44 protein-coding genes and 3 pseudogenes (2 of these 47 running past the window's edge) are annotated in these 57671 nt (G+C 68.0%); 25 read left to right on the top strand and 22 right to left on the bottom strand.

Annotation, left to right across the window (positions count from 1 at the left end; genetic code table 11):
- The 5 genes from ACH34T_RS03495 to ACH34T_RS03475 form a co-directional block, all read left to right on the top strand.
- Positions 1-905, top strand: partial view of a fatty acid CoA ligase family protein gene (locus tag ACH34T_RS03495; RefSeq protein ID WP_395990466.1) — the 3' portion only. 649 nt of this gene lie to the left of the window's left edge; 905 of the gene's 1554 nt are visible here — the last part of the coding sequence; its start codon lies beyond the left edge, outside the window; its stop codon occupies positions 903-905.
- Positions 902-1876, top strand: coding sequence for an NAD-dependent epimerase/dehydratase family protein (locus ACH34T_RS03490; protein ID WP_395990465.1), 975 nt, complete (start codon positions 902-904; stop codon positions 1874-1876). The genes ACH34T_RS03495 and ACH34T_RS03490 overlap by 4 nt, the downstream gene beginning before the upstream one ends.
- Positions 1873-2778 (top strand): alpha/beta fold hydrolase, encoded by a 906-nt coding sequence (locus ACH34T_RS03485; RefSeq protein ID WP_395990464.1) that lies wholly within the window; start codon positions 1873-1875, stop codon positions 2776-2778. The genes ACH34T_RS03490 and ACH34T_RS03485 overlap by 4 nt, the downstream gene beginning before the upstream one ends.
- A gap of 293 nt (positions 2779-3071) precedes the next feature.
- A complete protein-coding gene (locus tag ACH34T_RS03480) occupies positions 3072-8378 on the top strand; it encodes an acyltransferase domain-containing protein (RefSeq protein WP_395990463.1) in 5307 nt (1768 codons plus the stop codon).
- Between the two features lie 206 nt (positions 8379-8584).
- Positions 8585-9799: an IS256 family transposase gene (locus ACH34T_RS03475; protein ID WP_395990853.1), complete on the top strand. Its 1215-nt coding sequence runs from the start codon at positions 8585-8587 to the stop codon at positions 9797-9799.
- On the opposite strand, the gene ACH34T_RS03470 is transcribed toward ACH34T_RS03475, so the two are convergent.
- From ACH34T_RS03470 to ACH34T_RS03460, 3 genes are all read right to left on the bottom strand, one after another.
- Positions 9796-11940, bottom strand: coding sequence for an NACHT domain-containing protein (locus ACH34T_RS03470; protein WP_395990462.1), 2145 nt, complete (start codon positions 11938-11940; stop codon positions 9796-9798). The genes ACH34T_RS03475 and ACH34T_RS03470 overlap by 4 nt on opposite strands.
- Positions 11941-12290: 350 nt before the next feature.
- On the bottom strand, positions 12291-12803 hold the full coding sequence (locus tag ACH34T_RS03465; protein WP_395990461.1) for a hypothetical protein: 513 nt from the start codon (positions 12801-12803) through the stop codon (positions 12291-12293).
- A gap of 163 nt (positions 12804-12966) precedes the next feature.
- A complete protein-coding gene (locus tag ACH34T_RS03460; protein ID WP_395990460.1) occupies positions 12967-13338 on the bottom strand; it encodes a hypothetical protein in 372 nt (123 codons plus the stop codon).
- Positions 13339-13441: 103 nt separating this feature from the next.
- Between ACH34T_RS03460 and ACH34T_RS03455 the strand changes: the two genes are divergently transcribed.
- Positions 13442-14905 carry an NF041680 family putative transposase gene (locus tag ACH34T_RS03455; RefSeq protein ID WP_395990459.1) on the top strand — a complete coding sequence of 488 codons (1464 nt, stop codon included), beginning with the start codon at positions 13442-13444 and terminating at the stop codon, positions 14903-14905.
- A 392-nt stretch (positions 14906-15297) separates the two neighbouring features.
- Here the strand turns inward: ACH34T_RS03455 and ACH34T_RS03450 are convergent, their stop codons facing one another.
- Positions 15298-16242 carry a tyrosine-type recombinase/integrase gene (locus tag ACH34T_RS03450; RefSeq protein WP_395990852.1) on the bottom strand — a complete coding sequence of 315 codons (945 nt, stop codon included), beginning with the start codon at positions 16240-16242 and terminating at the stop codon, positions 15298-15300.
- Between the two features lie 155 nt (positions 16243-16397).
- On the opposite strand from ACH34T_RS03450, the gene ACH34T_RS03445 reads away from it, so the two are divergent.
- The 5 genes and pseudogenes from ACH34T_RS03445 to ACH34T_RS03425 all read left to right on the top strand — a co-directional run.
- Positions 16398-16559 (top strand): transposase, encoded by a 162-nt coding sequence (locus ACH34T_RS03445; RefSeq protein ID WP_395990458.1) that lies wholly within the window; start codon positions 16398-16400, stop codon positions 16557-16559.
- Between the two features lie 138 nt (positions 16560-16697).
- Positions 16698-17027 carry an IS3 family transposase gene (locus ACH34T_RS03440; RefSeq protein WP_395990457.1) on the top strand — a complete coding sequence of 110 codons (330 nt, stop codon included), beginning with the start codon at positions 16698-16700 and terminating at the stop codon, positions 17025-17027.
- Between the two features lie 988 nt (positions 17028-18015).
- Positions 18016-18204: a hypothetical protein gene (locus tag ACH34T_RS03435; protein ID WP_395990456.1), complete on the top strand. Its 189-nt coding sequence runs from the start codon at positions 18016-18018 to the stop codon at positions 18202-18204.
- Between the two features lie 187 nt (positions 18205-18391).
- Positions 18392-19453 (top strand): IS110 family transposase, encoded by a 1062-nt coding sequence (locus ACH34T_RS03430; RefSeq protein WP_395990455.1) that lies wholly within the window; start codon positions 18392-18394, stop codon positions 19451-19453.
- A gap of 12 nt (positions 19454-19465) precedes the next feature.
- Positions 19466-19666, top strand: a pseudogene (locus tag ACH34T_RS03425) (IS3 family transposase); the annotation flags it as partial.
- A gap of 46 nt (positions 19667-19712) precedes the next feature.
- Here the strand turns inward: ACH34T_RS03425 and ACH34T_RS03420 are convergent.
- Together ACH34T_RS03420 and ACH34T_RS03415 are read right to left on the bottom strand one after the other, a co-directional pair.
- Positions 19713-19931: a helix-turn-helix domain-containing protein gene (locus ACH34T_RS03420; protein ID WP_395990454.1), complete on the bottom strand. Its 219-nt coding sequence runs from the start codon at positions 19929-19931 to the stop codon at positions 19713-19715.
- Positions 19932-19994: 63 nt separating this feature from the next.
- Positions 19995-20186 (bottom strand): hypothetical protein, encoded by a 192-nt coding sequence (locus ACH34T_RS03415; RefSeq protein ID WP_395990453.1) that lies wholly within the window; start codon positions 20184-20186, stop codon positions 19995-19997.
- A gap of 253 nt (positions 20187-20439) precedes the next feature.
- On the opposite strand from ACH34T_RS03415, the pseudogene ACH34T_RS03410 reads away from it, so the two are divergent.
- The 4 genes and pseudogenes from ACH34T_RS03410 (at position 20440) to ACH34T_RS03395 (ending at position 23754) form a co-directional block, all read left to right on the top strand.
- Positions 20440-21680, top strand: a pseudogene (locus ACH34T_RS03410) (IS256 family transposase).
- Between the two features lie 320 nt (positions 21681-22000).
- Positions 22001-22489, top strand: coding sequence for a GyrI-like domain-containing protein (locus ACH34T_RS03405; protein WP_395990452.1), 489 nt, complete (start codon positions 22001-22003; stop codon positions 22487-22489).
- A 451-nt stretch (positions 22490-22940) separates the two neighbouring features.
- Positions 22941-23225 carry a CU044_2847 family protein gene (locus ACH34T_RS03400; RefSeq protein WP_395990451.1) on the top strand — a complete coding sequence of 95 codons (285 nt, stop codon included), beginning with the start codon at positions 22941-22943 and terminating at the stop codon, positions 23223-23225.
- Positions 23226-23430: 205 nt separating this feature from the next.
- Positions 23431-23754: a hypothetical protein gene (locus ACH34T_RS03395; RefSeq protein WP_395990450.1), complete on the top strand. Its 324-nt coding sequence runs from the start codon at positions 23431-23433 to the stop codon at positions 23752-23754.
- A gap of 248 nt (positions 23755-24002) precedes the next feature.
- Here ACH34T_RS03395 and ACH34T_RS03390 read toward each other — a convergent pair whose 3' ends face one another.
- From ACH34T_RS03390 to ACH34T_RS03365, 6 genes and pseudogenes are all read right to left on the bottom strand, one after another.
- A complete protein-coding gene (locus ACH34T_RS03390; protein ID WP_395990449.1) occupies positions 24003-24167 on the bottom strand; it encodes a hypothetical protein in 165 nt (54 codons plus the stop codon).
- Between the two features lie 274 nt (positions 24168-24441).
- Positions 24442-24876 (bottom strand): Scr1 family TA system antitoxin-like transcriptional regulator, encoded by a 435-nt coding sequence (locus ACH34T_RS03385; protein WP_395990448.1) that lies wholly within the window; start codon positions 24874-24876, stop codon positions 24442-24444.
- Positions 24873-25196, bottom strand: coding sequence for a helix-turn-helix domain-containing protein (locus tag ACH34T_RS03380; RefSeq protein WP_395990447.1), 324 nt, complete (start codon positions 25194-25196; stop codon positions 24873-24875). The genes ACH34T_RS03385 and ACH34T_RS03380 overlap by 4 nt, the downstream gene beginning before the upstream one ends.
- A 107-nt stretch (positions 25197-25303) precedes the next feature.
- Positions 25304-25645 (bottom strand): annotated as a pseudogene (locus tag ACH34T_RS03375) (DUF6879 family protein); the annotation flags it as partial.
- Positions 25552-25758 (bottom strand): DUF6879 family protein, encoded by a 207-nt coding sequence (locus tag ACH34T_RS03370; RefSeq protein WP_395990446.1) that lies wholly within the window; start codon positions 25756-25758, stop codon positions 25552-25554. The gene ACH34T_RS03370 and the pseudogene ACH34T_RS03375, both read right to left, overlap by 94 nt.
- On the bottom strand, positions 25733-26086 hold the full coding sequence (locus tag ACH34T_RS03365; protein ID WP_395990445.1) for a hypothetical protein: 354 nt from the start codon (positions 26084-26086) through the stop codon (positions 25733-25735). Before ACH34T_RS03365 ends, ACH34T_RS03370 begins: the two co-directional genes overlap by 26 nt.
- Before the next feature lie 21 nt (positions 26087-26107).
- On the opposite strand from ACH34T_RS03365, the gene ACH34T_RS03360 reads away from it, so the two are divergent.
- Positions 26108-26890: a hypothetical protein gene (locus ACH34T_RS03360; protein WP_395990444.1), complete on the top strand. Its 783-nt coding sequence runs from the start codon at positions 26108-26110 to the stop codon at positions 26888-26890.
- On the opposite strand, the gene ACH34T_RS03355 is transcribed toward ACH34T_RS03360, so the two are convergent.
- The 4 genes from ACH34T_RS03355 to ACH34T_RS03340 form a co-directional block, all read right to left on the bottom strand.
- Positions 26877-28637: a hypothetical protein gene (locus ACH34T_RS03355; RefSeq protein ID WP_395990443.1), complete on the bottom strand. Its 1761-nt coding sequence runs from the start codon at positions 28635-28637 to the stop codon at positions 26877-26879. The genes ACH34T_RS03360 and ACH34T_RS03355 overlap by 14 nt on opposite strands.
- Positions 28638-28817: 180 nt before the next feature.
- Complete coding sequence (locus ACH34T_RS03350) at positions 28818-35276, bottom strand: RHS repeat-associated core domain-containing protein (protein WP_395990442.1); 6459 nt, start codon at positions 35274-35276, stop codon at positions 28818-28820.
- A 526-nt stretch (positions 35277-35802) separates the two neighbouring features.
- Positions 35803-39795: a LamG domain-containing protein gene (locus ACH34T_RS03345; RefSeq protein WP_395990441.1), complete on the bottom strand. Its 3993-nt coding sequence runs from the start codon at positions 39793-39795 to the stop codon at positions 35803-35805.
- A gap of 520 nt (positions 39796-40315) precedes the next feature.
- The gene (locus tag ACH34T_RS03340) at positions 40316-40456 is read right to left on the bottom strand and encodes a hypothetical protein (protein WP_395990440.1); all 141 of its coding nucleotides are present in this window, start codon (positions 40454-40456) and stop codon (positions 40316-40318) included.
- A 978-nt stretch (positions 40457-41434) separates the two neighbouring features.
- Here ACH34T_RS03340 and ACH34T_RS03335 point away from each other — a divergent pair.
- The 3 genes from ACH34T_RS03335 to ACH34T_RS03325 all read left to right on the top strand — a co-directional run bounded on the left by ACH34T_RS03335 (position 41435) and on the right by ACH34T_RS03325 (position 43302).
- On the top strand, positions 41435-42043 hold the full coding sequence (locus ACH34T_RS03335) for an SMI1/KNR4 family protein (RefSeq protein ID WP_395990439.1): 609 nt from the start codon (positions 41435-41437) through the stop codon (positions 42041-42043).
- Between the two features lie 19 nt (positions 42044-42062).
- The gene (locus ACH34T_RS03330) at positions 42063-42527 is read left to right on the top strand and encodes a hypothetical protein (protein WP_395990438.1); all 465 of its coding nucleotides are present in this window, start codon (positions 42063-42065) and stop codon (positions 42525-42527) included.
- 181 nt (positions 42528-42708) lie between these two features.
- Positions 42709-43302 carry a hypothetical protein gene (locus ACH34T_RS03325; RefSeq protein ID WP_395990437.1) on the top strand — a complete coding sequence of 198 codons (594 nt, stop codon included), beginning with the start codon at positions 42709-42711 and terminating at the stop codon, positions 43300-43302.
- Positions 43303-43871: 569 nt separating this feature from the next.
- Here the strand turns inward: ACH34T_RS03325 and ACH34T_RS03320 are convergent.
- Complete coding sequence (locus tag ACH34T_RS03320; RefSeq protein WP_395990436.1) at positions 43872-45104, bottom strand: tetratricopeptide repeat protein; 1233 nt, start codon at positions 45102-45104, stop codon at positions 43872-43874.
- Between the two features lie 45 nt (positions 45105-45149).
- Between ACH34T_RS03320 and ACH34T_RS03315 the strand changes: the two genes are divergently transcribed.
- Positions 45150-45773, top strand: coding sequence for a hypothetical protein (locus ACH34T_RS03315; protein ID WP_395990435.1), 624 nt, complete (start codon positions 45150-45152; stop codon positions 45771-45773).
- Between the two features lie 72 nt (positions 45774-45845).
- Here ACH34T_RS03315 and ACH34T_RS03310 read toward each other — a convergent pair whose 3' ends face one another.
- The gene (locus ACH34T_RS03310) at positions 45846-47708 is read right to left on the bottom strand and encodes a helix-turn-helix domain-containing protein (protein WP_395990434.1); all 1863 of its coding nucleotides are present in this window, start codon (positions 47706-47708) and stop codon (positions 45846-45848) included.
- Between the two features lie 340 nt (positions 47709-48048).
- Here ACH34T_RS03310 and ACH34T_RS03305 point away from each other — a divergent pair, with 340 nt between their 5' ends.
- Entirely contained in the window at positions 48049-48384 is a 336-nt protein-coding gene (locus tag ACH34T_RS03305) for a hypothetical protein (protein WP_395990433.1), read from the top strand.
- A 118-nt stretch (positions 48385-48502) separates the two neighbouring features.
- Here ACH34T_RS03305 and ACH34T_RS03300 read toward each other — a convergent pair whose 3' ends face one another.
- From ACH34T_RS03300 to ACH34T_RS03285, 4 genes are all read right to left on the bottom strand, one after another.
- Entirely contained in the window at positions 48503-49012 is a 510-nt protein-coding gene (locus ACH34T_RS03300) for a hypothetical protein (RefSeq protein ID WP_395990432.1), read from the bottom strand.
- 308 nt (positions 49013-49320) lie between these two features.
- Entirely contained in the window at positions 49321-50724 is a 1404-nt protein-coding gene (locus tag ACH34T_RS03295; RefSeq protein ID WP_395990431.1) for a S41 family peptidase, read from the bottom strand.
- A 498-nt stretch (positions 50725-51222) separates the two neighbouring features.
- Positions 51223-52143: an SAM-dependent methyltransferase gene (locus ACH34T_RS03290; protein ID WP_395990430.1), complete on the bottom strand. Its 921-nt coding sequence runs from the start codon at positions 52141-52143 to the stop codon at positions 51223-51225.
- A 62-nt stretch (positions 52144-52205) separates the two neighbouring features.
- Entirely contained in the window at positions 52206-54587 is a 2382-nt protein-coding gene (locus ACH34T_RS03285) for an AAA family ATPase (RefSeq protein WP_395990429.1), read from the bottom strand.
- A 230-nt stretch (positions 54588-54817) separates the two neighbouring features.
- Between ACH34T_RS03285 and ACH34T_RS03280 the strand changes: the two genes are divergently transcribed.
- The 4 genes in view from ACH34T_RS03280 to ACH34T_RS03265 are tightly spaced (at most 39 nt apart) and all read left to right on the top strand, a layout consistent with a single transcriptional unit that may run on beyond the window.
- Positions 54818-55597, top strand: coding sequence for an ABC transporter permease (locus ACH34T_RS03280; RefSeq protein WP_395990428.1), 780 nt, complete (start codon positions 54818-54820; stop codon positions 55595-55597).
- A gap of 24 nt (positions 55598-55621) precedes the next feature.
- Complete coding sequence (locus ACH34T_RS03275) at positions 55622-56668, top strand: ABC transporter substrate-binding protein (protein ID WP_395990427.1); 1047 nt, start codon at positions 55622-55624, stop codon at positions 56666-56668.
- Positions 56652-57491 carry an ABC transporter ATP-binding protein gene (locus ACH34T_RS03270; protein ID WP_395990426.1) on the top strand — a complete coding sequence of 280 codons (840 nt, stop codon included), beginning with the start codon at positions 56652-56654 and terminating at the stop codon, positions 57489-57491. Before ACH34T_RS03275 ends, ACH34T_RS03270 begins: the two co-directional genes overlap by 17 nt.
- Before the next feature lie 39 nt (positions 57492-57530).
- Positions 57531-57671: the beginning of an LLM class flavin-dependent oxidoreductase gene (locus ACH34T_RS03265; protein ID WP_395990425.1), read on the top strand. It continues 936 nt past the right edge of the window; only the first 141 of its 1077 coding nucleotides appear in the window; its start codon is at positions 57531-57533; its stop codon lies off the right edge, out of view.

Raw genomic sequence — 57671 nt, 5'->3', positions numbered from 1 at the left:
TGATCCCCGAGATGGACCCGCGGCGTCCCGTCCATGCCGACCCCGCCGCCCTCGTCCGCGACATCCGGCGGCACGGGGTGGCGGGGCTGTTCGCGCCGCCGGCGCTGCTGGACCGGCTGGCGCGGCACTGCGCGGCCCGCGGCCCGGTGCTGGACTCGCTGGACGACGTGGCGACGGCGGGCGCACCGCTGGCCATGCCGGTGCTCGAACGCGTCCGCGGCTGCCTGCGGGAGGACGCGCGGGTGCTGTCGGTGTACGGGGCGACCGAGTGCATGCCGGTGGCCGCGATCGACGGCCGCGAGCTCGCCGCGACCGGCCCCGCGACCGCACGCGGGGCCGGGACCTGCCTGGGCGCGCCCCTGCCCGGCGTCGACGTCCGCGTCATCGGCATCAGCGACGAGCCCATCACCCGGTGGAACGAGGACCTGGCGGCGGCGCCGGGCACCATCGGCGAGATCACCGTCGCCTCGCCCGCCGTCAGCGACCCCTACCTGAATCGCCCGGGCGCGACGGAGCTGGCCCGGATCGCCGACGGGAACCGGACCTGGCACCGCATGGGCGACCTGGGCAGGCTCGACGAGCGGGGCCGGTTGTGGTTCGCCGGTCGCAGGTCCGAGCGGGTGCGCACGAGCGCGGGCGACCTGTACACCGACCAGGTCGAGCAGGTCTTCGCCTCGGTCCCGGGCGTACACCGGGTCGCGCTCGTCGAGGTCGGGCGCGAGCCGGTGCTCGTGGTGGAGCCCGAGCCCGGATCATCCCGCGCGCGGATCAAGGCCGCGATCCTGGCGGCCGACCCCTTCGGACTGCGCGACGTGCTGTTCCGCCGCCGGTTTCCCGTCGACGCACGGCACAACAGCAAGATCCGCCGCGATGAGCTGGCGGCCTGGGCCCGGCGGCGGCGATGAGGATCCTGGTCACCGGAGGGGGCGGCTTCCTCGGCGCGGCGATCTGCCGGGCGCTGGCGGCCCGCGGCGACACCGTGCACTCCCTGAGCCGCCGCCGCTACGCGGCCTTGGACGAGTTGGGCGTCACCCAGCACGTCGCCGACATCCGCGACCGCACGGCGGTGCTGGCCGCGGCGGACCAATGCGACGCCGTCGTGCACTGCGCCGCCAAGGCCGGGCTCGGCGGACGCCACGCGGAGTACGAGGAGATCAACGTGGACGGCACCCGCAACGTGCTCAGCGCCTGCGCCCATGTCGGCGCGCGGCTCGTCCACACGTCCTCGCCCAGCGTCGTCCACGACGGACGGGACCTGGAGGGGGTAGACGAGTCCGTGCCATACGCCCGCCGGTTCCTGGCCGCCTACCCGCGGACCAAGGCCACGGCCGAGCAACTGGTCCTGGCCGCCGCCGGAAACCCGATCCCCACGGTCGCGCTGCGGCCGCACCTGATCTGGGGCCCCGGCGACCCGCACTTCCTGCCCCGCCTCGCCGCGCGCCGCCATCGCCTGTGGCTGCTCGGCACGACCGACAAGCTGGTCGACACCGTCCACATCGACAACGCCGCCGACGCCCACCTGCTCGCACTGGACCGGCTGCGGCCCGGATCGCCCCTGTGCGGCCGGGCGTACTTCATCACCCAGGGCGAGCCCTGCGGTTTCGGCGAATGGGTGAACTCCCTGCTGGCCGCCGCCGGCCTCCCCGTGGTGACGCGGCGGCTACCGGTCGGGCCCGCCTGCGTGGCGGCCGGGCTCGTGGAGCTCGGCTGCCGCCTGCCGGGCCTGCGGCGCGAGCCGCCGCTGACGAGGTTCCTGGTGAACCAGGCCGCGACCGCGCACTGGTTCGACATCTCCGCCGCCCGCCGCGACCTCGGCTACCGGCCCCGGGTGAGCACGGCCGAGGGACTGGCGCGACTGTCAGAGGCCGTCCGATGACCCGGTTTCCCGGCTACCCTTTCGCCTCCCGCTGGTACTGCCGCGACGGGCTCCGGCAGCACTACATCGACGAGGGGGCCGGGCCGCCGGTCCTGTTCGTGCACGGCAATCCCTCCTGGAGCTACCTGTGGCGGCGGCCGGTCCTGGCGATGCGCGACCGATTTCGTTGCATCGCGCCCGACCACATCGGCATGGGCCTGTCCGACAAACCCGGCGAGGACCGTTACACCTACACCCTGGCCGCCCGCGTCGACGACCTAGACGCCCTGATCGAGTACCTCATCGCGGACCGGGGCGCGCCCGAGCGCGGCTGGACCCTGGCCATGCACGACTGGGGCGGCCCGATCGTCATGGCCTGGGCCGCCCGCCACCCCGAACGCGTCGCCCGCCTGGTCGTGTGCAACACCGCCGCCTTCCCCAACCCGTACGGCGAACGGGCCCGGCCCGTCCTGCGGCTGCCGTTGTGGGTGCTGCGCGAGACCCGGCTGGGGGAGCGACTGTTCCTGCGGCACAACGCCTTCGCGCGGCTGGCGACCCTCCCGCCGCTGGGCGTACGACGGCCGCTGCCGCGCGCGGTGCGCGCGTCCTTCCTGGCCCCCTACGACCGGCCCGAGCACCGCCGCGCGATCCAGCGCTTCGTGCAGGACATCCCGCTGCGGCCCGGCGACCGGGCCTGGCCGCTCCTGCACACAACGAGCGAGGCGCTGGCGCAGTTCGCGCACCTGCCGACGTTGATCGGATGGGGCCTGCGGGATCCGGTCTTCGACCAGGCGTTCCTGCGCGAATGGCAGCGCCGCTTCCCCGCCGCCCGCAGCCACGTCTACCGGGACGCCGGCCACTACCTGCTCGAAGACACCGGTGACCGGTTCCTGACCGCCCTGCGCGGCTTCCTCTGCGAATGAGCCCTCGACTCCGGCCTCAAGCGACGCGCCCACTATCGCGGTCAACGAGCCGAACAGGAAACTCAGCGGTTCCCCCGCTTCCCTACCCATTCGGCGCGTTCTCCGATACGGCGATCATTACCAGTCAACACATATTGACTCAAGGTAATTATCATGTTGCTACGCGGAGTGACTTTGCTTACCGCCGTCATGTTCGTGTTGGCATAGGGCATTTCGCCCGCATCTCGCCGGCCGCTGCATGAGGGAGCCGCAGCCTACGCCGGCGTCACCGTCAGGTATTGCGGGAGAGCGATATGCCGGGTTTGGATCTTGCCAGGTGGCCGGTCGCCGTGCTGGGGATGGGGCTACGGCTGCCGCCGGACATCGACAGGGTCGATGCGCTGTGGCGGCTGATGATGGATGGTCGCCGGACTGTCGGGCCGGTTCCGTCGGAGCGCTGGGAGCCGTTCCGGGCTGCCAGCCCGCAAGTCGACGGAGTGCTGCGTCGCGTCGTGCGGTCTGGCTCGTTCCTGGACGACATTCAGGGATTCGATGCGCAGTTCTTCGGGATTTCCCCCCGGGAGGCGCGGGTGATGGACCCTCAGCAACGGCTGGCGTTGGAGGTCACGTGGCGTGCCTTGGAACACTCCGGGATTCCCGCGCGCAGCATCGCGGGCACCGATACCGGCGTGTTCATCGGCGTGGCCGACAGCGATTACGGTCGTCAACTGCTGGCGGACCTGCCCGAGGTCGATGCGATGCGGGTGTCGGGAGCGTTCCATTACGGCGTGCCGAACCGGATCTCACACCTGTACGACCTGCACGGGCCGAGTATGGCTGTGGACACCGCCTGTGCCTCCAGCCTTTCGGCGTTGCACTTGGCGGTGCAGCACCTACAGACCGGCCAGATCCCGTTGGCGCTGGCCGGCGGGACGCACCTGATGATCGGCCCGGCGCCGATGCTCGGCCTCGATGAGGCTGGGACACTCGCCCCGGACGGCCTGAGCAAACCGTTCTCCGCCTGCGGCGATGGCTACGGGCGCGGCGAAGGCGTAGGCATTGTGGTGTTGAAGCGCCTGGCGGATGCTCAGGCCGACGGTGACCGGGTTCTGGCCGTCATCTTGGGCAGTACCGTCAACCAGGACGGCTGGACGGTCGGCATGATGGCTCCCTCCGCCCCCGCCCAGGCCCACATGCTGCGTACCGCTTACGCCCATGTCGGGATCGATGTGAGGGACCTGGACTACGTGGAGGCGCACGGCACGGGCACGCCGGTGGGCGACTCGGTCGAGGCGACCGCGCTGGCGGAGGTGATCGGCAGCGCACGGCCGGAAGACGATCCGTGCCTGATCGGCTCAGTGAAGGGCAACATCGGCCACCTGGAGGCCGCCTCCGGCGTGGCCGGACTGATCAAAACCGTCCTGTGCCTGCGCGCGGGCGTCATCCCAGCCACTGCCGGAGTCTCCGACCCGCTCAATCCGGCCTTGGACTGGCCAACGTCCGGCCTGCACGTGGTACGCGAGACCACCCCCTGGCCGACGCGGGCACGCCCACGCCGCGCTGGGCTGTCCAACTTCGGCGCGGGCGGTACCGGTGGCCACATCGTGCTCGAACAGGCACCCGAATCCGGCGCGAACCGCAGGCAGCCGGTCAGGCGCCGGCGGGCAGGCCTTGGCGGCACCGCGGTCGACCACAGTGATGCCGACCAGGCCGCCCGGAGTTCGGCTGCTCTGTCGCGGGAGCCGAGAATGTTCGTGTGCTCGGGTATGTCCGAGCGAGGTATGCGCGCCAGCGCCGCCGACCTTGCCGCACATCTGGGCGGCTCCATCACGCCGGATCTGTCCTCGGTGGCACACACGCTGATGGCGCGTCGCTCGGCGCTGGTGTGGCGCGGCGTCGCCGTCGCAGCAGATCCCGATCAACTCCTTGAGGGACTGCGAGCGCTTGGCAACGGCGAGCCAAGACAGGGAGTCGCCGTGGGCCGGGTGATCACAGCGCGGCCAACCGATGCGGTGTGGGTGTTTTCTGGGCAGGGCTCGCACTGGAGGGGCATGGGCGCCGCCTTGCTGGCAGAGCCAGCATTCGAGCATGTTCTCTCCGAGTGCGAGCCCGTGTTCGCCCAGGAACTGGGCATCGACTGCCGTGCCGCGCTCACCGATGATCCGTTGGACGATATCGCCCACGTCCAGGCGCTGACGTACCTGATGCAGGTCGCACTGGCCGCGCTGTGGCGATCCTACGGTGTGCGGCCGGCCGCGGTGATCGGGCATTCCCTGGGAGAGATCGCGGCCGCCGTCACCGCCGGCGTGTACTCCTTGACCGACGGTGCTCGCCTGGCCTGCCGACGAGCGCGCCTGATGCGCGCCGCCCAGGGCCACGGGACGATGGCCCTGGTCGGCATGGGCGCCGAAGAGGCCCGCGAGCAGCTAGCCGACCAGCCCGTCACCGTCGCTGTGCACTCCTCACCAGGCTCCTGCGTCATCTCCGGTGATACCGATGCCGTCCAGCGGTGGTGTCGCCGGTGGCAGGAGCAGCAGGTGTTCGTGCGGCCGATCACCACCACCGTCGCCTCGCACAGCGCCCACATGGACCCGCTCCTGGCCGGCATCGCCGAGGCCGCCGCCGGCTTGACCGTCCACGCGCCCACCATCCCCCTGTACACCACCGCCCTGGACGACCCGCGAAGCCAGATCGCCCGCGATGCTCGGTACTGGCAGGCGAATCTACGCAACCCGGTCCGCTTCCACCAGGCGGTGACGGCGGCCGCCGCCGACGGGCACCGCCTGCTCCTGGAGGTCTCCGCGCACCCCGTGGTCACACACTCGATCACCGAGACGGTAGCCGGACACCATGACATCGACGACTTCGCCATCGCGCACTCCCTGCGCCGCGAGACCGGCGCCGCCGAACTCCTGGCCAACCTGGCCGCCCTGCACTGCGCGGGGCTGCGCATCGACAGCGGCACGGCCCGTTGGAGCGGAGAACTGCTGGACCTGCCCGGAACCAGCTGGCAGCACACCACGTTCTGGACCAAACCGCTCGTCCCGCACGGCGGCCACGACCCCGACTCCAGCAGCCTGCTGGGCACGCCCACACAGATCGCCGAAGCCGCAGGACAGCGACTGTGGGAGACCCGGCTGGACGCCGCGCACCGCCCCTTCACCCACGAGCACAAGGTGCACGGCGTCGACATCGTCCCCGCGGCCACCCTGATCAACACCTTCCTGGACGCAGCCCGCCAAAGCGGCCATTGCGGCGTCCTGCACGACATCACCCTGCGCACCCCCGTCCCCACCGCGCCGGCCCGCCGCGTCCAGGTGGTGCTGCGCGATGGCCGGGCGACCCTGTTCTCCCAGGCCGAAGGCGCCGATGCCGCCACCGGATGGCTCGCCCACACCACCGCCCAGCTGACGGCGGCAGACCAGTCCACAGCCGATGCGCCCGATCCGCCGGATCTGGCCGGTCTGGCTGATGAGTGCGACACCGTCATGGACCACCACCGCCTGCTGGAACTGCTGGAGCCGCTGGGCGTGGAGGGATTCGCGTTCGGGTGGCAGCTGAGCGAGTTGCGCCGCGGCCCGCACACCCTGCGAGCCCGCGTGCAGGTTCCCCGGCCGGCGAACTCCCCGGCCGGCAACTGGGCTCCGCTTCTGGACGCCGCCATGAGCGTCAGCTCGGTTCTGCTGCTTGATGACCCCGAACCCCAGATGCCCAGCGCAGTGGGCCGGGTCAGCGTCCACGGTGACCCCATTGACAACGTCGCCGTCGACATCAAGCGCGACACGGCAGACGGCAGCATCGACATCACCGTCACCGACGCGCCCGGCACCCGCATGCTCGCCGCCGTACACCATCTGACCTTCAGCCCCCTCGGCCACGGCACCGATGACACCCCGGCCGCCCCTCACAAGATCACACATCAGGTCCACTGGCGCCGCTGGACACCCTCCTCCCAGGCCACCCCGCCGCGGCAGGCGATCGTGGTCACCGCCAGCACGCCGCCCCCCACCTGGCTGGACCGGGCGCTCGCCGCAGCCGGCATCCCCGTCACCGTCACCACCCCCCAGGGCCTGCCACGCTGCTCCGGTCTCATCGACCCGGCCACCGCCGTCCTGGTGGTCCCCTCCCCCCGCCCCACCCCCAGCGACGGCGACCGCGAGAATCGCCACCCCATCGCCGGCACCGCCGAACACGCCGCCTGGCTGCTGTTCGAGACCATCCAGCACCTGAGCCGCGCCACAGCCGGACCGTATCCGCGTCTGTGGACCCTGACGCACCGGACCACGACCGCCGACACCCCCGACGCCCTGGCTCATGCGGTATTGCGAGGCGCCGGCCGCGCCGCCGCCGGCGAGCACCCTGAGCTATGGGCCGGCCACATCGACCTGGACACCGCCGCGCCCCACGGACCCACCCTGGCCGCCGTCCTGGCCGATACCAGCGGCGAGGACACCTACCGCATCGACGGCGCCGACGTCCACATCCCCCGCCTCGCTCCGCCCGCCCCGGCGCCCCACACCGCCCCCGCCCCGGCATGCCGTCCCGACGGCACCTATCTGATCACCGGCGGCCTGGGCGCACTGGGCATCGAGACCGCGCACTGGCTGCTGACTCGGGGAGCGCGACGACTCATCCTGCTCAACCGCACACCGCTGCCGGCCCGCTCCACCTGGGACAGCGAGCACCCGCCGACCGTCCGCGCCCGCATCGACGCAGTCCGCGCCCTGGAAGCCCATGGCGCCGGCATTCACCTGGCCACGGCCGACGTCGCCGACCACGACGCCACCGCAGCCGCATTGACCGCTCTGACCGACCACCTGCCGCCGATCCGCGGAATCGTCCACATCGCCGGCATCAGCCGTAGCCAACTCATCACCCAACTCGACCCTGACATCCTGCACGCCGTCCTCGCCCCCAAGATCGACGGCACCCTGGTGCTGCACGACCTGTTCCCGCCCGGCAGCCTGGACTTCTTCGTGCTGTACTCCTCCATCGGCCAGCTCATCCACAGCACCGGCCAAGGCGCCTACGCCACCGCCAACGCCTTTATCGACGCCTTCGCCCACCACCGCGGCGGCGACACCATCTCCCTGGCCTGGCCCGGCTGGCGCAACCTGGGCCTGTACGCCACCGCGACCGACATCTTCACCCAGGAAATGTCGATATCCGGCACCGGCGACGTATCAGCCGACACAGCGTTCCGCTGCTGGGAGCACGCCCAGCACCTCGGCCTGCACCACGCCATCGTCCTGCCCATCACGGCCCGTCCACGCACCCCGCTGCCGCTGCTGAATGAACTGAACCCGCCCGACAGCACCCAACCCGCCCCCACCGACAACGACAACGCCCTCGACTGGGCAACCCTCACACCAGACCAACAGCACACCCTCATCGCCGATACCGTCGCCCAGGAGATCTCCCATGAACTGCAGATGCCCGCCGACGACATCGATCGCCTACGCCCTCTAATCGAAATGGGACTGGACTCTCGGATGACCCTGTCCATCCGGGTCCGGCTCGAACACCGACTGAACACCCGGCTCCCAGCCACATTGCTCTGGCAGCACCCCACCCTCGACGACCTCACCAACTACCTGCGCACCACCGTCGCCCCCACCTGAACAACGATCCGCTGCGGACCAGCCGACAAAGTGCCCCTGCGCCGACCTTGGTGCGGCCCTCACGCTTCGGCTCGCGAGGGTCTGTACGGTTTTCGGTGTAACTCCTGATCAAGGAGTGACACCTGATGACGACCGAAGTGATGACGGGGGCCGTGGTGGCCGAGTCCGACGAGTTGCCCCTGACGGCGGCTGGAGTGGATCGGGAGATGGTCGGCCGGCTGGTCGCCCAGGCTCGTGAGCAGGGCCTGGAGCTGACTGGGCAGGGCGGGCTGCTGCAGCAGCTGACCAAGCAGGTGCTGGAGTCGGCGCTGGAAGGCGAGATCACCGACCACTTGGGCCGGGACCGCTACGAACGGACCGACCAGAGCGGCGGGAATGCTCGTAACGGGCACCGGGCCAAGACCGTGATCACCGAGGCCGGGCCGGTCGAGATCGAGGTTCCACGGGACCGGGACGCCTCCTTCGAGCCGAAGATCGTCCGCAAGAGGCAGCGCCGGCTGGGCGGGGTGGACGAGATGGTGCTGTCGCTATCGGCCAAAGGCCTCACGCACGGGGAGATCAGCGCGCACCTGGCCGAGGTCTACGGGGCGAGCGTGTCCAAGCAGACCATCTCCACCATCACCGACAAGGTCATCGAGGGCATGAGTGAGTGGCAGAACCGGCCGCTCGATCCCGTCTATCCGGTGATCTTCGTGGACGCGATCAACGTCAAGATCGGCGATGGGCAGGTCGCCAACCGGCCCATCTACATCGCGCTGGCCGTCATGGTCGATGGCAGGCGCGACATCCTGGGGCTATGGGCCGGGAACGGCGGCGAGGGCGCCAAGTACTGGCTGCAGGTCCTCACCGAGATCCGCAGCCGCGGTGTCGCCGACGCCTGCATGGTGGTGTGCGACGGGCTGAGCGGCCTGCCGGATGCGATCGAAACCGTGTGGCCGCGGGCGTTGACCCAGACCTGCATCATCCACCTGCTGCGCAACACCTTCCGCTACGCCGCCCGCCAGCACTGGGACGCTGTGGCCAAGGCGCTCAAGCCGGTCTACACCGCGCCCACCGCCGAGGCGGCCGAGGACCGGTTCCTGGAGTTCGCCGAGGCCTGGGGCGAGCGCTATCCGGCGATCGTGCGGCCGTGGGAGAACGCCTGGGCCGAATTCGTCCCGTTCTTGCAGTTCGACACCGAGATCAGACGCGTCGTCTGCTCCACCAACGCCATCGAGTCGGTGAACGCCCGCATCCGCCGCGCGGTCAAGGCCCGCGGCCACTTCCCCACCGAGCAGGCCGCCCTCAAGTGCGTCTACCTCGCCGTGATGAGCCTGGACCCCACCGGCAAAGGCCAGAAACGCTGGATCAGCCGCTGGAAGCCCGCCCTCAACGCCTTCGACATCGCCTTCGAAGGACGCCTGTCCACCAACCACCGCTAGAAAGCACAAGATCGAGTTACACCGAAAGCTGGACACTCCCCCACCGGTTGCAGGTTACGGCTCCGGGGGGCTTCCGGTGAGCAAAGGCGCTGAAGTTCAATATGGCGGAACTGGTAGGCCGTCCCGGACAAGCGTAGGAGACCGACCTCGACTCCCCAGTCGAGGAAGCGCCCAAAGCGCAGTGGCAGCTGCCCGCGAGCCGCTTCATAGGCGAGCGCGTACACGTTGCACAGAAAGACGGCACTCAGCACGAGGAAGAGGACCAGGATGAGAGTCCAGTTGTCGGCGTCGCGGAAAAAGGGGCCGACGTGGTTGAGGCTGGCCTCTTCCTCCTTCGTGCCTGAGATGGCTATCACGAAAACGATGGGGATCAGTGCGAGCAGAGGGGTCCAGGTTCGGAGGGTGATCCTCTTCTTCGAATGTGAGTGGAGTTCAAACTTCGCCTCATAGCTCTCCCGGACATCCCGCATGACGTAGCGCGCGACGACCACGATGAGCGGAATGACGGTCACTCTCGCAAGGGTATGTCGAAGTGCCCCATCCCAGTCGGAGCCCTGAGCCACCCCGCCGAACCCGGTCATCGCGGCCATGAGGAACAGGGTGATCAGCAATGCTCTGCGGTAAGGCGCCCAGATCGTCGAATACGACCGAAGCATGCTTCTCAGCGACTCGCGAAACGGTGGCTCGGCCCCTGCGGACCCGGCGAAGAACGACCTGATCGGCGGGCCGACCGTCGGCGGCTGACAGAGAACGACCAGCACACTGCACAGGACAAGGCCGTCGAGAATCCCCAGCGTCAGTTCCAGCGGGCTGGAAGCGGCCAGGCGGCCTCCCATTGTGATGACGACCCCCGCTCCCAGGCCCAGAACTGTCGACACCCGCCCGATCGCTCGCCAGAGCCGGTACGGAACGATGTCGGTGCCTGAGCCTCCCGCGACGGCCTGACGGTGAAGGAGGCGGGCCAGCTCCTGCAGCCACCGCCGCACCTCGGGCTCGGAATACCTTCCGTTCCGGCCAACTGCCTCCGCAATGAATCCGTTGAGCAGACGGCCTTTGGTTCGCTCGACCGGGACGGCTTCGTCAAGGAGGTCGAGTCCCTGACGGCCCCGCGTGGCAAGGAAGAGCCACAGCGGAGCGCCGAGAACTCGGGCGATCGGCCCGTCCGGGTGGCGCCGCATGTGGGCGATCTTTTCCTGCCAGGCGGAGAGCATGTCACCTTCGGGAAAGGCCGCCTTGACGTACTCCTCGATGCGATCGACGTCCAGCGGCAGGACCTGAATCGAGACCGTTCCTGGAAATTCGAGATTGTCCTTGCGCAGGTCGCTGAATTCCTCGTCCCGGCAGGTGATCACCGATCTTCGCATTTCCGCGTGGTAGTCGTTCAGCCGCTCGACCGCACGTTTCGCCGAGGCCGGGTGCTCGGGATCGCGTTCCATCTCGTCCAGGCCGTCCAGAAGCGGAAGGACTGCCCCCCGCTCCATGAACTTCCGCACGATCCGGGGCGCGATCGAATAGTCCCGGGCGATCCGGTCGGCGATCCACTCTTTGACAGAGACGTTCTCGGCGCGCCATCCCGCCATGCTGATCCGAACGGGTACCGGGGCACCCTCGCCTTGGTTCCGTTCGAGCAGCTGCAGGGCGAGCTCAATGAGGAGCACCGTTTTTCCGGCACCCGGGGCCCCAGTGATCAGGAGCCGCTGAGTGTTCAGCTCCTCATAGAAGTCGCCAATGGTCGAAAGGTCGTGCGGCGTCCGCTGTGAACGCCGGAAGCTGATGAGACTGCGCCACGACCTGGTCTCCAGCCCGGCCCCGTTCGAGAGCGGCGGTCTGGCCGGGACGGCCCGCTGCGGACCCAGAATAAGCTTCCGGTTAAGGACCTCTTGCTCCTTCACCTTGGTGGCGAGCCCGGCCCGAGCCTCCTCGATCACGGCGGTGGGAAGCACCATTGACCTGGTCAGCCATCCGAACACCAACCCGGCGAGCCCGAGAGCCCCGAAGCACGCCCCCAGAATGTTAGCGATGCCGACGTTCCGGTTGAAAGCCTCGCCCTCGGAGAACACCGCCGCCGACGTCCACGCCGTGACGCCCAGGCTCAACCCCAGTATCAGGAAGCCGCCCGCGACCAGTCGCAGAGCATCCAAGCACCGCACCACCGCTCAATTATCGGCCAGCCCGACTCTGAACGGGACAAGTTCCGCCTTATCCGTCTCAATGTGGCCGAGCTCCCGGCCAGGAAACTGGCTGGGAGCTCCAGGGACTAAGGGCGTATTTGCCAGCACCTCCCCCGGCCAGGCGAAGGCTGCCGGCAGCCGCCCAGGCAGCGTCCGCCGACGCAGTTACTGCGCTGACCGGCATACAAGTGACCAGGTCGATATCAATCGCCCCCGCCTCCGAATCGCCGCCTGCGCTCATACGAAGGGTCGGCATCTCCCCCATGCCCACGACACGCTGGCTCTCGCTAAGGGCGAAGACACTGCAGAGGGCGTCTGGGTCAGCCGCCTATAACGAAGGTCACGCTGTGGCGGGCGCGCGTGACGGCGACGTAGAACTTGGCGCGGTCGCCTGCGTCTGCGAGGTTACGGGTGTGCAGGTAGGTCTTCATCTTGCTGGTGGGGAAGATCAGCACGCGGTCGAAGGTCTGTCCCTTGGATTGGCCCATATTCGTCGCTGACAGGCCAAGGGTGTTGGTCTTGCGGTTCCAGCGCAGGACGGTGGGCTGGTGTTGCTCCGTGTAAGAGGCGACCTGGGCCGGCGTGAAGAAGATTCCGTCGTGTCCGGTGAGGTCGTTGTTCTTGGACTCGGTGCGGGGCAGGTCGGGGTAGAGGGCGTCGGCGAAGTCGCAGATCTGCTGGTTGCAGCGGTAGCTGAGGGTGTGTTCTTGGATGGCGCAGCGGTCGGTGCGTTTCTTGAGCCAGTCAGCGACGCCCCGGCGGCGGTATTTGCGGTTCTTACCGGAGTCATTGGCCGAGTAGGTGCCCTGACGCGGGTCGCCGACGACGGTCACGGCGATGGGCGAGACGAATAGCAGGTCGAAGAGTTCCAGGTCGTAGCCGGCCAGGTCCCTGCACTTCGTCGATGTAGACGTGGTCGTAGATGGCGGCGAGGCGATCGATGACCAGCCCTCCGGTCGCCGCGTCGGCGGCGCAGGCCAGGTCTGAGCTTGTCGTTTAACCCCGTTGGGTTGCCTCGGATGCGTAGCGGAGTTCGGCGGGTCTGCCGTCGGTGCTCAGTGTGACGACTTCGTAGGTGACCATCTGCCCGCCCGGCTGTCGGGGTGGGAGTGTCAGCTGGACGTGGAAGCCGAGTTCGTTGACGGCGTAGGCGTTCGTCCCGGCGAGTGGTCCGTTGAGGAGGAGCCCTTCACAGAACTCGATCTTTGGTGCCCGTGTGACGCGATCGAGGTTGAATCGCGCTTTGATCTGATCGTCGGTGAGGCTCGCGTCGATACGTTCGCTGCTGCCGTCCGATATCAGGAGCCAACGCTTCCTGCCCTGGTCATCCGCAGGACCTGCGCTCACAACCCCAACTCTTTCGCCCACGCCTTGATCGTCCCATGGGTAGTTTCCGGGATCCCCAGACAGCGGCGCGAGCTACCAATGATCATTCGTATCGGACGCTGTGAACTCTCCCAACGACGTGAGGATGGGTGTGCTGGCGGAGCCTGCTCGTATCGAGGCGCTTGCGGTGTTGTCCGGATTCCGGACGGAATTCTTCGGGTGCCTGACCGCGCGAGCGGACGCGCTGTTTGAACTGGCCGAGGTGGTGTTGTGCACAGATGGGCCGGTGAGGGCGCTGGTGGATCTGTCGCTGGCGCCGGAACATCGGCGTGGCCATGGGGCGATGTATGACGCGTTGAACTGCGGTCGGATCGACGTGGCGCGGTTGCGGTGGGCGATGACGGCGTTGCCACTCCCTCGGGCGGCGGACGGGCGAATCGTGCTGGCGGCGGACGTCTCGCCGTGGCTGCGGCCCGACGCCGCGACCAGTCCGGACCGGTCGTTCTGCCACACCTACGGGCGCGGGAAGAACCAGCACCCGATGATCCCGGGCTGGCCGTACTCGTTCGTCGCCGCGTTGGAGACCGGCCGGACGTCATGGACAGCGCTGCTGGATGCCGTTCGCCTGGAGCCGGGCGCGGACCTGGCCGCGGTGACCGCCGCCCAGGTCCGTGGCGTGGTCGAGCGGCTACTGGCGGCCGGGCAGCACCATGACGGCGACCCGCCGTTCCTGATCGTGTTCGACGCCGGCTACGACGTCCCGCGCCTGGCGTTCTTGCTACGGGATCTGCCGGTCGAGGCACTCGGTCGCACTCGCTCCGACCGGGTCTTCCGCCGCCCGGCGCCGTCCCGGGAGGAGTTCTTTGCCGCCAACCCACTTGGTGGTCGGCTGCCCCGCCATGGCGGCGAGTTCGGCTTCGGCGATTCCGCCACCTGGGGCAAACCCCAGGCCGAGACCCTCACGCGGACCGACCGTTATGGAGCAGCGGCCGCGTCCTGCTGGGATCGGCTCCATCCCCGCCTCACTCGCCGAGCGGCCTGGCTCGATTTCTCGGACGAGCTCCCCATCATCTCCGGGACGGTCATCCGTCTCCAGGTCGACCACTTGCCCTCGGGTGGCGACCCCAAGCCGATCTGGTTGTGGTGGTCGGGCACTAACGCCACGGCCGCCGATCTCGACCGGCTCTGGCAGAGCTTCCTGCGCCGATTCGATCTCGAGCACACCTTCCGGATGCTCAAGCAGACCCTCGGCTGGACCGCACCCAGGCTCCGCGACGCTGCGGCCGCCGACCGGTGGACCTGGCTCATCATCGCCGCCCACACCCAGCTCCGACTCGCCCGCCACCTGCGACGGCCCTGGGAACGGCCCCTGCCGGCCCGCAAACTCACCCCCACGAGAGTCCGGCGGGGGTTTCGGAACCTCCGCCAGAAGTGCCCACTGCCCGCCGCCGTTCCCAAACCCGGACGGCCTGGCCCCGGCCGACCACCAGGCTCCCAGAACAAGCACACAGCGTCACGCCACGACGTCGGGCTGATGCTCGCGACCGGCGAAGCTTACGCACGTCCCGCTCACCACAAGAAGGGCACCAAACCCCGCCGCCGAGCGTGAACGATCACCACCAGTAACCGTCCGATTCGAGTCGTTGCACACCAGTCACGAAGATCAGGGTTAAACGACAAGCTGAGAGCTTGTCGCGGTAGAAGTCCCCGCGAGAGTCCAGGTAGTACCGCCTGGCGTCGTGTTTGGGGATCCTGCGGGTGTCCTTGTCGAAGTGCAGGGCGCCGACCTGGCCCACCTCACCGAAAACCGCGTGCTGCCACCCACCAAAGCAGTGCCCAGCCGGCAGCGCCCGCCTCTACACAACCGTCCCCTGATGAGAGGGCGGGCTGGCCCAGGGTGTGCTGCGAGCCGCGACGTACCCGGGCTTCGCCTCCGCCGAACGCGCGGGACAGCCCGATGCCACCCAAACGGCGGGATCGGGCTGTCCAGCATGTGAAGTGTCAGCTGCGCCAGCGGCGTTGCAGCCGGGCGACCAGGCGCCTGCGCATGGCGTCGGTGACATGGCTGTAGACGCCCTGGATGCCCTTCATCTTGTGGCCCATCCGCTCGTGCTTGATGACTTCGGGCACGTCCAGTTCATCCAGCACGGTCTTGTGGTAAGGCCGCAGCCCGTGAAACACCGCGCCGGTCAGGATCGGCGGCTCCGTGCTGCCCGGGGCCAGGCTGCCATCGCAGGTCGGACGCCAGACACGGCGGCAGAAGTGGGACCGGCGCAGCCATCCACCCCGGGAAGCCACGAAGACTTGGTCCTGATCGTGACCGGCCATCACTTCCTCCAGCAACTCAGCCAGGAAGGCCGGCAGATCGATCCGCCGGGCGGCGGCCCGGCTCTTGGGCGGCCCAAGCCACAGCCGGGCGCCGACCTCATGCAGCGACCCGACGTCGGGGTCGATCACGAGGTATCCGTCGCCGGTGCGGCAGTTGCCGCGGGCGAGCCCCGCCAGCTCGCCCCAGCGCATCCCGGTCCACGCGGCGGTGATCACCATGATCTCCATGTCCCGGCCGCCCACCCGCCGGACCCGCGCACAGATCTGCCGAACCTGCCCGGCCGTCGGTATTGGACGGCCTCTGTTCGAACGGTCATGGTGGCCGGCGCCCAACTGGCCGCGCCTGTGTCCCTGGATGGGGTTGTGGGCGATCATGCGTTCGTTCACGGCTTCGGTGAGGACGATCGACAGCAGAGTGACGATCCCGCTGACGGTGCTGGGCCCATACCGCGCCGACAACTCCTGCGCCCACTGCTTGACCGCCAGCCGACGGATTGCGTCCAGGCCGACCTCGCCGAAAGCGGGCAGGATGTGGGTGTCGAGGTAGTGGTCATACTTGGCGAGGGTGCTGGGAGCCACCGAATGGGATCGCCGCCAGGTGTGGGCCCACTCGGCCAGGCTGGTGCGCGCGGTGTTGGGATCGATGAACTGCCCGCGCCGCGCGTCGGTTTCTGAGCCGTACCGGGTTTGGTGAAGTCCTTTGATGTGCCCCGGCTTTGGTGGTGTCGGGTTGCTGGAATCCTCGTGCTGTTGATCACGAGGAGAGGCAGCGGATGCCCCGTAGCTATCCCCCTGAGTTCCGCCGCAAGGTGTTGGATCTGGTGAAGTCCGGGCGGCCGGTCAGGCAGGTCGCTGCCGAGTTGGACATGCCCAGCCAGACCATCTACGTCTGGCTGCGCCAAGCCCGTATCGACGCTGGCCTGGAGCCCGCCTGACCTCGTCCGACCACGCGGAACTGGTCGCGGCGCGCCGCCGCATCGCCGAGCTGGAGACCGAACTGACCAGCACCCGCCGGGCGATCGATCTGCTGAGAGAGGCGGTGCCCCCAAAGGAGGTTCGAGGCCATCGAGGTGATGGCCACCGACGGCCTGCCCATTGCCGCCTGCTGCAAGATCCTGAAGGTGTCAGAGTCCGGTTTCCACATGTGGCGCCGCCGACCGCCCTCGGCCCGGGCGCTGCGGCACGCGTGGCTGACCGAGCAGATCCGCGCCGTCCACGCCGACGCCCGCGGCGCCTACGGTGGCCGCCGCGTTCACGCCGAACTCACCCTCGGTCTGGGCATCCAGGTCGGCCACGGCGCAGTAGAGCTTCTGATGCGCAGGGCCCGGCTCAGGGGCTTGCCCGGGGTGCGGCGACCGCGGCTTAAGCACCAGGCCCCCCGCCGCCGATCTGGTCGACCGTGACTTCACCCGAAGCGCCCCTGACCAGTTGTGGGCTACCGATATCGAGCGCCACGAGGCGCTGACGAACCGTGCGGTGGTGAAAGGACACCGTCCCCGGCCTGTTGCAGCGGGCCGGGTGAAGCAGAGGGCAGCCTGAACCGGGAGGTGCCGGGGAGGGCGGGAAGCAGCCCTGTCAACGACGAGGCGGGTCAGTACCGTCAGATGGCCCGTGCTCGGCAAGCGAGACGGAAAGGCGCACGTGAGGAACCAGCGGCTGAACGCTCCTCAAGAGAGCCACCAGCTCGAACCTGGCGGATCAGGGCTGGGTAGCAGCGCGCACCCGCACGGCAGTGTGGTGCGGGGAACTTCTGGGCCGGTTGATGTCGCCGGTCGGGAGGCCGCGGTGAAGGTCTGCGGCGTAGTCGCGGCGATGCTGCAGGGGCATAGCTGGGCGCCGGCCCCGTCGAACGGTTCGACAGTGAACGTGGGAACCATCCCGGTGGCCCCCGATCCGGATCGCAGCCGGCGATCTGGTGGGAAGGCCCGCCGTCGGCTGATGCCGCCGGGGTGGGGCGGAGGACCCGTAGTAGTCCGGGACCGGGAAAGCCGGTCACATGGCCAAGGGGTCCAGCGTGTTCGCGGCATGGGTGCTGATCCCGGAGGTCGCTGGTGAATACCGGCGCGTCGTGGCCCGGTCTGGATGAGGCCGAGGTGGGAGTACGGGCGATGCAACGCAAGCTGCACCGATGGGCGAAGGCTGATCCTGGCCGTCGCTTCGATGATCTCCGTAACCTCGTCTATGACCCGCTATGACCCGGCCTTCCTGGTGGTGGCCTGGAGCCGGGTGCGGGGCAACAGGGGCGCACGAACGGCCGGAGTCGGGTGGCATCGCACCGCGCGATGTCGGCCCGGCCGCAGCGGAACTGCTGACCGGGCTGCGCGACGATCTCAAGGCCAGCCGGTTCGCTCCGCGTCCGGTGCGGGAGAAGGCGATCCCCAAGCGCTGGGCATGGCAATCCAGAACCGCCAACCGCCACCGGGTACCTTGATCCACTCCGACCACGGGGTGCAATACACCTCCTGGGCGTTCACCGAACGCGCCAAGGAATCCGGCCTGGTCGCCTCCATGGGCTCCATCGGCGACTGCTACGACACTCAGTCCATGATCATGGCTGTGGGCGTCGTTCCGGTGGCCTGACCCGTGCTATGACTGATCCTCCTCGGAGTGTCTCTGCGTTGATCTGTCGGCCCCGGAACGACGTCCGTTGTGTGGAGCGGCCCGACCGGTGTGACCCGATAGAGGCGTTGACGTGCACGTTGAGTGTCCTGTCCGCTGGGCGGCCCGTTCACCGACCAGACATCGTCACTCCCTGGACAGGTCCCCAATGCTCCCTGAGTCTCAGCTCGCCCTCGGCGTTGATACCCACAAGGACGTGAACGTCGCCGTGCTCCTGGACGCACTCGGCCGGAAAGTCGCGACTGCAGCCTTTGCCACCACCGATCGCGGCAACGCCGAGCTGGCGGAATGGGTGCAGCAATACGGCGAGGTGGTCCGGGCCGGGGTTGAAGGCACCGGCAGCTATGGTCACCGGCTCTCCTGCCGTCTGATGGACCAGGGCATCGGGGTCATCGAGGTCAACCGGCCCGACCGTTCGCGACGCCGCCGCAAGGGCAAGAGCGACTCCGTGGACGCCGAGGCAGCCGCCCGCGCCGTCCTGGCCGGCGAGGCGTCAGCAGTGCCCAAGGACCGTAGCGGACCGGTCGGCGAACTCCGGTCGCTGCTGCTGGCCCGCCGCAGCGCGATCAAAGCACGTACCCAAGCCAACAACCAGTTGCGAGCACTGGTCCACGACCTCCACGATGAAATGCGCGAGCGCCTGGACCAGCGGCGGCCTGCCCATCGCGCCCGAGCCTGCGCCGCACTGAGTCCCGACAACGGCACGTTCAAAGCGCTCGGCGTCCTCGGCCGACGATGGCTAATGCTTCACCAAGAAATCCAGGAACTGGAACAGAGCATCGTCACGCTCGTCCGGGAGACTGTTCCCAACCTGCTAGCCCGACCCGGAATCGGACCTATCACCGCGGCCCAACTCCTGGTAACCGCCGGCGATAATCCCGACCGGCTACGCACCGAAGCGAGCTTTGCCGCACTCTGCGGCGTCAGCCCCATCGAGCACTCCAGCGGCCGCTGCGAACGCCGACGCCTCAACCTCGGAGGCGACCGCGTTGCCAACTCGGCGCTCTGGATAATCGCGCACGTCCGACTGGTCCACGACCCCCGCACCCAGCAATATGGTGCCAAACGCACCACCGAGGGCAAGGACCGCAAAGACATCCTCCGACGCCTCCAGCGCTACATCGCACGAGAGGTCTATCGCGACATCACATTTGCCCTGTCACCTCCGGTCTCGTCCAATCCTCCGCCGGACACCGCCACAACCGCTTGACATAGAGGCATCAACGCCGTCGTCGAGTCATTCTGGGACCGGATGCAGACCGAACCGCTCAACCGGCAACGCTGGCGCACCCGCATCGAGCTGGCCAACGCGATCTTCGAATACCTGGAGATCTTCTACAACCGCCGACGCCGCCACAGCGCACTGGGAATGCCCACCCCGATCGAGTACGAGAGGATCCACCCGACCCGACAGCTGGCATGAGATTCCGGTAACGCGACACCACGGAACTCGGGGCACATCAAGGACTTCACCAAACCCGGTACGGCTCAGACGGCCGCCATCGGGCGGGTCGCGCTCCCGCAGCGACGATCGCCTCCAGGTCAGCGCGGGAGAACCGCAGGTGCTTGCCCACAAAGGTGCACGGCACATCCCGCGCCGCAGCCTTGCGGCGCAACCACGACCCCTTTACGCCCAGCAGCTCCGCCGCCTCCTGCGGGGCGTACAGCAGCGGATCACCCTCACTCATCGCCCCGGCCTCGGGTCATCAGCGACTCCCGTCGAGCGTCATCAGCTTTCGTGACCTGCACCTTCACAGTTCTGGCGGCTTGCGGAGGATGAGGACGTCTTCGTGGGCGGTGACGTGCAAGGGGAGCCCGGCGGCGCGGGCTTTGCGGGTTTCGTGGGCGGCGAAGAACGACGCCCGGGTGACCAGCCGTTCGTCTTTGATGCCGCAGAGGAGCGCGACCAGCCGCTGGACCGGTTCTAGTCCGGCGTCCTGCACAGATGCGGTCCTTCGTCGAGTGTCAGGAGTTCGGACGGCCACCAGTAGGCCAGCCGCCGCCCACGCAGGGCCACACGAAGACGAAGATCAGAAACAATCGGAACACTCTGCCCGCACCGCACCAACGAAATAATCGGGCAGATACCTCAATCACTGCTTTTCTCCCGTGAACACAATTCGGCTGATCTCGGTTTTGTGTCGCGTGACACAAACCCTCCTTCGAATCGACCAAGATCAGAAGGAGAGGAACGCGATGGCCGTGGACAACAGTGTGGACCCTGCTCGCTGGCTGGCCGAGCAGATCGGTGCGTGTGAGCCCGATGTGTTGCGGCGATGGTCAAGACGATGGCCGAGGCTCTGATGAGCGCGGACGCCGACGCCGTTTGCGGTGCCGGATACTGACAGCGCTCGGACGAGCGGGTCAACCACCGCAACGGCTACCGGGCGCGGGACTGGGACGCCCGCGCCGGCACCGTGGAGCTGGCGATCCCGAAGCTGCGGTCGGGCTCGTACTTCCCCGAGTGGCTGCTGGAGCGGCGTCGCCGGGCCGAGCAGGCCCTGGTCAGTGTGGTGGCCACGTCCTATCTGCTGGGTGTCTCGACGCGGCGGGTGGACGAGCTGGTGGAGCAGATAGGCATCAAGGGCATCTCCCGCAGCCAGGTCAGTGAGATGTCCAAGGTGCTGGACGCCCAGGTGGCCGCGTTCCGCAACCGGCCCTTGGAGGGCGGGCCGTATGCGTTCGTGTGGGTGGACGCCCTGACCCAGAAGGTCCGCGACGGCGGCCGGATCGTCAACGTCCACGTGCTGGTGGCCACCGGCGTCAATACCGACGGGCACCGCGAGATCCTCGGGGTCGAGGTGACCTCGGCCGAGGATGGTGCGGGATGGGTGGCGTTCCTGCGCGGGCTGGTCACCCGCGGCCTGATCGGCGTGCAACTGGTCATCTCCGACGCCCACGCCGGGCTGATCGAGGCGATCGGCTCGACGTTGCCGGGCGCGGGCTGGCAGCGGTGCCGGACGCACTACCTGCGCAACCTGCTGACCAGGGTGCCCAAGTCGGCGCAGCCGTGGGTGGCCACGCTGGTGCGTACCATCTTTGACCAGCCCGCCGCCGAAGAGGTCCACGCCCAGCACGCCCGCCTCGTCGACTCGCTGCAGGCCAAGCACTCAAACGCGGCCGAGCACCTGGCCGAGGCCGAACCGGACCTGCTGGCCTTCACGGCCTTCCCGCGGCAGCTGTGGCGGCAGATCTGGTCCAACAACCCGCAGGATCGCCTCAACAAGGAGATCCGCCGGCGCACCGATGTGGTCGGGATCTTCCCCGACCGGGCCGCGATCGTCCGCCTGGTCGGCGCGGTCCTGAGGGAACAGACCGACGAATGGACCGAAGCCCGCCGCTACATGGGACTGGAGTTCCTGACCAAAGCCCGCCTGCGCGTCATCGAAGACACCACACCCGACCCCGAGATCGACCGCAGGGAACTCACCGCTTAACCTGCAGAAACAGGATCACGCGGAGATCAACTCTTACACCACTCCGCTGGACGTGACCCACCGCCCGACCTGAAAACGCACGTCAGGCCATGCCCTGGAGCAGGTCGGAACAGTCCGGAACGGCATCGCCAGCCGCGGACACGGTAGACCGCGCGCGCCCGCTTCTCGTGCCTGCCGGGCCCGCGGCCGCCGCCGAAGGAAGGCTGCCGGTCAGCCAGCGGGTTCCCTGCGGAGGACGTCCTCGGCGTGTTCGGTCAGCGTGTAGCCCTTCACCCGTCTGTGACCGATGAGTTTCGTACGACCAGGCGGTCGGTCTATCCATGACGACGAAACCCAACATCGAGGAACGCGCCGCACAGCCGTACGTGGCGATCAGGCGGCGGGTCACGATGCAAACAATTGGCGAGGTCGCCGACCGAATCCCGGAGCTCTTCGACTGGCTCGGCGCGCGCGGAATCGTCCCGGCCGGAGCACCCTTCCTCAAGTACAACGTGATCGACATGGACGGCGAACTGGAGATCGAGGCAGGCATCCCCGTCCCGGCGCCGGTCGAGGGCGACGGCGGGGTCCTCGCAGGGACACTGCCCGCCGGGCAGTACGCGACCCTCACCCACACCGGCCACCCCGACGGCCTGCTGGACCTGACCACCGAGTTGTTCGACTGGGCAAAAGCCAGGCAGCTGACCTGGGACGTCACCAACGACCGGTGGGCCTGTCGCCTTGAGGTCTACGAGACCGATCCCACCCAGGAGCCCGACCCCGCCAAGTGGGAGACCGAACTCGTCTTCAAACTCGCCCACCACCCTTGAAACACCCCTGCGGAGGAGTTGGTTCGTAGCGACTTGGTGGCTCGTTCAGCGGGCACCCACATTTGAAGCGAGATCAACATCGCTGCGAACAGGTAGTTCGCTCAACGCCACTTCGTCTGACGCCGGCGGCCGCTCCTGCAAACCTGCAGGTGGCAGACCTAGCGGGAGTCCCTCCAAAGGAACTGCACCCTTTTTACTTTCGTGGGGTACGCGTGTGGCGCGCCGCCGTGTGGACGCGCGGCCAATCGCACACGGTCCTGCTGTGCCCGGCCGTCGGGCTCCCCGTCGGCCACCACGGGAACGGCCCGAGCGCCCACGATATGCCGCCTCCCCGGACACCAGGCCCACTCCGCCGCCGTGGACTTGATTCCTGGCCGGATTTGGAGGTGCTCCGGTTTTGCCGCAGGTTGTGGAGTTTCCGCCGGACGGTGGGGACGTCATCCTCGGGGAGGTGGCCGATGAGGTGGGGGCGCGACTGGATCGTGTAGGACTGGGCACACGCGCGGTCCACGACGCCAGCGAGACGCTTCAGGACGCCCTGCGTCGCAGCATGCCCGCCGTGCAGGCGGTACTCGGCCAGATGCGAGAGATAGCCGAGCCCCCGGACCGGGTGACGGTCAAGTTCGGCATCAAGGTCACCGCCGCGGCCGGTGTCGTCATCGCCCAGGCCGGGAGCGAGGCCAATTTCGTGGTGAGCGTGGAGTGGGACAAGACCGGCGGTAATACCATCAGGTAAGCCGATGGCCGGGGGGCGGAGGCACCGGGATGAGGCAGTCTGACGAAGCGGGTGCCAGGGGCACGGGTCTGGAATCCGCCGTCGTCCGGATCCGCGATTCCGCCCATCGAATCGTCGGCACGGGTTTTCTGATTGGACCCCGCCTGGTCTGCACATGTGCGCATGTCGTCGCCCGGGCCACGGTCCGGCCAGACCCCCGATCCCGTTGCCGAACGATCGGAAGGTCATAGGCTTCACCCAGGGCGGGCTGGTACTCATAGAGTCCGGGAGCAGCGGGCTCGAGTTCTGGGACATCGACCTGGGCAGGACCATCGCCAAGCTGGACGCGCCGGGGGCTTCGGTGAAATGGCTGACGAGGGGCCACACATTGGTCGGCCTATCAGATGGCGGCCTGCTGTCTATCGACCTCGACCGCGACCACTGGCTGCCGGACCTGTGCGCAGTCAACGACCGCCCCTACACCGACGGGGAGCGCAAACTCCTGCCCGACGGCGCCGAGACCACTCCGCCCTGCCGGATGAGCGACTGAACAACCCCTGAGCACAACCGAGAGCAGGATCCTCGCCGAAAAGAAAGGGCCGGCGGCGTCGCGGGCAGCGCGCCCGGTGGCGTGCTCGACGCCGCGGATCAGCCGCCTGACCAGGGAAGCAGGCGCGGCCGGGGCATGACGGATGCAGGCATGGCGGTCTCCCAGCGCGGACCAGAGAAGGGGTGCGGAACAGGAGCGGGAGGAGCGGACGGCGCGCGGTCGGCTGCTGCGCGGAGCGCGTTGGCCAACTAGCCTCGGGTGCTGGCGGAGTGGGTCGTGTCGAGCGCTGCGCGCAGCTCGATCGGCGTCTGGCAGACGAGGGTCAGGTCGCGGCCGCGGACCGCGATCCATCGGTCGGCCGCGGCGCACAGAAACGCCCAGTGCGGATAGGTGGCCCGGAGCTGCTGCAACACCACGGCAGGCTCCGGCGGTGGCTGCTGGCCGCGCGATCCATCGCATCGGCGGTGATTCCGCCCAGCCCAGCATCTTGTTGCCCGGTGTGGGTGATGCCGTGGCGGGAAGCGAGCATGGGGGTAGCCAGCACGGTGGGGCCTGGTTCACCTGTCGGGCGGTTGCGGTTCAGGGGTTCGATCGAGCTCCCCGGGGCGGCGTGGTCGGTGCGGTCTTCACCGACCTTCGCGACGTGCGCGGGCCGTGGTCCACGTGTGCCCGAATGTGGCGGGTGATCTACCCCAGGGCGTCGATGGCTGCCGTGATGAGCCCGCGGGCGGCGGCGCCGTGGACGGCGGCCGCGGAGAGCCGGGTGTGGGCCTTGACGTAGACGCCGACCTCGGTGGGCGCGGTGATGGTCACCGTGGCCGACAGCAGCTCGATGTGTACCCGCCGCTCGTCGAAGACGTCGAAGGTCGGCACCGGCCACATCTCGCGTGACGGGCCCGCGAACGGGATGACGCCCAGCGACACCGCCGGCAGCGGCATTACCGACAGCAGGTGCCCGAGCTGCCCGGCCATCGTCTCGGCGTCGCCGATCCGGTGCCGCAGCACCTCCTCCTCGATGACCACGGCGAACCGGCGCCCGGCCTGGTGGATCACCTGCGAGCGGTCCAGCCGGGCCTGCACCGCGGCGGCGACGTCGTCGGGGGTGGCCTGGAAGGCCGTCACCGCTTGCGTGCCTCTTGCATCCGCCGCAGCCCGGTCCGGTGCGCCCGCCGCCACTCCACATACATCGAGTCGGCCTCGCGGGCCGCCGTGATCAGATCCGCGGCCTGATCGTCCGCGCCGCAGATGCTGCACCAGGTGCGGATGTCCTCAGTGGTGGCGGGGCGTGTGGCGTGCTCGATCTTGCTGATCTTCGTGCGGCGCCGGCCCGCCTGTTCGGCCAGGCCGATCGCGGACAGCTTCGCGTCCTGACGCAGGGCGCGCAACTGGTCGGCGACGGCCTGGCGGGCGTCCTGAGCGGCCGAGGACGGGGAGACGGGCATCGGGGCGCGGGATTCTTCGAGGCGCTCAGCGCGGGGAGTAGTCGCGATGAGTAGTCGCGATGCGGGACCGCGAGGTCCCAGACCGCCGCAAAGGACCGGCGGCACAGGGCGATGGCGTCCGCGTCGTCGTCGAGCTCGTCCTGCACCCAGGTGCCATCACCGGCGAAGTGATGCCAGCGGATGGCGTGGTCGTCGAACAACCAAAAGTCGTCACCAGGCAGCACCAGGCGGGAGGCGCGCCAGCGGGGCAGCCACCGCACCTGTTCGCCGGCGGCCAGGTTCTGGAAGGTGATGTCGTACTCGAACCGGACATACTCGGTGATCGGCTCCGACACGATCCGGGCCCGCCGCACGCTCACCCCGCGGGCGACGGTATCGGCGACGTCCTGGTGGAACGGCCGCCACCACGACGCCTGATCGGCGGGGCGTCGCGATGCCCGGCCCGCCAGGCCGCCACCCGCTTCGCCTCGGCCGGATCGCAGTAGGTGTCGCGCAGCGACAGATGCACCACCGACCGCTCATTTCGCGCCAGCAGCTCACCGAGCGGGGGCAACTCCGTCATCCCCGGGCTCCTCTCCCGACAGCGCGCTCAGGATCGTGGCCCGCATCCGGGACGGCATCCTGACCAACATCTCGTCGTCCCCGATCGGCGTGTGCTCCAGGACTTGCGCCACGTCGACCGCACCGGTGACCGCCTTGGCCACCAGGACCGCCCTTAGCTGACCGAACTGCCCCACCTGCTCACCGCCGCTGGACACGCCGCGGAACCGACGGGCGGCCCGAGCGGGTTCGTCCTGGCCGCGGCCTGCTACGACCTGGCCGCCGAGACGCTCAGCAAGGTCGGCGCCGACCGGCAGGCCCACATCGCGGCGGACTGGGCCACGCTGCACGCCGACCGGTCCGAAGACCCGGTGGCGATGGCCTCGGCCGCACGAACCCGCGGCATCATCCTGCGGCACGAAGGCCAGCACCAACTCGCCGAGCAGATCACCCTGCAAGCCGCCGAACGCATCGCCCGCGCCGGACTCACCAGCCCCGCCCGCGCCTACGCACAAATGCTCGCCACCACCAGCTACAACTACGCCCTGGGAAACGAACGCGACCGAGCCCTCGAAATGATCGCCGACGCCGCACAAGCCGTCGGCCGGCTCCCCGAACCACAACCGCACCCATGGTCGTTGTCGACCCGATTCTCGATCGACCGGCCGCAGGTCACCCTCTACGAAGTCGGGGTGCGGTGGGCCCTCGGCGACGCCGGCGAAGCCCTCGCCGCAGGCCACGAGCTGCACCCAGCCATGTTCCCCACCCCCGAACGCCGAGCGCGGCTCCACACCGACATGGCCCGCGCCGCATGCTGCGAGGCCACCCCGAACACACCGCGCACCGGCTCCTCGCCGCGCATACCCAAGCACCTGCCGAGATGGCGGGACGGGCTCCCCTTCACTAAAAGCGTCTCCGATTTCCTGATACAGGCGGTGACGGTCATAGACGGTGAGTCGACAGGTGTGGCCTCCGGACCTGACGATCAGCCCACAAAAGTAGCCTTTTGTCTGATGATTTCTTCATCCAGTTTGAAATCTTCGGGCCATTCGACTGCAAACTCGAACTCCTTCCCAGGCACGCGGCTGACAACGACGATCGCCCAGCTCAGCGGCTTCCTCGATGTCACGGCGGCATCCTTCACAACTGAATAACCGCGAAGTATTCGAGTGTTTCAACAAGGATATCATCGACCATCTTGAAGTATGATTGATCGGAAAACTTGACGGCATCACCGGGGGACACTTCTTTAGAGCGTCGCAATTTTGCCGTAAGCTCATCAATGACCGTCAACTGCAAAGACCAGTAGCGATCAATCCTAGACAGCAGAATTTGCCGGAAAACCTCGTTGGCGGTATATGCGCCGAGCTCGGCAATCCGACGTTCCAGCACTTCGGTTCCTCTTGCCGCATGTGATCCAAACACCTCACCCAAGAGAACCGATGGATCTGGGACTGTTAGTACCCGACGCCTCATCGAATAGATGGCCATACGCTGCGACGCCTCGAACGAGTCGTTCGGGTTTCTCTCACGCCATCCGTCGATGCATGCAAGATCAAATGCCTGCTGCATTTCGTACGTTTGCTTAAGAAACGCTCTTTCAAATTTATCCCGACTCACAATGCGCATACTCTTCAACGGCCCCAGAAGCCGCCAAACAACACTCGGGATAGCAAGATCTTCTATGTCCACGTATCTGACGATCTCATTCTCGGTCATCGTCGACAAGAGTTCTTCGACGCGACTGTCGGCTCGACGGGAACCACACTGACCGACAATAGCAATAAGCGAATTGTTGGAGACGTGAGCCCGGTCCGCCAGGTGAACACCTCGAAGGTGTGAGCCATTGACGATCACAACCCGACCAGGCTCTCGACTCCCCAGCATAATCGATTCATTGTGTCCAGGATCGACAGGAGAAGTCGCCACATACGCTATGCCATGCTCGTTCAGAACTTCCTTCAAAAGGTCTACATCTACGTCCCGCGCTCCCGCGACAATAACTGGCCATCCCTGAGAAAGCGTCTTTCTCACGTCATCCAGAAGTGATCTGCATTTTTCCTCGGAGGTGCTGTGGACAAGGCTCTTGACCTTGATGGAAGAAGGGTTCTCTGTTGAGGTCGATACTGGAGTCAGTCCATATCCGGCGCAAAGTTCTTTGCAATACTTACTTGCTCTGCTCGAAGCACCGAGAAGGTGGGTATAGAGACGGAAGTAGTCGTGTACGCTAACCCGCGCCAAGGTCACGGGTTGCGTTTCGGACACGGTATTGATCACCTGCTGTTGCTCTGCCTTGTCAACGAGAATCGATTCGATCTCATCGAGGATCGCTACCCCATGCCCCTGCTGTCTCACCAGCGCGGAATCGCAAGTCATGTTGTCGAAAAGATAGTCTTGAGAAAACTGTTCAGGACTTCCATAGACAACATCGGCACGATAGGCCTGCCCTCGATCCTGCTCACCCATCCCAGCATGGAGAACAGAAACTAGAAGCCCAATCTTCTCAAGGACGCGGGCCGCGTTCGAACTGCGACGGAGAGCGAATTCATCATTTAGCACGACGACGTGAACGTTTTTCCCACCCAAGGCCCATACGCCGGCGGCCAGGTCTATGACCACATCCTGGAGGTCCACGCTTCGCATCTCGACTGTTTCTCCGCGTTGCATCGCGGCTACAGCGATAAGCTGGACGAGGCTCAGCGGATCCCCATTGCACCGCTTGTGGACCTCATAGGCAAGAGCCAGCGAATCTCGGCGCGCATCCTCGTTTGACCTGTCTCTCTCAAAATCACGGCGAACCTGTCGACACTGGACAAGGAGATCAAAATCTGTCTTATCGACAAGGGTCGCAGCATGTCGGTCGGCTGCAATAGCATATTCTTCGAGGCTTGCAATGGTCACCGACGGCGGAGGATCTGAGTTCCTATTATTCGAGATTCGGCGCACCAAAGCATGATCCTTACGCTGGCGGTCGTGGTAAGCGATTCATTCAAGAGTATCATTACACGCATTACGGCTGAAGTCGCATCGCTCACTTCTTCATCATACAAGCCTCCAGGTTGGGGCGCATACTCTTTAAGATCAACCATTACCGATCATATTGAATATGACGCGCATTGAATAAAGCAATATGAAACGACCACGCTGCGACCGAGTCATGGGAGAAGCACCTAGTTCGCTGGGGACACCTCTTTCGACGTCGGGCGGCTGAGCGGTTCCGGCTGATGTGTTTTCAGGTCGAACCTGCGTTACGCCCTGTTCCTCCAACTGCTTGCGAATTGCTTCATTGAGCTGCTCAGGGGTGACCGAGCTGCCGCTCCCACAAGACCCTCCTTTACCATCGTTGTGCACAAGGAGCGGATAGTCACCCGAATTTATGTAGTATGTATGCTTTTCGGCAACGGTAAGGTTGTGGACACGTTGATGGTGGGCCGTTCGATGGGCGACGGCGGTGATCTGGACGTAGGTGCCTGCGCTGGTCCGGAGCCACATGCCCGGTTTGAGGTCGGCGGCTTCGATCCAGTCGTTGATGTCGCCCGCGACCCAGAAGGGATGGGTGTCGGTAGCGATGACTACGCCGCTCTTGACGAGCTTGCTTTCGGATGTTCCCGCGCTGACTGGGGCCTGTTCCGCGCCGGTCACACGGAAGCGAACCTGGGCGTCAACGCTGATCTGAACAAGGCTCTTGTCACCCTTGCTGGTAATGGTGGCCAGAACGGGCTCCGCGCTTGTCTCGCCCGTATCCGGATCGGTAGCCAGCACGCTGTCACCGACCCGTACGTATTCGATGCGTTTCTTCGTGCCATCTGCCATGAGGACCTGGGCGCCCGGAACGAAGCTGCTGACACAGCCAATCCCATTCTCGGCACGGGCTAGGTTCCGGGAAACTCTCCTGCCTGCGACCGCCTGACCGGCGATAGGGATGAGCGAGAGGCCAGATTCTGCGGCCTCTTTCCATTTCCCCTGCATCGCGTAGTAGATGCCGTTCGCCATATCCGCGAACTCGCCGATTCCAGGCGCCATCCCGGCAAGGTCCAGGAGATCATGCAGGGATGCTGGTGAAGAATTGCAGTATGGGTCATCGCCGAATTCACCGCAGAACGCAATGAGGCCCTGCAGTCCTAGCATGTAGCCTTCATAGTCCTCCCTGCTGCGGGGCGGGGCGCCGTCAAGGAACTGTCCGACCAGCATGCGGTAGTGTGTAAACCTTTTCTTTTTAGGGAGCAGCCTAAAAGCTGCTGGGAAGGTCGACGGATAGGGCATGGTGGCGTAGGAGCGTCTGTAGACGGGGCTGCCGCAGGAGCTGCCGCCGCTTCTGCGGCACCTCCAGTACCTGTTGGCTTGGGCCCATCTGTCCATTTCTGCGCCGTCGGCGCCGGCGGGCATGCGGCCGTCGGGGTCGCTGGTGGTGACGGGGGTGTTGTTGGCGTAGGTATAGCCGTTCATCTGTTGCGGGTCGGACTGGTCCATTTCGGGATCGACGGAGATGAAGCGGCCGGTGTCGGGGTTGTATTCGCGAGCGCCGAGGTGGGTGAGGCCCGTGGGGTCCTGGGTGCCGCCTACGAAGCTCTTGTCGTTCGGCCAGGTCGAGTCGTCGTCCATGCCTCGGATCGAGCCGAAGGGGGTGAATCGGCGGGCCGTTGTGGCCTGGGTCTCGGCGTCGATGGCGATCTGGGCGGTGCCTTGGTGGTCGCCGGTGAGGTAGGTGACGGTGCCGTCGGCGGTGCGCATCGCGATGGGCTGGCCGGCCAAGGTGTAGTAGCGGGTGCCGGTGGCGGTGGCGGTGCCGTTGAGGGCGCGGAGTTCGGTGCCGTCCGGCAGGTAGAGGGTCGCTCCGGTGGGGTCCTTGCGGATGAGACGGTTGCCGTCGGCGTCATAGATGAAGGTGGCGTCGTTGCCGTTCTCTGTGACTTTGGTCAGTTCGCCTTCGGTGTCCCACTCGAACGTTTGGGTGCTGGTGGCGGGGCTGCCGTCGGTGGTGCGGATGGCGCTGGTGTTTCCGGCGGCGTCGTAGCTGTAGGTGCGACTGGTCCCGGTCTGGGTGAGCTGGGTGAGCCGGTTGCCCTGTCCGGGTGGGGCGTAGGTGTAGGTGCGTACGGTGTCGGCGGTGCCGCCGATGCCGTGGCGGGTCTCACCGGTGCGGTTGCCTGCCTTGTCGTAGGTGAAGGTGTGCCAGTAGGGCGCGGGACCCCCGACCAGCGAGTTGGTAGGGGCGGGCGCGCATGTGGCGGTGGTCTGGGTCCACGCCTGGGTGAGGCGTTGCAGGTGGTCGTAGGTGAAGCATTGGTTGTCGACACCGTCGCGGGAGGTGTCGGTGATCGAGGTGATGCCGCCGGTGTCGGTGTAGTGGTAGGCGGCGTTGCGTTCGTTGCCGGCCAGACCTTCGCGATAGGTGCGGGCGGTGTCCAGGCGCTGGGTGCCGTACTGGTAACTGAAGGTCTGCCACGCGCGTTCGGGTGCGGCGCCCAGCTCGATGAGTGAGGGTTTGCCGGACGGGGTGTACACGGTGTCGGCGACATAGGTGGACTTGTTGCCGCTCAGCCGGGTGGGGCGCAGCCAGGTGTCGTAGCCGTGGACGACGGCCTCGGCGGGTAGCCCACCGGCGGCGGGACGGCCCTTGCTCTGGACGGTCCCGTCCAGGTTGTAACTGGTGGAGAAGGTGTAGTCACCGGCCAGCGCGCCCTGCTGGGAGGGGATGGTGACGGTGGTGGACTCCGCGCGTCCGAGGGTGTCGTAGCCGCCGACGCGGCTGGTGTAGGCGGCGCCGTCGTAATGGCGGGTCGCGGTGGCGAGCTTGCCCTTGCCGAGGGTGGCGGTGTCGTAGGTGAACGAGGTCATCAGGGGGCCGTCGGCCGCACCTTGGCGGGTGGCGGTCTTGCGGCCGAGGCCGTCGTAGGCGGTGAAGATCCGCTCGCCGCGGGCGTCGGAGGTGGAGATCAGGCGGTCCAGGTCGTCGTAGGTGAAGACGCTGGCGCCCTTGTCCGGATCGGTCGTCTTGACCTTGCGATTCCGCAGGTCGTAGGTGGTGGTCCACCTGTTGCCGGACGGATCGGTGACCGAGGCGATCTCCCCCGCCGGGGTATAGGTGTAGCGGGTGGCGTCGGACTCGCCAGTGGGGGTGGACGCCTTGTACTGGCGGCGTTCGATCACCTGGCCGCGGGCGTCGGTGATCTGCGCGGTCGGGGTGCCGCCGGCGGGCGGGGTGACCGAGATGCGGTTGCCGCCGCCGTAGTCGTAGGTGGTGCGCCACAGCTCTTGGTCGGGTTGTGAGCCGTTGCCCCGGGTGAGCTTCTCGACGGTCTTGCGGCCCAGCCCGTCGTAGGCGGTGCGGGTCTGGGACTCGACGTTGCCCGGGGTGCCTATTCCGAACAGGACGGGTTCGGGGGCGCCGGTGGCCGGGTAGGACGCGTGGGTCTTGACCACCTGGCCGCGGTCGTCGTGGAAGGTGTCGCTGATCAGACGCCCGGTCTGCCCCGGAACCTGAGTCTGCCGGGAACGCAGCCATCCGTCCAGCAGCACGATCTGCTCGAGCCGCTGTCCGCCGGTGGCGGTCAGGCCTTTGGTGGTGACGGCGACGATCTGCCCGTCGGCCATCCGGTACTGGAACTCGTGGTTGGGGTCTTGGCCGTTGGCCTTGGAGCGGTTGGGGAGCCACACCTTCCGCAGTCGGCCCAGACCGTCGTAGTCCAGGGTGGCGTGCCGCCCGTCGGCGTTGGTGGACTGGATCGGCTTGCCCCACGCCGGGTCCAGTTCCTCGGTGGTGGTCAGCGCCGAGTCGGCGTCGCCGGGCCTGGCCGGCGGAGTCGTGCTCCGCGTCCTGGTGGTGAGGCCGCGGGTGTCGGTGTAGGCCTTCGTGGCCGCCCGGCCCAGTGCGTCCTTGACCTCGGTGGCGCGGCCGAAGGCGTCGTAGACGGTCGTGGACTGCGTGACGTAGCGGGGGCTGGCACCGTCGTAACCGGCGAGTTTCTCGACCTTGGTGGCGTTTCCCTTGGACGGGCTGTCGCCGAAGCCGCCGCCGTCGTAGTGGGTGCGCTCGTCGGAGACGACCTGGGTGGGCCTGTCGGGTGTGGCGCCGCAGGCGGCCGACACGGTTTCGACGCGGGAGGGGTAGCTGGCCATCCAGGCGCCGGTGTTGTCGGCGTAGCTGGTGCGGGTGCACTTGTCGTCCGCGGGGGTGGTGGTGTCGCCCAGGTCGTTGACGCTGATGACGCGGCCGATTCCGAGACCGGAGCCGGTGTAGGTGTTGTCGGTCTTGGTCTCGGTCCAGCCGCCGCCGTCCTTGACCGTCCAGGTTCGGGTCGTGTCGACCGCGACCACGTTCGCGGTGATGGTTCCCCATGAGCGAGTCCGGGACGCGGTCTGCACCCGCCACGGGGTGTTGACCGTCTTGGCATGGACGCCGCCGCCCGGCCCCGTGTATTGGACGGTTTTGAGCGTGAACCCGGCCAAGGCGTCATGGTCGGTGTAAGTCCCGCCCTCGCCGTCGGAGACGGTGACCGATTTCTCGCCGCCGTCCCTGGTCTTGCGGTCCCCGTCCATGCCGCGCAGGAAATACGCGTCGGCCTGGGCGGACGGGTCGTTCAGTGAGCCGGTGAGGGTTCGGACGTGACCGTAGCCGCGCCATTGCGACCAGGTCTTCTTCTTCAGCTTGGTCAGCCCGTCATCGTCGTCGAAGTGCCATGCCGCGCCGCCCAGGTACTGGTACTTGGTGGCCATGTCCGGGGACAGACCAGTGCGGTCGGTCTGGATCACCGAGGTCACCACGTACTTGTGGAACCAGTCGGTGAACGGCTTCTCATGGCCCGGCGGCGACCAGATCACGGGCATGCACCGAGTCGTGTTGGTCTCCGGCGTCGGCTTATCCGACAGCGAGCAATCGGGGCCGGAATAGGCGACGTCGATCTGCCCGCCGGACTCGTCGTAGATGGCACCGACCCGGTAGCGGATGTAGGGCAGGATGTCGTCGCCGCTCTTGTCCAGCCGGTTGGGCAGTTGGACGTGGTTGAACGTCACCTTCGGCAACGTCACCGCGCCGCCGCCGTCGGTGGCGGCATGGCCGGCGTGGGTGATCTCCTTGAGCAACAGGTCGCGTTCGACGTCGGCCAGGCCCCATTTGTGGTCCATGGACCAGGAGTCCACGGGCCGGTACCCCGATCCGTCGGCCGTCTGGATCTGAGTGGTGATCTTGGTGAGGCGCTTGCGGGACCAGAACGTCGGTGCCAGGCCACCGTGAGTGTCCTTGCATTCTTGGCCGGAATTGCAGTTCAGGTCCCACGGGACGTCCCACCAGTAGTCCGGCTTGTCGCCGATCTTTGACGGGTCGCAATCGAAGGTCGCGTCGGGGACGCAGCGTTCGGAGGTGGTGAAGGCGACCTGCGCGGGCGCCTTGGCGAACAGCGCGTCCTTGCGGAGACCGTAGGAGATCGTCTTGAGGTAGCCGTCGCGGACGTAGGGGGTTTCGTCTGCGGGTTTGAGGTTGCGGCCGTAGTGGTTGATCTCCTTGGCGTAGGTGTAGTTGATGGCGTTGCCCGCGGGGTCGACGACATGGTCGAGGTTCCAGCGGTAGGCCTGCTGGCACCATGACGCGGCGAACGACGATTCGTGGCAGGGCTCGTCGGCGTCGTTGCCGAACACCGGCATGGTCCACGTCGAATCGGTTTCCGGTTTGTCCTTCGTCCAGCCCGGCAGCCGGTTGAGACCGAAGAAGTACTGGGTGCCGTCGGTCGTGGTGACCTTCCAGTACTCGCCGTCTTTGTCGCCGTTGCCGGTCGAAGAACTGGCGAGCTTCTCGAATTTGGTGCCGTCGTCGTTCTTCGTCCGCCACGTGCCGTCGGACGCCTTGATCAGTTCGCCGCCCTTGCCGTTCCAGGTGACGGTCGCGTTGTCATTGCCCCAGCACTGGTCGCCGGGCGAGTTCCCCCACTCGTCCTTGGGCGCGCCGTCGTCCTCACACGACTTGTAGCGCCGTTCGATGTAGCCGGGCCACAGATCGAAACCCTCACCGACCCAGGACGGCTGCCCGTTGGTATTCGCCGTCTTGCCGTCCACGCTGCTGGAGGAGTAGGAGATCGCGATCTGCGGGGCCAGACCGGCGGGAACGGGCGGGACGCGCAGGGGATAGGACCAGGTGAAGTCACCGGTGCTCCCCCCGCCGCTCCAAGTGGCGGACGCCTCCAGCGATGTCGCTTTGTAGTCACCCTGCGAGCTGTCGGAACCGGCCGCGGCCACCAGCACGGTGGCGTCCTGTCCTGCCGCCGTCGCGCCCGCGGCCCCAGCCGAGGCACGCGCGGCGGGAGCCGCTTCGACCTCGGCGGTCAGTGTTCTGGTCGCCGCGTCGTTCGCGGCGGTGACCGGCGTGCCGGTACGGCATTCCGGTCTGTCGGGCGTGGTCAAGGCGCATTGCGGCAACCGCCAGAGCCGCAGCCGCGCCCCGTAGGAGCCGCCGAACGCCTGTGTGAACGTCGAGTAGTCCAGCCGCACCTTCACCCGGCCGGGCGTGGCGGCGTCCGTGCGGGCGAGGGTGAGCGCCAGGCCGTCCACCCCGATCGTGCGGGCGGCTTGCGGGTCCAGCACCTGGACCCGGACCCGGCCCGCCGCCTCGCCCGGTTTGGTGGGACGGGCCCGCGTGCCGGGTGGCAGGATCCGTACCGGCAGGTCTCCCGCGCGCACGCTCGGCTCGCGGGTGCCGGACGGGACGCCGACCTCGGCCGTCCCGGGCTTCGGCCACGCCGCCCTGGCCGCCGGACCCGGTTCGGTCTGGTCGGTCTTGCGCGGCCGGACCTTCAGGTCGTGGCCCGGCACCGGCTTCTCGTGGCCGTCGACCTTGGGGCGGTGCGAGTTCGGTGGGTCGGCGAGCGCGGGCGGGACCGACAGCAGCCCGGCCGGCACCGCGAGGGCCATGACGGCGGCGAGGATCGTCACCGGCCGGCGCGGCCCCAGCACCAGCCTCTTGCGGCCTGCGTTCACGATGTCCTCCGTCGCCACCGCCCCTGGCAAGCGGGGGCCGTGCACGAGATCACGAGAAAGAAGAGGGGGAAGGAAGGGGGCGCCAGTGGTGGGCCGGTGCCTAGGGGCCGTCCTCGGTGGGGAGTTCCACCCCGGCGGCCAGTGTCTGGATCTGCTCGGTGGTCAGTGCGCCCTGGTAGGCCCATACGTCGTCGATGGCGTCGGTCCAGTACTCGGTCCCGTCGGGCGGACCGAATTTGGTCCGGCCGACCTGCAAACCGCCGTTGCCTGCCGCTTTGAAGGCGACCACCTGGTCCTCTTGCGACACCCCGTCGGTGGTCTGCTCCAACTGCCCGTCGACGTACAGGCTCACGCGGTCGCGTAGCGCGTCGTACATCACCGCCAGGTGCGACCACTCGTGCGGGGCGAACCCCGAATGCGTCGCCGCCAGCGCAGGCGCGGCCCCGTCATCGGCGTTGTGCATCACGACCTGCCAAACGCCCTGTTCCTCGGGGTCGGCGCCCGGCACGTACCGCAGCGCGAACGCATTGGTGTGCGCGCCGGGCTGGGAGAACACCGTGGCCGCCTGCAGCGGCCGGCCGCCGTTACGCACCCATCCGGTGACGGTGAAGCTCTCGTCGGTGTTGACCACCGGTTGCGCGGTTTCGGCGAACGCCTTCAACGCGGGGGCCAGTTTCAGGCCCCCGGCCGACACGCCACGGAAACCCGCCGTCGGATCGATGGCCGCACCGTTGCGCAACACCTGCGCCTGTGCGCCCGGGCCCTCACCCGAACCGTCCTGGTTCAGCTTCCATCGGCCTTTCAGGACCGGATGCTGGGTGACCAGTTCCCCGGCCTCCTGGGCGCCGAGGATGCGGTCGTAGACGCGCACGTCGTCGATCTGACCGGCCCAGTGATCGACCGGGGCGCTCGCCCATTGCGAGCGTCCGATCTCCAGGCCGCCGACGGCGAGCCAGCTCGAGGTGACCTCGGGGCTGTCGGTGCCGCGTTCACCGTTGACGAAGATCTGCAGTCGCTTGGAGATGTCGTCGTACACCCCGACCAAGTGCGTCCATTTGTCGGTCTGGGCGGGGTCCTTGGAGGTGGCCTGGTACCAGCCGGTCTCGGCGCTGTCGTGGGCGGTGCGGGCGAACACCCACCGGCCGGTCTCCTCGACGTACTTGAGGTAGAAGCCGCTCTTGTAGGCGCCGCGCGCCGAGACCGCGGTGAAATTCCTGGTCGGTGAGGTGGCCGTGCCGTCCGCCCGCACCCAGGCCGACACCGCGAAGCTGCGCAGGGTGTTGACCACGGGCCGCTGGGTCACCGCATACTGCCGGGCGGTGTTGTCGGTCCGCAGCGCGCCGGCCACCTGGCCCCGCGAACCGACGGCGGCCCCGTTGTGCAGGCTCGCCTTCCACGGCGCGACCGGGCTGTAGACCCGCGGCTGACCCGCCGCCTCGTCCATGTTCCACTGCGCCACCAGGCCCGTGCCCCCGGGGACGGACCCCGTGGCGAGCTGCTGGGCTTGGGCGTCCGACAGGGCCTGGCCGAACACCTGCACGTCATCGACCGACCCCGGCCACTGGTTCGGGTAGCCGCCGTTGTAGAGGGCCCGGCCGATCTGCAACGGGCCGTGCGTCTCCAGCGGGGCGGTCACACCGTCGGCGGTGGCCTGGAGGGATCCGTTCACATACAGCCGCGCCTGCCCGGCGGCCTTGTCGTACACGCCGATCACGTGGCTCCACTCGCCCACCGGGAGCGGCGCATCGTCGGCCGCCCACTGCCACGTCCCGCCGCCTTGATCGTTGTCGGCGGTCGGCCATTCGACATTGACGTGACCGGCGTCGTTCATCCCCAGGACGAAGCCGCTCTGGAGGGTCCCGAGCTGCGCCAGGAGCTCTCCTTGCCGCCGCTGGGTGGGCTTGGCCCACGCCGACACCGTGAAGCTCTGGGTGGTGTCGACGCCCGGCAGGCTGCTCTCGGCGTATCCGGTCACCCCATCAAGCGTCAGCGCGGTCCCGTTCCTGCCCGCCCCGCCCAGCGCGGCCGCACCGTGCAACCACGCCGGCCTCCCCGGCCCCGTCGAGGTCACCTCGGTCGCCCCGGCCCCCTCATCCAGGGTGAACCGGGCCACCGGCTCGCTGCCGGCGTTGGCGCGGAACTCATGGGAGGCGACCGAGCCGTTCTGGTTGGACGGGGCGAACGCCTGCACCGACACGATGTTGGGGCCCGAGCGGGTCGGCGCGATCTGCACCTGCCGCGGCGCGCCCGCCGCCGTGCTCACCGTCCGCGCCGGCCCGTCGTTCACTGTGATCACGTACCGGCCGGCGACCCCCTTGGAGTCGGCGACGGTGAACGTCCCAGGCTGTCCGACCCCGCCGTGCCAGGCGTCATCGGCCGGATAATCGGCCGAGGCGATGGTCGGCTCACCGGGCACCGCGGCGTCGTAGACGAAGTGGCAGCCGGTCTGCGCCCCGTCAAAGCTCCAGGCGCTGTACTGCTCACCGTCCCAGGCCCGCACCCCCCAACCGATCTTGGTGCCCTGCGGGATCGTCGACGGCAACGCCATCTCGAACCTGCTGCCCGACGTCTTCGCCGGCGTCAGCGCCGACTTCCATTTCTCGCCCCAGTCCGACCCGTCCGCCTTGCTGGCCCAATGCAACGTGAACTGGCCCCGCACCTTGCTGCGGTCCTCGGTGTCAGGATCCTTCAAATACGCATACACGGTAGGGACGGCGTTGACCGTTTTGGCCTGCCCGACGGGCAGGCACTTGGTGCCCGGGTTGGCGAACATCGTGTCGGTGTCGGGCTGCAACGGCGGATTGTTGTACTGCACCTTCAAATACGCGTCATCAGCGAAACGCTTCCACCACGACATCGACGACTCGCTGTAGGCCTTCAACCCGAACGTGATCGTCGATTGGCCCTTGTTGATGGCGTCCTGCACATGCGCCCGCAGCTTGGACCCGCTGAACTCCACCGGCGCCCGTGAACAGTAGGCGACATCACGCGAGTCCAACTGCTCGCCCCACTCATCACCAGTGTTGTTCCAGGTCGCCGACGCCTTCAGCGTCGAAGTGCGCCACAACTGCACCGAGGTCTTGTTATCGCAGTCGTAGGCGCTGGTCTCATAGGCGATGAACTCCACCTTCTGCACGTGCCGGCCCTTGATCGGCGGCAACGGCGTCCGGTAGAACAACCGCTTGGTCTGGTTCTTCACGCAATTGGGATCCTTGGCGACCTCACACCGCCCCACACCCTCGGTGGACCTGCCGCCGAACATCGGATAGTTCTCACCCGGCCACCCCGACGACACCATCCCCCACGACGACGCCTTCAACGTCCGGTACACCGGATCGATGAACACCGGGAACACCGTGTCCGGCGCCGTCAGCATCGCCGGGTCCGGCGTCAACGTGACCGTGCCGTCCCCCACCGCCACAGCGATCGGCGCGGTCCTGGCACCGGGCGCCGGCTCGACCGCCCGATCAGCCGGTGCCCGCCCCGCACCGGCCTTAGAACTCGCCCCCGCCGCCCGGGAGGAGTCCCACATCTGCGGAGAGGGAGCGGCGAACACCCCCGCGCCCGAACCGGCGGCGGCGATGAGCATCCCGCTAGCGGGGTCATTGCGCACCGACAGGCCCGATGTCGACAGGCCCAACACCAGTTTCGCCACCCGGGGATCCTTGGCCGCCTGGACGGACTTGACGACCAGGACGTGCGCGAAACCGTCCGCCAGCGCGCGCAGCCGCAGGTCCACATCCGGGCCCGCCACACCCCGGTAAACCGCGGTGTCACCCTCCATGGCCGGCTCCGGCAACGCCTGCGGCCACGACAGCGCCAGCTTGCGACCCGCCCGGGCCACCTGCACCATCGGACCATTCCCACCGGCGGAAAACCTCAGGCCGACGGTCGTCGCGGCCGGCACGATCGCGCTGCCCCAGCGGCGCAACGTCGTGTCGATATCGGACCATTCACCGTTGTGACGTGCGCGAATGGGCTGCACATGTTCCTCGACCTCAATACGGCCATTCGGCAGCGCCCGCACGGTGCGGGTCTCGCCGCGCTGGGACAGGATCTCGACTGGATCACCGGACTGGCGCGCGGCTGCCAACGCCCTCTCCTGAGTCGCCCTTCCCTCCGGGGCATCGGCGTAAGCTGCGGTTTCCCGCGCTACCGCCGCAATGGGGACCTGTAGGAATCCCGCGATCAAAGCCATCACCAGAATGCGGGCCCACCAGGCCGGACGCCGCCACGAAAGCGACCTCGGAACGGACGCACAAATACGGACGACTCGAACCATGCGAACCCCAGAATGTAAAGGTTCCTGTCAAGGCGGCCTTAACATAACTCGGAGATCAAGGCGCGAGAAGAGGCAAGACCGTTCCTTGCCACTGTGATCTATATCACATGCAGTTGGGTAACCGAATGCGCCCAGCAGCGCGTCTTTCTCTAATCTGTTATCAACAACTCATGACAATGAGTAACGCCGCGGACCCGCAGTGAGATCAGCGGTCCGGCCGACCATCAGCGCCGGGATGGCCCAGGGCGCCTGGACCATCTGGCCGCCCGGAGGGTCAGGTGGTGGGGGTGAGGTTGTTCCAGAGGCGGGCTAGGGCCTGTTTCAAAAGGGATCACAGCCACTCGGTGATCGCGCCGATGTGGATGGTGGCCTGGTAGCGGACGGCGAGCTTGTCGAACCGGGTCGCTACCACGCGGTGGCCTTTGAGGCGGTTGATGCCGCACTCGACGGCATGGCGGCCGCGGTAGAGCACGAGCCTACGTCCAGGGGCGGGCGTCGCGCCGGTCACCGTGGCCCGGGGCGTTCGGCATTTGTGGGTTTCAACTGATTTCGATCGGAGTTCAGTTGACACAACGACGCCTCATTTGACTCGATCATCGATAGTCCATCATCATCCGGCCTGGAAGTTGGACCGATCCGGAGTGCTGATCGTCAGCTCCCACGTGCGAGCGCTCAAGCGTGGCCAGGCCTTTCGCCCATCCTCGGCGACGCGCGCGAATGTTTCACCGGCGTCCGGGCATCGTGCTTCTAGTTGATCGAAGGGCTTGCCGTTCGCCCTGTGCGGGGTCTACGAGCCAGGTGACAGCGCCCATGACACCGGACTCGATACCGTCTTCCTCAGCTCCCGATCCCGCCTTTTCTGGGGAATCGAGCGGTCACATTCTTGCAGCGCTGAGAACCGGCCCGGGGACCCTTGATCGGGCTGCACGTCACTAGCTTTTAGCACGAAACCGGGGAGGGAGGGCATGCGCTTGCGTGATCGAGATGTGCGGGTGATCGAGACCCTGGTGCGCCGCCTTGTCGCGGACGCCCCTGATGCGTGGTCGCGCGCCCGCTGGTCCGGGTCGGGTCAGGCCATGGGGTCCAGCAGCCGTCTGGCCTACAGCCTGGTTGACGGCGGCGTCGTCATGGCGGCGACGAGCGCCACCGATCATGATCTTCTTATGGGCCTCACCAAAGCCGTCCATGAGGGGCAGGGCTGGGAGAGCCTGCTGTTGGAGGTGACCTGCGACCCGTTCGGGCACTTCACCGTCACCGGCACCAGCGACCTGCTCGACCCGGGTTTCGCCGGCTCGGGGTACGTGGTGGTGCTGGACCGCGGGTACGTGCCGGTCGAGCCCGCGCCAGGAAGCCTGAGCAGCACGGCGGATCTCAGGCGGGCGATTCGGCCGTCGCGGTCGCGAGGCTCGAAGAGTACCTGCGCCGCTGCCGCGAACTGGGGATCGCTGCCGTGCTCCGTGAGCCGCCCGGGGACATCGACCGTGTCGAGGCTCTGCTGGGGTTTCCGCTGCCCCGGGATCTGCGGGCGCTGTACGAGCTGGGCGACGGCGAAGCGACGATCGGCCTGTTCGAGGGACATGAATGGCTGCCGCTGAAGGAGGTCGGGCGGGTCCACGCGCAGCTGCGTGAACCGGTGTGGCCCGGGTCGGAACTGGGCTGGGACAAGGTCGTCTACGACGCGTCCCCTTCGGGGATGGTGCGGCGCTGCAGCGGTCACCAGGGATGGATCCCGTTCGCGCATGACGGGTCCGGCAACTACCTCGCCGTGGACATGAGCCCGGCCGCCCACGGCCGCGCGGGGCAGGTCATCCGCGTCGGACGCGACTACGACACTGGTCCGCAGTTCGTGGCCGATTCGGTCACCACGCTGCTGGGACGCTACCTGCGCTGGTTGCAGGAGGATCGGTTCGAGATTGACGACTTTGTCGATCCGCCTCGCCTTGAACTGCTGCCGCCCACGCGGGACCGGCCCCTGACCAGGGCGGTCGTCGAGGCCCCCGGGCCGCCAAGGGTGTCCCCGAGCTGCAATCGGTCCGCGTCCGAGAGCACGCCGGTCTGAGCTTCCTGTGCGCCGCCCCATGCTGCGCGAAATCGTCCTGTACGACGTGACCGCGCCCGATCTGGGCCCGGTGAGCGGGCTGCCGCTGGAGTCTGTCCAGCCCGCCGTGAACGGGCCGGTCCATCTGGAGGCGCTGTCGGCCCACCCCACGCTGCGCGCATTGAAACTGGCCAGCACGTCCCTGGTCGACCTGGGACCCCTGCTCACGGTTCCGCACTTGCACGGCCTTGATCTCAGCGAGGCTCAAGCCCCAGATCTCAGCGTCCTCGCCGACCTGTCACAACTGCGGTATCTGGCGTGGCGGCCCGACCAATGGACCTCACTCGGGCACCATGCACTACCCGCCAGCCTTGCCGGGGCCTGTCTGGCCGGCGAGCCATCACTGACCGCGGCGCTGGCATGGGCCTCCACACTCGGTATCGACACCACCGGCGTCTGGCGCCACTCTGGATGGCTTGAGCCGGCACCAGAGGCACCTCGCTGACCACCCGACGCCGACTCGCCGATCAGCTCACCACGCCCATGGACAGTTCGATCAGCCGCCGAACCAGCCCCGGCCCAGCGTCTCACCGGGCGCATCGTGTGCGGAGAAGGTACACGGGAAGCGTGCGTGTCGGCCGTCCACTACAAGGTGCGAGACGACAACCATCGACCAGGAGCGAGCTATGGGTACTGACATCTATGGGTGGATCGAGATACGTGATGGCACTCAAGGCTGGCGTCCGGAAACGGAGCTGAGTGACCTGTACTCCGATCGGGACTACGACGCCTTCGCCTGGTTGTTCGGATTGCGCAATATCGGCGATTTTCAACCGCTCGCCGCCAACCGCGGCCTTCCAGTGGATGTCTCTCACTACGTACGCGGCCAGGTGGAGGAATGGCAGCACGGAACGACGTGGATCTCCTGGGCAGAGGTCGCGACCGCCGATTGGGAGGTAAAGTGCCGACCGCCAGAGAAACGTGTCCGCATATACCAGCGGCGGGACGGTGGCGCACTGCGGCCCGTCGGCTGGTACTCCTGGCTGTGGGAGCCCTCGGACCTCAAGGGTGAGCCCTTGGAGGGGTCCAGTCTTGCTCGCTGGCGAGAGCACGGCGAGTGGACGAGCCCGGACGGTAGCACCATGTACCGTGCTGAAACACTCCGGCGCCGCCACGCCGTGCCACCCGATGGCCCTTGGCAGCCGGTCTGGCAGGCGATGGCCGAACTCGCCGACCGCTGCGGGGACCAGGGAGTCCGCCTGGTGGTGTGGTTCGGCTGAACCTGACGAACGCCTGATCCCGGGGCCAGATCGGTGTGAAGCTAGCGGCTCCTCCACTTCCCGGGCAATGGGGTCAAAGCCCTGCGCATCCCGCAAGGCCCACCTGCCAGGCCGCGTCGTCTTCCTGCTGGTGAGAGGTCGCAAAGTCCGGTTCGTTGGCCGGGCCGTGCCCCTCGCAGGATGCGCCGCGCTCCCAGCCGGTTCACCCGGCTCCTGATACGAGCCCGCGCCGAGGTCGGGCACGCCGAGTGGCTCTCCCCGCCGACCCCCGCTCCCCCACTGACCTGGTGCCGCCCTATCAGCCCGACCGCGTCATGGCCAACACCGCGGCGTTCGAAGACTCTGTGGTCGACAATTCTGGGACCTGGAGTGGATCGAACTCGCAAGAACTGACCGCTGGTATCAACTGAATACTAATGATTCTCGGGAGAATGGGTGCGTAAACATGCTGATCTTGTCGGAGCCCGTCCAGTCCCGTCGCGATTTCCGAAGATCAAGCGAATTCATCCTCGACATTCGGTTGTGAGCCGGTGGCTGAATCGTGGTGGGCGAGCGTACCGGAGTTCCCGTCAGCTCGTCTCTTCCAGTCGCCGCCGTAGGTCAGCCGTCAGAGGGTCATCTGGACCCAACACGCGCTCGCTCCGCTCCAGTGTCTTGCGAAGCAACTCCACCGCCTCACCTCTGCGCCTGCGCGACGAGGCGAAACGCTGGGCAAGATCACGCATCGCCATCAGCGTATTCGGGGCGTCAGGGCCGTGTACGCGTTCCCGAGCCAGCGCCGCCGCGTGTACCTCGTCCAGCTTGCCGCCTTGCTCCGCGAATTCGCAGGCCGTGACCAGCTCCTGCCGCACGTATTCGGTGTCGGGGTGATCGGCGCCAAGCGCCCGCTCGGACCGCCCCAGTGTCTCCTCCAGCTCGTGCAGCGCCTGTACCACCCGGTCGCCGATCAAGCGGGCCGAGCCCAGGGCGCACGCCGTGCGCAGGGCTCTCGGGTGGTCTGCCCCAAGTCTTTGTTCCACATCGGACAGCTCCGCCTCAAGCACCTTGATTTCGGCGCGGACCGGCCCGTCGAGCTGCTCTCGCGCGGCGATACAGTCGTCGAGCGCCCGTCGGGTGTACGGATGGTCCGGGCCGAGCAACCGGACGAAATGGCGGGTTGTCTGCTGGGCTAGCGCCAGCGCCGCCGCCGGCCATCCGACCTCTAGATACACTTCCGCCATCCGCTGGCGCAGTTGGAGCGTCGCGATGTCGTCGGCGGGCAGCACCGCCTCATGCGCAGCCAGCACCTCCTCATACGCCGAAAGAGCGCGGTCGACCATGCCGGATTCCCAGTAGTTTTCGGCCTGCTGGTAGCGCTCGCCGCGCAGTTCGGGGTGATCGGCCAGCTGAGACGGTGGGTCGGACCGGGATTTTGCGGTCTCCTCCGCCTTCATCACGGCGTCCGCCTGGGCCTTGTATTGCGCCGCGAGCCAGCCGTCCCTTGTATTCAGGCCATACGGGTCGTCGGCGCTGAACGGGAACCGGCGACCGATGTAACGCGTGGATTCGCCGGTCCGAGAGCGCTTGAGGGTAATGACGCGGAAGCGGGCCGCCATCGGCCAGATGGGGATCCACAGGACGCAGAAATACAAGCGCTTGACAACCGAACCGCATCGCGGGCAGGGGTCGGCCTCGCCGTAGAGGATGGTGCCGACCCCGTTGAGCGTCGCCGTGCCTGGAGCGGGCCACGCAATGGTCTCGTCCGTGCACTGCTCGCAGAACCGAGGAACACGGCGCCGGGCACCCCGGTTGGTCGACTTCATGGCGCCCCCTGTGGCTCGCTGCTGGGCTTACTGGCATAAATCAATATGGCGTGTCGTCTCCGGATTGGTGGATCCTCGACAATCGCTACGGAATCCTTATCAGGACATTGTGGCACGGCATACGGGCTGGGCGGCCTGAACGCAGTCCGGCAGCGGATCGAGGAGATCGGTGAGCAGATCGCGGAGTTGACCGGGCTGCTGGAGATCGAGGAAGCCGAGCGGTCGCGGCTGGTCATCACCCGGGAGACGGTGGAGGAGATCGCGGGTGAGGCGGCCCAGGTCTCGGCCGGGCCCACGGTTGAGGCCGTTTCTGCTGAGATGGTTCGGGCTGCTGAGGGGTCGGAGTCGCCGATCGGGGTGTTGACGGTGCCGCCGTGGCGGCCGGGAATGAGGGCGTTGGTGTTGCCGGAGGCCTATCGGGACGCGGTGGAGATTCTGGCGGATGCGGCGGAGCCGATGCGGGCTGGGCAGATCGCGGTCGCGAAGGGGTTGGAGGATTCGGCCGCCAAGCGGGAAGGGCTGCGGTCCAAGCTCAAGCGGCTGGTCGAGCGCGGGTGGGCGGTCGAGGACGGCCCGGGGTTGTTCACTCTGGCCGCCCCAGTGACCCGCGAACTGGTCACCGGGCCAGGTGAGGGTGGGGACGGCATCGGATCGTCACCGATGGGGTGATTGCGGCCGGGCTCTTCCCCGGTGCAGGTTCGAAGGCGACCAAACCGGTCGATCCCTAGTTGGCGGGCGGTCTCACCGGGTTGGCGCGCGCAGGGCGGCGGCGCTGCTGAGCACGCTGCCGCGGGCTTCGGTGGTGGACGCGGTCCGGTACGCCTGCAGAGCGAGGCGGGTGGAACCGTCCCGGTCTGTCTCGGCGAGCGCCAGCGACGGGCCCGCCAGGTCCCGGGACCACGCCTGTGATGCCCGGTGGTCGGCGATCCTGCTCTGCCGCACCGCCGCGCCAGTCGCCGCCAGCGAGACCACCAGCAGTATCGTCAGCGTGGTCGACAGGATCCGCAGCCGGCGGGCACGACGCCGGACGGCGGACTGTTCGCGGTCGCGGGCATCCAGACTCGCGGTCAGAAACCTTCGCTCCGAAGGAGTCATGTCAAGTGCGTCGGCCGGCCCGCCCAGGAGTTCCTCAGCATGGACCAGTCGGGTGCCCCGGTACAGGGCACCGGGATCGTGATCGAGTTCTTCCCAGGTGCGGGCGGCCCCGGTGAGACCGCGCAGCACCCGCAGGCGTTCACGGTCGGTCTCCACCCACTGGCGCAGCCGCGGCCACGAGCTGATCAACGCCTCATGGGCGATCCGCACCCGTTCGTGGTCACGGGTGAGCAGCCGCGCCGCCGTCAGTCGTTCCAGCACCACGCTGATGTCGGGATCGTCGCGGGGGTTCAGTTCGGTGTGCTCGGCGGGCCGGGCGGTGTCCTCGGCCCCGCCTCCGGGAGTGATCAGCCGCAGCAGGATCCGGCGCACCAGCCGTCGCTGGTGTTCCTCCAGCGCGGTGTAGAGCTGTTCGGCGGTGTGCGCGACGGCGCCGTGCAACCCCCCGGTGGCCTGGTAGGCGGCAAGGGTGAGCGTCCGGCCCTGACGCCGCCGCCAGGTCTCCAGCAGCGCGTGCGATAGCAGCGGCAGTCCGCCGGGGGTGTCGCCGACGTCCTGCAGCAGCCGATCGGTCAACGCGCGTTCGCAGATCAGCCCGGCCGCCTGCGCGGGCTTGACGATCACATCCCGTAGTTGCGCCGCTGGCATCGGCCCCACCAGGAGCGTCGCATCGCGCAGTGCTTCGGCGAGCCCGGGGTGTTCGGCGCACCGGCCGAAGAAGTCGGCGCGGACCGCTACCACCGCCCGTACATCGCCGCCCGGTCGGCACGCCTCAAGCAGCCGGTCCAGGAATGCCGAGCGTGCGTCGGGGTCCAGGCACAGCGTGTACAACTCCTCGAACTGGTCCACCACCAGCAGCCGACCCGGCCGTCCACGGGCGGGCGCGAGCAAGTCGGCGTGTTCGTGGTGCGGCCGCGGCCCGGGAGTGATCACCTGGGTCTGAAGCCGTCCCGGGGGCCGGTTGTCGGGCCGGTTGTCGGGCCGGTTGTCGGGCCGGTTGTCGGGCCGGTTGTCGGGCCGGTTGTCGCTGCCGGACGGCCCGTCCTGCACGGCCGGGACCAGCCCGGCGCGCAGCAGCGAGGACTTGCCCGATCCTGACGGACCGACCACCGCGACCAACCGGTACCGCCGCAGCCGATCGAGCAACTCACCGACCAGCGCGTCCCGACCGAAAAACATATCGGCGTCGGCCTGCTCGTAGCGCGCCAATCCGCGATAGGGCGGCTCGGCGGCATCGGCGTGGACGGTCTCGGCAGCCGCGCGCTGCCACCGTGCCTCCCATTCCTCTCGCGCCGCGCCGCAGGCGGCGGCATAGGCCAGCACCACCTCAAGAGACGGCAGCCGGTGCCCGGCCGCTGCACGCGACAACGTCGTCACCGAGAACTGCGTTTTCTGCGCCATCTGCCGATACGTGATGCCATTCGCGCCCGCCCGTAACTCACGCAATTCCCAGGCCAGCCGTTGAACCGGACCATCGCCTGGATTCAGCGGGCGCTCTTGACGTCCCATCATCCCTCCCGGACTGCTGCTCGTCCCCTGGCAAACCAATGTAGTCGAAATCCAGGAAAGATCACCCTTCAATGGGCGTGCGTGTCCACAAATCGCCAACCCGGCGGCGAACCGGAGGGCCTCGACCACAACCGGCGAGCTGCGGAATCGCTCTTTCATCCCAGGTCAGGCCCTTGTACAGCGGGTTTGTTTCATCTGGGCGCACCCTCTTCCGAACAAAATCTCGCGGCCACATCATTCGAAGCGGCGCCACAATCCCCAAGCCCGAGAACGGGAGGAACAACGCTCCGGCGCCACAAGAAGACCGAACCAATGCACCATCGAAGGAAAGGGAAATGAGATGAACATCCGCAAGGGCCGACTCGCGACCTTGGCGCTGGCCGCGCCACTGGCCGTCTCCGCCTTGAGCGTCCCAGCCAATGCATCGGCCGTTGCCGAAGCCGACGTATATAAGCCCGGCAACCTGCGTGGGTGCATCGGCTGGGTCGGCACCCGGGGAGGGTACAGCCAGGGGCACGTGAAGTGCGCCGGAAAGCGCGTCTACGTCAAGGTTAGGGTCCAATGCGCGCGCGGCCAACGTCACGAAAGTAACTGGCGCTGGGAGTACAACCACGCCGATTGCCGGATAAGCAAAGAGGGCCGCGTGACCCGACTCTGGTACAAGATCGGCAGGTAGCCCACACGCTCGGTGCTGGGGTACCCGCAGTGCAGGTGGGGCCCCAGCACAGCTTGCGATTCTCAGTTGGGAGTAGTTCCTTCTGAAGGACCGAGGTGATCACGCGGTGAGGTCGTATTCATCTTGGTTGCGGGCGTGCTGGGCTGTGCGTGGTACCGATGCCGAGGAGCTGCTGGAGATCGACGCCGAGTTGGATTCCCTGCGGATCGTGCGAGAGCAGGCCGAAGAGCAGTGGCTGCTCCTCGCTTACGCTCTTCCCAAGCCATGTGATCGTTGCTCGGGCGGGGGCGGTCGAGTTGATTCCCTGATGTTCGGCAACGGCGGCTGGGCTGGGCTGACAACGGCGAAGAATCCTACGGTCTGGGTGCCGTGCAGACAGTGCGAAGGACGCGGGAGTCGTTCGTTCTGAATGATCGGGCCGATCACGCAGTGAGGTCGTGTGGCAGCCGATGAGGAGCGCGGCGGCCGGAGAGGCGATGACCTGGCCGATGTGTCCGGCCAGCAGCGCCAGGACGTGGGTGGCGACCCAATCTTCGGCCGCGCTGTCGCCGTGCCGGTGCAGGTCCCAGGCTCCTGCCCAGATCTTCTCGATGCGGTGAATGAAGTCGATGACGGTGTGAATGGTCACCGGACCGGGCCGGGGCGAGGCGGTCGGTCGCCGTGTCGTCCACCGGGAACGGCGATCACGTCGTGTGGGCGCGACCTCGGGTCTCATGGCCCGCCGTGCGGAGTAGCCGGCGCAGATGAAACGGCTGCAAGCACCGGGAACATCGCTTAACGGCACCGGCCGCCCGGCCTGCCGTCGCTGCGCGGGCTGCGCTGTGGGCTCGTGATCGTGGTCGCTAGCCCGGCCGTCCTGGGCCGATCACTGTGACTCGACGACGATTTCTCAAGGTTCCCGGCAGTCCTTCTCAGGGAGCGTCCAGAGCATGTGGTTCAGCGTTGGTTGAGGTAGGCCAGTGCGGCGTCGAAGGCGGAATCTTGGTTGTTGTTGAGTTCCTCCTCGCTGAAGACACCGGGGGTGCGGGTATGCGGTGGAATGCCGGGGCCGTCGAAGGTGCTGCCGGTCTTGGTGAGGTAGAGCTCGTTGGGCAGTCGGAACCGCCCGCCGCCCGGTAGCGCCCGGGTCATGGTGTCGGAGAAGACGCCCTGGGTGTTCTCGCCGATGCGTCGGGGCTCTGGTGCGCGCCCGATCATCGCCTGGGTGAAGGTTTCCGCTGCGCTGATGGTGAGCGTGCTGGTCAGCAGCGCGATCGGGCCGGTGTGGCCGGCGCCGTCCTTCGGGCGTACGGAAAGGGGCTGCGGGCGGGTGAAACGGGTCGGGTCGGCCGGGTCGTTGCGGGCCTTCTTGGTGTAGGCCACGTAGGGGCGTGTGGTGAACCGTGCGGCGAGCCGGAGCCCGAGTGCATCGGAGCCGCCGCCGTTGATCCGCAGGTCGACGATGAGCCCGCGGAGGCGGTTGCCGCGGAAGATCTGGTCGAGGGCACGGTCGAGCTCGGCGGCGTTGGCCTGGTAACTGTTGGCCTCGGTGTAGCCGGCGAAGGAGAGAACACGCAGATATCCCAGGCGTCCGGGCAGGTCAGCATAGCCGATCAAGCCTCGCGCCCAGGTGGTCAGCGGCTTGTTGGTGTCACGCTTTTCGATCACGTCCTGGACCTGCTTGAGGAAGGCCTCGATGTCGGTGGGCAAACGCGTGCCTGGCCTGATGCCCTCGAACGTCCTCTCGCCGATCCGAATCCCGGTGTGGGCGTCCCCCAGCGGCTCGATCATCGCGCGGAGCACGCCGAACAGCTGGTCGTCGGTGGTGTCCGGCCCGATCCTGGACCTGTACCGGTCGCGTACCGACCGCCAGTCGATGCCCTTGGCGGCGAAGAACGGATAGTTCTCCGCGAAGGTCGCCCAGAACACGTCGAACGCCTTGACCGGGTCACGCCTGCCGGGCGGCGGGTCGCCCGGCAGGCATCGGTTCGGCAGTCTCGGCAAGCGCCGCAAAGTCACCTCCCCGACCGAGCCGTCCCCTTGCGTTCGCGCCCATCGGTGGCCGCGGGGACGCACGGACACCATCGGCGTCCCCTGGTCATCGACGAACCGGACCGTGCCGTGCGGCCCGGGAGCCCCGTCCTGCCGGCCCGCCAGGACTCCCTTCAGGCAGCTGACCGAAGTGGTGTCATAGGCCTGCAACCGGCCCTTCTCAACCGTCATGACCATGCCGTAACCGTCGGTCCGCCAAACCCCCTCAACAGACCCGCCACCACCGGTACCGGCCATCGCTCCGGTAGATAGCGCAACCGTCACCGCCGCCGCCCCGGCTACCGCCGGATAGATCGCATATCCCAACACCAGGAAGCCCTCCTTGGTCCGGGGGTCCCGCAAAACCTGCCGACCCCACCGCCTGCCCCGTGGCCCTGTGCACGCACAACCAGGACCAGAGCCCGACCTCCCCAGGATTGTCCAGCAACCGATCCCTCATGAACGGCAGCGCGTCATCCATCAAAGGAGGCGCCGCCAACAGGTCAGGAACACCGCCCTGGTAAGTCTCTCCACAGCCTCCGATCGCCATCCGCCCAGGCGGCCAGGGCCTCACCAGTCAACGGCCGTTGCTCCACAGCGTCCCCGACAAGTGGTCCCAGATCGTTCACAGCCACACCATTCCATCCCCTGGTCGCTGTGGTCGGCACTACCGTCGATCGCATCCGCTCGCTCACCGCGGCCAGATGGGGCTTCTGATCGTCACTCGCCAGTACGTCGGCCGAGTAACAGCCCGGAGCCCCCGCGAACGCTGGTCGGGGTCGCTGGTTCGAGTCGCGGCTCGCCGGGCCCACCTCGCGTGATCGCAGCTCAGGGGCGGGTTGCGATGAGTGCTACCTGGGTGGGGTTGGAGATCGTCTCGACCTGGGCGAAGCCCGCTTGTTCCAGCATCAGTGCCGCCGGTCGTGGTTGGAGGGTGCCGCCGCCGATCATGAGATTCCACAGGTCGGTGGCGGTCGCGGCGAGGCCGGTGTGGTCGTGCGCCGACACGAGCATGATCAGGGCGGCGCCCGGCCGGGCCGCGCGAAACAGCTTCGGCAGGGCCTCTTCGAGTATGTCCGCGCTGATGAACGGCTGTGGCACCCAGATCATGTCGAAGGCGCCGACGTCCGGGATCTTGGCTACGGACTGTTCGCGCACCTCGATACGCGCATCGAGACCCGCGGCCGCGATGTCGGCCTTGGCGACCGCGACCGCGGGCGGGTTGATGTCCAGGCCCACCGCGTTCAGGTGCGGAAACCGCTGGCACAGCTCGATGGCGATCCCGCCGGCCCCTGTGCCGACGTCGAGAAATCCCGCCCCGGGGGCGGCAAGCCGTGCGGGAAAGCCCCTGAGCCTGGCGAAGCACCGGCCGAAGATGCTCATGGCGATCTTCCCGCTCGACACCCCGCGCCAGCGGATGAGCGCGGGGTCGGTCTCCGCCCAGCCCCGGCCGGCCCCTTCGACGTATCGCTGGACGAAGCCGAGCAGCTCGCGCACGTACCCGGTGAGCGCGGCGGGCGGGACGCCCGGCGGCACCGCGGCCAGCATCCGCTCACTCGGGGCGATCGGGTCCCGGGTGAGCAGGCCGGCCTCCAGCAGCAGCCGCTGGGTCAGCACCGCCTCCGGGTCGTCGGCGGGCGCGGCCGTTTCCAGGAGGCCCTGATCAACGGCGCGGCCGACGGCCGACAGGATCCACAAGTGGGTGATCTGCTCCTCGATTACGTTCTGCTCGGATGTAACGCTCTGCATGGATGTCTCCCTGGTCGGACTACACCCGTGAGGCGTAAATGCGCGGTGAACGATCCGTACCGTTAGACATGCCAGCGGGGCGGACCGCCGGGGGCCGGGTCATAGCGGCAGGCCAGGCCGGTCTTGATCGACGCCCTCAGGTGGGCGGCGGCTCGCGGGGCGACCGGTACGAGCCGCTCGATCGCCGATCGCAACGTCCGGGTGACATTGACACGGGCCCGTTCCGCCTCGGAGGAGGCCCGGCGTGGCCGGTCCCCCAGGCCGCTGGCCTGCCGGAGCTGGTGGACGAGGGCCTGGCGTTCGGAATCCGCCGCGGCGGCCCGTTCGACGTCCCCCGTTTCGTCGGCCGTGTCAAGCTCGGCCTCCAGCCGGGCCAGCCGGCGCCGGTACGCGGCCAGCGCGGTCTCGTCCAGGAGGGGCTCGGCGGACGGGGCGACCAGGCCGGCGCCGCCGGCCACCAGATCCAGCGCCGGGATGTCACGGCCCGGCGCCGCGAGCAGTGCGCGCAGATAGTGCAGGCCGCGGCTGTCGCGCAACCGGGCCCGCTCGGCACCGGCCTCTAGCAGCCAGTCCTGGCCGTCTTTGCGGAGCAGCCATTCCTCCGGTGACCGCTGGAGCCGTTCGAGCAGTGTGGTCATGCCGAGCCGTTCGGCGATCGACCGCGCTCGGCTCAGATGGCCCGCCGCCTCGTCCGCGTCCCCGGCCGCCGACCGCGCGGTCAGGGTGTCGGCCAGCCTGACCAGGGTGTGCGCCACCGAGGGGAGCGCGCCGATCCGCTCCTCCAGGGCGAGCGCCTCCTCCAGGTGCCCGATCGCCGTGTCGAGCCGGCCGAGCTGGGCGGCGAGCGAGCCGAGATGGTGGCCGACCGAGCCGTTGACGGAGATCGCCCCGCCCCACACGACGAGCCTGCCCTCGTACGGCAGGAGCGCCTCGTACAGCCGGGCCGCGGCCGCGCGATGGCGGGTCTTGACCGCGACCACGGCAAGGTTGGCCATGGTGCCCACCCAGCGCGGACCCGACCCGGCCAGTGCACGCGGCAGCAGCCGCTCCAGCTCCGCGCTCGCCTCGGCATCGCGGCCCAGGCTCGCCATGATCCATGCCGCCAGGGCTTCGATGAAGTGGCCCGGAAGGCGGCGGGCCTCGGAGCGCAAGTACTCCACCGCGTCAGGCCACTGGGATCTGTCGCGCTCCATGGCGAGCGGCCCGCGCAGTGCCATGACCAGCCGACGGGCGTCGGGCAGCCGTACCCGCTCGGCCATCTCGGCCACCTCGCCGGCGATCTGTTCCGCCTCGGCGAAGCGCCCTCGCAGGATGGCGAGCGTGCCGTGCCTGGACAGCGCCATCGCCATCGCCGCGCCGTCACCGGCGGCCCTCGCCGCTCGCTCATACGCGGCCAGCACCGACTCGGCCTCGGACACTCTGCCCAGCTCCATCAGCGCCACGAAGCGCCAGAACAGCCCGTTCCGCTCGCGGCCGTCGTCCCCGGCCGCCCGCGCGAGATCGACGATCTCGGCCGCCGTGGTCAGCCGATCGTGCACCGCCGTCGGATCCCACAGCGCGTGCAGCCGTGCGTCCAGGACCTCGGCCAATGTCCGCGGATCACCGGTACGGCGGGCCAGCGCTTGCGCCTCGTCCACCAGCTCGCGCCGCCGCGCCCCGGCCGAGGCGTCGCCCAGCAGCTCCCACGCCAGCCGGGCCAGCACCCGCGCCCGCGCGCCGTCGTCCTTGGCTCTCGGAACGGCGACTTCCAACAGCCTGGTCAGGGCATCGTCCACATCGAGGAACTCGGCCTCCGACGTCGCGTGCAACGCCAGGAAGACCAGCGGGTCGTCATCCTCGCCGAGCCCGTACAGCTCGCCCCGCAGACTCCTGGCCACGCCCGGCCTCCCCCGCGACGCCACCCAGAGGGCATGCGCGGCGTCCGCGCTGACCGGCCCGACGACGGCCGCAAGCTCCTCCTCGCTGAGGCCGCGCAGAGACAGCTCGTGCCCCACGTCCAGCGGCGTACCCGAGGTCGCCAGCACCGCTGTCGAGCCCGCGACGACCCGGCCGGCGAGTACGGAAAGCATCTCAACCGCGTCCCGGCCGCCGTGGTCGATGTCATCGACCACTATCAGCCTGTCGCGTCCCGAGGCAAGCCATCGCGCCGCGCCGTCCAGCTCCAGCGGCCCGGGATCGTCTACCAGCGCGGCGGCCATGTCCTCCGGGGCGCCGGCGTCGCGCAGCAACTGGGACCAGACCAGACGCCCCGGCCACCCTCGGACCGGCGAAGCCCGGACGACCTCGAAACCACGGCGGTGTGCCTCCCGCATCCCCGCCTCCGCCACTGCCGTCTTCCCGGCTCCGCGCCCCCCTCTGATCACCAGCACCCCGCCCGAGCCGGCCCCGGCGTGCCCGAGCAGATGATCGATCTCCGCGACCTCCCGAGCCCTTCCCACGAGCATGACGCCCCCAAACTGAGCATCCAACCGAACGGTTTCCCGCTTTCCCGGCTCGTGTAGTCAGTACCCGACTCGGCTCCCCCGGGGCCCCGCCGCGGTCGCGGAGTTGCCGGATCACTGTCGGGATCCACCGGCACCTGCCCATCGGCCGAAACCGGCACTTTGCAGGCAACCGCGTTGGGGACTAGTCTTTTCCAACTATTTTGGTTGGTTTTCTAGCAAATGGGGGTGGCGTGCTGCGAGCCGTCGTGCTGCGCGTGGGCGGGGTGCTCGCTCTGCTGGCGATCTGGTGGGGGGTCGCGGCCACGCACATCTGGTCAGAGGTCTTCGTCCCCTCGCCCGGGTCCGTGTGGCACCAGCTCGGCCAGACGTCCACCACCCACGACGGGCAGCGCGGTTACGCCGGCCATCTCCTCTACGAGCACCTGCTGGCCAGTCTGCGCCGGATCATGCTGGGCAGCCTCTACGGCGTGGGTGGCGGCGTCGTGCTGGGGCTGGCCATCGGCCTGGTCCCGACGGTGCGGGCGCTCCTCGGCCCGCTGGTGACCTTCGTCCGGACGCTGCCTCCGCTGGCGTACTTCAGCCTGCTGATCATCTGGTTCGGCATCGACGAGGCGGCGAAGGTCACGCTGCTGTTCGTGGCGGCGCTGCCGCCGGTCGCGGTGGCCACCGCCGAGGCCGTCCGCGGGGTGCACGAGGACTACGTCTTCGCCGCGCGTTCGCTCGGTGCGCGCAGGTGGCAGATTCCGCTGCGGATCGTCCTGCCCTCGATCCTTCCCGAGATCATCACGGGCGTCAGGGTCGCCGTCGGCGTCGCGTACACCACGGTCGTCGCCGCCGAGACCGTCAACGGCGTGCCCGGCATCGGCGGCATGATCCGCGACGCCCAGCGCTACAACCAGACCGACGTCGTGGTGCTCGGCCTGCTCACGATCGGCGCCTCCGGCCTGCTCATCGACGCCGCGCTCCAGCTCACCGAACGCCGCCTCGTCCCCTGGCGCGGCAAAGCCTGAACCCCGCACGAACAGGAAGGACCCATGAACAAGACCCTCGGCCCAGTACTCGCCGCGGCGCTCTGCCTCGGACTGGCCGCCTGCTCCTCCGGTACGGGGGCCGCCACCGCCGCCGGCGGCGGGACGAACTCCGACGGCACACCGAAGACGCTGCGCATCGGGTATCAGCTCATCCCCAACGGGGACCTGGTCGTCAAGGACCAGAAATGGCTGGAGAAGGCCCTGCCCGACACCAAGATCACCTGGTCGAAGTTCGACTCGGGCGGCGCCGTCAACACCGCGATGATCGCCGGGTCCATCGACATCGGCCTGGCCGGCTCCAGCCCCGTCACCACGGGGCTGTCGGCCCCGCTGAACATCAAGTACAAGGTGCCGTGGATCTTCGACGTGATCGGCGAGAACGAGGCCCTGGTCGCCCGGACCGCCACGAAGATCGCCGACCTCAGGGGCAAGAAGATCGCCGTACCGTTCTCCTCGACGTCGCACTACAGCCTGCTGACCGCACTGCGGGACGCCGGGCTGGACGAGTCGGACGTGAAGACCGTCGACCTGGAGCCACCGGACGTCCAAGCGGCATGGACCCGCGGCGACATCGACGCCGCGTACGTCTGGACGCCCGTGCTCTCACAGCTGAAGAAGACCGGCAAAGTCCTGATCACGAGCAAGGACCTCGCCGCCAAGGGAAAGGTCACCGCTGACCTCGCCGTGGTCCGCACGGCGTTCGCCGACGAACATCCCAAGGCGCTGACGATCTGGCTCCAGCAGGAGGACCGTGCGATCAAGCTGATCCGGAGCGACAGGGGAACGGCCGCGGCGGCGGTCGGCCGCCAGCTCAACCTGTCCCCGGCCGAGGCGGCCGAGCAGATCGGCGAGCTCGTCCTGCTGGACGGCGCGCAGCAGGCGAGCCCGCAGTACCTCGGCACGGCGGGCCGGCCGGGCGCGTTCGCGCAGAACCTGCTCAGCGCGGCCCAGTTCCTCAAGTCACAGAACAAGATCCCCTCCGTGCCCGATCTGACGGTCTTCCAGCAGGGTCTGGCCACCAAGGAACTCACCGATGCCTTCCCCGGATGACCGGCCCGCCCTGAACGGTCAGCGTTCCTCAGGCGGCGCGGCGGCCGCCGTCTCGCTGCGGGAGGTGTCCCTGACCTATGGCGGGAACCGGCGGCTCGGCGGGGTGTTCGGCGGCACGGACACGGTGGACGCCCTGCTCGGGATCGACGCCGACATCGCCGGCGGCGAGTTCGTGACGATCGTCGGCCCCTCCGGCTGCGGGAAGAGCACCCTGCTGCGCCTGGTCGCGGGCTTCGCCAGGCCGACCGGCGGCGAGGTCGCGGTGGCCGGGGAACCGGTCACCGGGCCCGGCCCCGACCGGGGCGTCGTGTTCCAGCAGCCCCGCCTCTTCCCGTGGCTCAACCTGCGGAGAAACGTGGAGTTCGGCCTGCGCATGACCGGTGCCCCCGCCGCCCGCCGCCGATCGCGGACCGCCGAACTGCTGGACCTCGTCGGCCTGTCGGAATCCGCCGCGCGCCTGCCGCACGAGCTCTCCGGGGGGATGCAACAGCGCGCGGCGATCGCCCGAGCCCTGGCCCCCGGCCCCCGCATCCTGCTCATGGACGAACCGTTCGCGGCCCTCGACGCCCTCACCCGCGAGCGCCTGCAAGAGGAACTGCGCCGGATCTGGCGGCGGACCGGCACCACCATCCTGTTCGTCACGCACAGCGTGGACGAGGCCGTGGTCCTCGGCACCCGGATCATCGCCCTCAGCAGGCGTCCCGGCCGGATCGTCCTGGACGAGACCTCCGCGCCGTCCGCCGAGGAGGACCCGCACGCCCACCCGGGCTTCCCCGCCCTGCGGGAGAAGATCGCGGCCACCGTACGCGCGGCCGCCGCCTGACCCCGTCAGACCGTCCACTTCGCGTAGAAAGGATCAACCGTGCGCTTCCACTGGTTCCTTCCCACCACCGGCGACGGGCGCGACGTCCGTACGGCGATCATGAGCACCGACGCGCACCGGTCGCCGGAACGGCCGGGCAGCGTGCGCTACCTGTCCCAGGTGGCGCGGGCCGCCGAGGAC

Origin of the sequence: Actinomadura sp. 9N215, assembly GCF_044326345.1 — a bacterium.
Taxonomy (GTDB): domain Bacteria; phylum Actinomycetota; class Actinomycetes; order Streptosporangiales; family Streptosporangiaceae; genus Spirillospora.
Note: the sequence above shows the minus strand (reverse complement) of the source record. Positions and strands in the feature narration are given on the sequence as shown.

Bases quoted from the DNA above. Each gene is read 5' to 3' on its own strand.
- ACH34T_RS03490 (WP_395990465.1), top strand. From the start codon at position 902: ATGAGGATCCTGGTCACCGGAGGGGGCGGCTTCCTCGGCGCGGCGATC.
- ACH34T_RS03485 (WP_395990464.1), top strand. From the start codon at position 1,873: ATGACCCGGTTTCCCGGCTACCCTTTCGCCTCCCGCTGGTACTGCCGC.
- ACH34T_RS03480 (WP_395990463.1), top strand. From the start codon at position 3,072: ATGCCGGGTTTGGATCTTGCCAGGTGGCCGGTCGCCGTGCTGGGGATG.
- ACH34T_RS03475 (WP_395990853.1), top strand. From the start codon at position 8,585: ATGGTCGGCCGGCTGGTCGCCCAGGCTCGTGAGCAGGGCCTGGAGCTG.
- ACH34T_RS03455 (WP_395990459.1), top strand. From the start codon at position 13,442: ATGGGTGTGCTGGCGGAGCCTGCTCGTATCGAGGCGCTTGCGGTGTTG.
- ACH34T_RS03445 (WP_395990458.1), top strand. From the start codon at position 16,398: ATGCCCCGTAGCTATCCCCCTGAGTTCCGCCGCAAGGTGTTGGATCTG.
- ACH34T_RS03440 (WP_395990457.1), top strand. From the start codon at position 16,698: ATGGCCACCGACGGCCTGCCCATTGCCGCCTGCTGCAAGATCCTGAAG.
- ACH34T_RS03435 (WP_395990456.1), top strand. From the start codon at position 18,016: ATGGCAATCCAGAACCGCCAACCGCCACCGGGTACCTTGATCCACTCC.
- ACH34T_RS03430 (WP_395990455.1), top strand. From the start codon at position 18,392: ATGCTCCCTGAGTCTCAGCTCGCCCTCGGCGTTGATACCCACAAGGAC.
- ACH34T_RS03420 (WP_395990454.1), bottom strand. From the start codon at position 19,931: ATGAGTGAGGGTGATCCGCTGCTGTACGCCCCGCAGGAGGCGGCGGAG.
- ACH34T_RS03405 (WP_395990452.1), top strand. From the start codon at position 22,001: ATGACGACGAAACCCAACATCGAGGAACGCGCCGCACAGCCGTACGTG.
- ACH34T_RS03380 (WP_395990447.1), bottom strand. From the start codon at position 25,196: ATGCCCGTCTCCCCGTCCTCGGCCGCTCAGGACGCCCGCCAGGCCGTC.
- ACH34T_RS03370 (WP_395990446.1), bottom strand. From the start codon at position 25,758: ATGACGGAGTTGCCCCCGCTCGGTGAGCTGCTGGCGCGAAATGAGCGG.
- ACH34T_RS03330 (WP_395990438.1), top strand. From the start codon at position 42,063: ATGCTGCGCGAAATCGTCCTGTACGACGTGACCGCGCCCGATCTGGGC.
- ACH34T_RS03325 (WP_395990437.1), top strand. From the start codon at position 42,709: ATGGGTACTGACATCTATGGGTGGATCGAGATACGTGATGGCACTCAA.
- ACH34T_RS03320 (WP_395990436.1), bottom strand. From the start codon at position 45,104: ATGAAGTCGACCAACCGGGGTGCCCGGCGCCGTGTTCCTCGGTTCTGC.
- ACH34T_RS03315 (WP_395990435.1), top strand. From the start codon at position 45,150: ATGGCGTGTCGTCTCCGGATTGGTGGATCCTCGACAATCGCTACGGAA.
- ACH34T_RS03310 (WP_395990434.1), bottom strand. From the start codon at position 47,708: ATGGGACGTCAAGAGCGCCCGCTGAATCCAGGCGATGGTCCGGTTCAA.
- ACH34T_RS03305 (WP_395990433.1), top strand. From the start codon at position 48,049: ATGAACATCCGCAAGGGCCGACTCGCGACCTTGGCGCTGGCCGCGCCA.
- ACH34T_RS03290 (WP_395990430.1), bottom strand. From the start codon at position 52,143: ATGCAGAGCGTTACATCCGAGCAGAACGTAATCGAGGAGCAGATCACC.
- ACH34T_RS03285 (WP_395990429.1), bottom strand. From the start codon at position 54,587: ATGCTCGTGGGAAGGGCTCGGGAGGTCGCGGAGATCGATCATCTGCTC.
- ACH34T_RS03275 (WP_395990427.1), top strand. From the start codon at position 55,622: ATGAACAAGACCCTCGGCCCAGTACTCGCCGCGGCGCTCTGCCTCGGA.
- ACH34T_RS03270 (WP_395990426.1), top strand. From the start codon at position 56,652: ATGCCTTCCCCGGATGACCGGCCCGCCCTGAACGGTCAGCGTTCCTCA.